56 protein-coding genes and 1 pseudogene (1 of these 57 only partly in view) are annotated in these 56,906 nt (G+C 57.6%); 15 read left to right on the top strand and 42 right to left on the bottom strand.

The window, feature by feature from the left end; translation table 11 throughout:
• The 8 genes from RT21_RS19485 to selD all read right to left on the bottom strand — a co-directional run.
• A protein-coding gene (locus RT21_RS19485; protein WP_046164028.1) for an acyl-CoA thioesterase crosses the window boundary here: on the bottom strand, positions 1-301 show its 5' portion. It extends 497 nt beyond the left edge of the window; 301 of the gene's 798 nt are visible here — the first part of the coding sequence; the start codon lies at positions 299-301; its stop codon lies off the left edge, out of view.
• Between the two features lie 98 nt (positions 302-399).
• On the bottom strand, positions 400-2,421 hold the full coding sequence (locus RT21_RS19480) for a transglutaminase TgpA family protein (RefSeq protein ID WP_046164027.1): 2,022 nt from the start codon (positions 2,419-2,421) through the stop codon (positions 400-402).
• Entirely contained in the window at positions 2,418-3,380 is a 963-nt protein-coding gene (locus RT21_RS19475) for a DUF58 domain-containing protein (protein WP_046164026.1), read from the bottom strand. Before RT21_RS19475 ends, RT21_RS19480 begins: the two co-directional genes overlap by 4 nt.
• Positions 3,381-3,412: 32 nt before the next feature.
• Entirely contained in the window at positions 3,413-4,330 is a 918-nt protein-coding gene (locus tag RT21_RS19470) for an AAA family ATPase (protein WP_045426386.1), read from the bottom strand.
• Between the two features lie 178 nt (positions 4,331-4,508).
• Complete coding sequence (locus RT21_RS19465) at positions 4,509-5,111, bottom strand: flavin reductase family protein (protein WP_046164025.1); 603 nt, start codon at positions 5,109-5,111, stop codon at positions 4,509-4,511.
• Positions 5,112-5,200: 89 nt separating this feature from the next.
• Positions 5,201-5,479: a hypothetical protein gene (locus RT21_RS19460; RefSeq protein ID WP_045426380.1), complete on the bottom strand. Its 279-nt coding sequence runs from the start codon at positions 5,477-5,479 to the stop codon at positions 5,201-5,203.
• 27 nt (positions 5,480-5,506) lie between these two features.
• The gene (gene mnmH, locus RT21_RS19455) at positions 5,507-6,613 is read right to left on the bottom strand and encodes a tRNA 2-selenouridine(34) synthase MnmH (protein ID WP_046164024.1); all 1,107 of its coding nucleotides are present in this window, start codon (positions 6,611-6,613) and stop codon (positions 5,507-5,509) included.
• Entirely contained in the window at positions 6,613-7,647 is a 1,035-nt protein-coding gene (gene selD / locus RT21_RS19450) for a selenide, water dikinase SelD (RefSeq protein WP_046164023.1), read from the bottom strand. Before selD ends, mnmH begins: the two co-directional genes overlap by 1 nt.
• Positions 7,648-7,821: 174 nt before the next feature.
• On the opposite strand from selD, the gene RT21_RS19445 reads away from it, so the two are divergent.
• Positions 7,822-8,808, top strand: coding sequence for a patatin-like phospholipase family protein (locus tag RT21_RS19445; protein ID WP_045426371.1), 987 nt, complete (start codon positions 7,822-7,824; stop codon positions 8,806-8,808).
• A gap of 29 nt (positions 8,809-8,837) precedes the next feature.
• On the opposite strand, the gene RT21_RS19440 is transcribed toward RT21_RS19445, so the two are convergent.
• From RT21_RS19440 to RT21_RS19405, 8 genes are all read right to left on the bottom strand, one after another.
• Positions 8,838-9,932, bottom strand: coding sequence for an AI-2E family transporter (locus tag RT21_RS19440; RefSeq protein WP_045426368.1), 1,095 nt, complete (start codon positions 9,930-9,932; stop codon positions 8,838-8,840).
• An 81-nt stretch (positions 9,933-10,013) separates the two neighbouring features.
• Positions 10,014-10,817, bottom strand: a complete 804-nt coding sequence (locus RT21_RS19435; RefSeq protein WP_046164022.1) for a DUF4892 domain-containing protein — start codon at positions 10,815-10,817, stop codon at positions 10,014-10,016.
• Positions 10,818-10,995: 178 nt separating this feature from the next.
• Positions 10,996-11,853: an alpha/beta hydrolase gene (locus RT21_RS19430; protein ID WP_045426362.1), complete on the bottom strand. Its 858-nt coding sequence runs from the start codon at positions 11,851-11,853 to the stop codon at positions 10,996-10,998.
• Entirely contained in the window at positions 11,850-12,656 is an 807-nt protein-coding gene (locus RT21_RS19425) for an alpha/beta fold hydrolase (RefSeq protein WP_046164021.1), read from the bottom strand. Before RT21_RS19425 ends, RT21_RS19430 begins: the two co-directional genes overlap by 4 nt.
• A gap of 107 nt (positions 12,657-12,763) precedes the next feature.
• A complete protein-coding gene (locus RT21_RS19420; RefSeq protein ID WP_045426356.1) occupies positions 12,764-13,219 on the bottom strand; it encodes a hotdog fold thioesterase in 456 nt (151 codons plus the stop codon).
• A 78-nt stretch (positions 13,220-13,297) separates the two neighbouring features.
• The gene (sixA, locus tag RT21_RS19415; protein ID WP_045426354.1) at positions 13,298-13,756 is read right to left on the bottom strand and encodes a phosphohistidine phosphatase SixA; all 459 of its coding nucleotides are present in this window, start codon (positions 13,754-13,756) and stop codon (positions 13,298-13,300) included.
• Positions 13,753-14,091, bottom strand: a complete 339-nt coding sequence (locus tag RT21_RS19410) for a DUF4389 domain-containing protein (protein WP_046164020.1) — start codon at positions 14,089-14,091, stop codon at positions 13,753-13,755. Before RT21_RS19410 ends, sixA begins: the two co-directional genes overlap by 4 nt.
• A 19-nt stretch (positions 14,092-14,110) precedes the next feature.
• On the bottom strand, positions 14,111-15,133 hold the full coding sequence (locus RT21_RS19405; protein ID WP_046164019.1) for an NAD(P)H-dependent glycerol-3-phosphate dehydrogenase: 1,023 nt from the start codon (positions 15,131-15,133) through the stop codon (positions 14,111-14,113).
• A gap of 417 nt (positions 15,134-15,550) precedes the next feature.
• Here RT21_RS19405 and fabA point away from each other — a divergent pair, with 417 nt between their 5' ends.
• Positions 15,551-16,066 (top strand): 3-hydroxyacyl-[acyl-carrier-protein] dehydratase FabA, encoded by a 516-nt coding sequence (gene fabA / locus RT21_RS19400; protein ID WP_045426348.1) that lies wholly within the window; start codon positions 15,551-15,553, stop codon positions 16,064-16,066.
• A gap of 11 nt (positions 16,067-16,077) precedes the next feature.
• Positions 16,078-17,295, top strand: a complete 1,218-nt coding sequence (gene fabB / locus RT21_RS19395; protein WP_045426346.1) for a beta-ketoacyl-ACP synthase I — start codon at positions 16,078-16,080, stop codon at positions 17,293-17,295.
• A gap of 123 nt (positions 17,296-17,418) precedes the next feature.
• Here fabB and sstT read toward each other — a convergent pair whose 3' ends face one another.
• The 17 genes from sstT to sdhC all read right to left on the bottom strand — a co-directional run bounded on the left by sstT (position 17,419) and on the right by sdhC (position 38,380).
• Positions 17,419-18,657: a serine/threonine transporter SstT gene (sstT, locus tag RT21_RS19390; protein ID WP_046164018.1), complete on the bottom strand. Its 1,239-nt coding sequence runs from the start codon at positions 18,655-18,657 to the stop codon at positions 17,419-17,421.
• Positions 18,658-19,076: 419 nt separating this feature from the next.
• Complete coding sequence (locus RT21_RS19385; RefSeq protein WP_046164017.1) at positions 19,077-20,099, bottom strand: amidohydrolase family protein; 1,023 nt, start codon at positions 20,097-20,099, stop codon at positions 19,077-19,079.
• 176 nt (positions 20,100-20,275) lie between these two features.
• The gene (gene htpG, locus RT21_RS19380) at positions 20,276-22,183 is read right to left on the bottom strand and encodes a molecular chaperone HtpG (protein WP_046164016.1); all 1,908 of its coding nucleotides are present in this window, start codon (positions 22,181-22,183) and stop codon (positions 20,276-20,278) included.
• A 143-nt stretch (positions 22,184-22,326) separates the two neighbouring features.
• On the bottom strand, positions 22,327-23,574 hold the full coding sequence (locus RT21_RS19375) for a hypothetical protein (RefSeq protein ID WP_046164015.1): 1,248 nt from the start codon (positions 23,572-23,574) through the stop codon (positions 22,327-22,329).
• A gap of 43 nt (positions 23,575-23,617) precedes the next feature.
• Entirely contained in the window at positions 23,618-24,064 is a 447-nt protein-coding gene (locus RT21_RS19370; RefSeq protein ID WP_045426331.1) for a PaaI family thioesterase, read from the bottom strand.
• A complete protein-coding gene (locus tag RT21_RS19365; protein ID WP_045426329.1) occupies positions 24,061-24,519 on the bottom strand; it encodes a PaaI family thioesterase in 459 nt (152 codons plus the stop codon). The genes RT21_RS19370 and RT21_RS19365 overlap by 4 nt, the downstream gene beginning before the upstream one ends.
• Positions 24,520-24,574: 55 nt before the next feature.
• Positions 24,575-25,300 carry a DUF599 domain-containing protein gene (locus tag RT21_RS19360; protein WP_045426327.1) on the bottom strand — a complete coding sequence of 242 codons (726 nt, stop codon included), beginning with the start codon at positions 25,298-25,300 and terminating at the stop codon, positions 24,575-24,577.
• 93 nt (positions 25,301-25,393) lie between these two features.
• Positions 25,394-26,704, bottom strand: coding sequence for a branched-chain amino acid transport system II carrier protein (gene brnQ, locus RT21_RS19355; protein ID WP_046164014.1), 1,311 nt, complete (start codon positions 26,702-26,704; stop codon positions 25,394-25,396).
• A 273-nt stretch (positions 26,705-26,977) separates the two neighbouring features.
• Complete coding sequence (sucD, locus tag RT21_RS19350; RefSeq protein ID WP_045426324.1) at positions 26,978-27,865, bottom strand: succinate--CoA ligase subunit alpha; 888 nt, start codon at positions 27,863-27,865, stop codon at positions 26,978-26,980.
• Positions 27,865-29,031, bottom strand: a complete 1,167-nt coding sequence (sucC, locus tag RT21_RS19345; RefSeq protein WP_045426322.1) for an ADP-forming succinate--CoA ligase subunit beta — start codon at positions 29,029-29,031, stop codon at positions 27,865-27,867. The genes sucD and sucC overlap by 1 nt, the downstream gene beginning before the upstream one ends.
• 176 nt (positions 29,032-29,207) lie before the next feature.
• Positions 29,208-30,644: a dihydrolipoyl dehydrogenase gene (gene lpdA, locus RT21_RS19340; protein WP_046164013.1), complete on the bottom strand. Its 1,437-nt coding sequence runs from the start codon at positions 30,642-30,644 to the stop codon at positions 29,208-29,210.
• A gap of 93 nt (positions 30,645-30,737) precedes the next feature.
• The gene (odhB, locus tag RT21_RS19335) at positions 30,738-31,961 is read right to left on the bottom strand and encodes a 2-oxoglutarate dehydrogenase complex dihydrolipoyllysine-residue succinyltransferase (RefSeq protein ID WP_046164012.1); all 1,224 of its coding nucleotides are present in this window, start codon (positions 31,959-31,961) and stop codon (positions 30,738-30,740) included.
• A 68-nt stretch (positions 31,962-32,029) separates the two neighbouring features.
• The gene (locus RT21_RS19330) at positions 32,030-34,861 is read right to left on the bottom strand and encodes a 2-oxoglutarate dehydrogenase E1 component (protein ID WP_046164011.1); all 2,832 of its coding nucleotides are present in this window, start codon (positions 34,859-34,861) and stop codon (positions 32,030-32,032) included.
• Between the two features lie 291 nt (positions 34,862-35,152).
• Positions 35,153-35,857 (bottom strand): succinate dehydrogenase iron-sulfur subunit, encoded by a 705-nt coding sequence (locus RT21_RS19325; RefSeq protein ID WP_045426311.1) that lies wholly within the window; start codon positions 35,855-35,857, stop codon positions 35,153-35,155.
• 10 nt (positions 35,858-35,867) lie between these two features.
• The gene (sdhA, locus tag RT21_RS19320) at positions 35,868-37,640 is read right to left on the bottom strand and encodes a succinate dehydrogenase flavoprotein subunit (RefSeq protein ID WP_045426308.1); all 1,773 of its coding nucleotides are present in this window, start codon (positions 37,638-37,640) and stop codon (positions 35,868-35,870) included.
• A 3-nt stretch (positions 37,641-37,643) separates the two neighbouring features.
• Entirely contained in the window at positions 37,644-38,012 is a 369-nt protein-coding gene (sdhD, locus tag RT21_RS19315; RefSeq protein WP_045426304.1) for a succinate dehydrogenase, hydrophobic membrane anchor protein, read from the bottom strand.
• Positions 38,006-38,380 carry a succinate dehydrogenase, cytochrome b556 subunit gene (gene sdhC, locus RT21_RS19310; RefSeq protein ID WP_045426302.1) on the bottom strand — a complete coding sequence of 125 codons (375 nt, stop codon included), beginning with the start codon at positions 38,378-38,380 and terminating at the stop codon, positions 38,006-38,008. The genes sdhD and sdhC overlap by 7 nt, the downstream gene beginning before the upstream one ends.
• 362 nt (positions 38,381-38,742) lie before the next feature.
• Here sdhC and gltA point away from each other — a divergent pair, with 362 nt between their 5' ends.
• The 4 genes from gltA (at position 38,743) to RT21_RS19290 (ending at position 43,453) form a co-directional block, all read left to right on the top strand.
• Positions 38,743-40,014, top strand: a complete 1,272-nt coding sequence (gene gltA, locus RT21_RS19305; protein WP_045426299.1) for a citrate synthase — start codon at positions 38,743-38,745, stop codon at positions 40,012-40,014.
• Positions 40,015-41,163: 1,149 nt separating this feature from the next.
• Entirely contained in the window at positions 41,164-42,558 is a 1,395-nt protein-coding gene (locus tag RT21_RS19300) for a tyrosine-type recombinase/integrase (protein ID WP_046164010.1), read from the top strand.
• A gap of 239 nt (positions 42,559-42,797) precedes the next feature.
• On the top strand, positions 42,798-43,028 hold the full coding sequence (locus RT21_RS19295) for a hypothetical protein (protein WP_156155736.1): 231 nt from the start codon (positions 42,798-42,800) through the stop codon (positions 43,026-43,028).
• 41 nt (positions 43,029-43,069) lie between these two features.
• Positions 43,070-43,453, top strand: a complete 384-nt coding sequence (locus tag RT21_RS19290) for a hypothetical protein (protein WP_046164008.1) — start codon at positions 43,070-43,072, stop codon at positions 43,451-43,453.
• 10 nt (positions 43,454-43,463) lie between these two features.
• Here the strand turns inward: RT21_RS19290 and RT21_RS19285 are convergent, their stop codons facing one another.
• Together RT21_RS19285 and RT21_RS23380 are read right to left on the bottom strand one after the other, a co-directional pair.
• Positions 43,464-44,870, bottom strand: a complete 1,407-nt coding sequence (locus RT21_RS19285; protein WP_046164007.1) for a YfjI family protein — start codon at positions 44,868-44,870, stop codon at positions 43,464-43,466.
• On the bottom strand, positions 44,867-45,148 hold the full coding sequence (locus RT21_RS23380; protein WP_082082194.1) for a helix-turn-helix transcriptional regulator: 282 nt from the start codon (positions 45,146-45,148) through the stop codon (positions 44,867-44,869). Before RT21_RS23380 ends, RT21_RS19285 begins: the two co-directional genes overlap by 4 nt.
• 424 nt (positions 45,149-45,572) lie before the next feature.
• Here RT21_RS23380 and RT21_RS19280 point away from each other — a divergent pair.
• A pseudogene (locus tag RT21_RS19280) lies at positions 45,573-46,456 on the top strand (IS5 family transposase); the annotation flags it as partial.
• 366 nt (positions 46,457-46,822) lie between these two features.
• Here the strand turns inward: RT21_RS19280 and RT21_RS19275 are convergent.
• Positions 46,823-47,074: a hypothetical protein gene (locus RT21_RS19275; RefSeq protein WP_046164006.1), complete on the bottom strand. Its 252-nt coding sequence runs from the start codon at positions 47,072-47,074 to the stop codon at positions 46,823-46,825.
• A gap of 129 nt (positions 47,075-47,203) precedes the next feature.
• The gene (locus RT21_RS19270; protein ID WP_046164005.1) at positions 47,204-47,392 is read right to left on the bottom strand and encodes a hypothetical protein; all 189 of its coding nucleotides are present in this window, start codon (positions 47,390-47,392) and stop codon (positions 47,204-47,206) included.
• Positions 47,393-47,673: 281 nt separating this feature from the next.
• Between RT21_RS19270 and RT21_RS19265 the strand changes: the two genes are divergently transcribed.
• The gene (locus tag RT21_RS19265) at positions 47,674-49,743 is read left to right on the top strand and encodes a hypothetical protein (RefSeq protein ID WP_046164004.1); all 2,070 of its coding nucleotides are present in this window, start codon (positions 47,674-47,676) and stop codon (positions 49,741-49,743) included.
• A 361-nt stretch (positions 49,744-50,104) separates the two neighbouring features.
• Here RT21_RS19265 and RT21_RS19260 read toward each other — a convergent pair whose 3' ends face one another.
• Positions 50,105-50,290: a hypothetical protein gene (locus RT21_RS19260; RefSeq protein ID WP_156155735.1), complete on the bottom strand. Its 186-nt coding sequence runs from the start codon at positions 50,288-50,290 to the stop codon at positions 50,105-50,107.
• A 362-nt stretch (positions 50,291-50,652) separates the two neighbouring features.
• On the opposite strand from RT21_RS19260, the gene RT21_RS19255 reads away from it, so the two are divergent.
• From RT21_RS19255 to RT21_RS24215, 6 genes are all read left to right on the top strand, one after another.
• On the top strand, positions 50,653-50,982 hold the full coding sequence (locus RT21_RS19255) for a hypothetical protein (protein WP_046164002.1): 330 nt from the start codon (positions 50,653-50,655) through the stop codon (positions 50,980-50,982).
• A 99-nt stretch (positions 50,983-51,081) separates the two neighbouring features.
• A complete protein-coding gene (locus RT21_RS19250; protein ID WP_046164001.1) occupies positions 51,082-52,050 on the top strand; it encodes a DUF932 domain-containing protein in 969 nt (322 codons plus the stop codon).
• Positions 52,051-52,144: 94 nt separating this feature from the next.
• The gene (locus RT21_RS19245; protein ID WP_046164000.1) at positions 52,145-53,149 is read left to right on the top strand and encodes a YqaJ viral recombinase family nuclease; all 1,005 of its coding nucleotides are present in this window, start codon (positions 52,145-52,147) and stop codon (positions 53,147-53,149) included.
• Positions 53,150-53,249: 100 nt separating this feature from the next.
• Positions 53,250-54,179: a recombination directionality factor gene (locus RT21_RS19240; RefSeq protein ID WP_046163999.1), complete on the top strand. Its 930-nt coding sequence runs from the start codon at positions 53,250-53,252 to the stop codon at positions 54,177-54,179.
• On the top strand, positions 54,154-54,651 hold the full coding sequence (radC, locus tag RT21_RS19235; protein WP_046163998.1) for a RadC family protein: 498 nt from the start codon (positions 54,154-54,156) through the stop codon (positions 54,649-54,651). The genes RT21_RS19240 and radC overlap by 26 nt, the downstream gene beginning before the upstream one ends.
• Before the next feature lie 12 nt (positions 54,652-54,663).
• The gene (locus RT21_RS24215; protein WP_046163997.1) at positions 54,664-54,843 is read left to right on the top strand and encodes a hypothetical protein; all 180 of its coding nucleotides are present in this window, start codon (positions 54,664-54,666) and stop codon (positions 54,841-54,843) included.
• Between the two features lie 67 nt (positions 54,844-54,910).
• Here the strand turns inward: RT21_RS24215 and RT21_RS19225 are convergent, their stop codons facing one another.
• The 4 genes from RT21_RS19225 to RT21_RS19210 all read right to left on the bottom strand — a co-directional run bounded on the left by RT21_RS19225 (position 54,911) and on the right by RT21_RS19210 (position 56,707).
• Positions 54,911-55,195 carry a type II toxin-antitoxin system RelE family toxin gene (locus RT21_RS19225; RefSeq protein WP_046163996.1) on the bottom strand — a complete coding sequence of 95 codons (285 nt, stop codon included), beginning with the start codon at positions 55,193-55,195 and terminating at the stop codon, positions 54,911-54,913.
• Positions 55,185-55,430 (bottom strand): type II toxin-antitoxin system prevent-host-death family antitoxin, encoded by a 246-nt coding sequence (locus tag RT21_RS19220; RefSeq protein WP_046164040.1) that lies wholly within the window; start codon positions 55,428-55,430, stop codon positions 55,185-55,187. Before RT21_RS19220 ends, RT21_RS19225 begins: the two co-directional genes overlap by 11 nt.
• Before the next feature lie 146 nt (positions 55,431-55,576).
• Positions 55,577-55,924: an IS66 family insertion sequence element accessory protein TnpB gene (tnpB, locus tag RT21_RS19215; RefSeq protein WP_046163995.1), complete on the bottom strand. Its 348-nt coding sequence runs from the start codon at positions 55,922-55,924 to the stop codon at positions 55,577-55,579.
• A gap of 105 nt (positions 55,925-56,029) precedes the next feature.
• Positions 56,030-56,707, bottom strand: coding sequence for an inovirus Gp2 family protein (locus RT21_RS19210; protein WP_046163994.1), 678 nt, complete (start codon positions 56,705-56,707; stop codon positions 56,030-56,032).
• Positions 56,708-56,906: the final 199 nt, after the last annotated feature.

The following is a 56,906-nucleotide window of genomic DNA, read 5'->3' as shown; positions in this document are numbered from 1 at the left end:
CTTGTACCAGAGTCACCACCTGGCCGTTCTGGATGGCACGGCCAAGTACCTGACTGACCGCCTTGCCTTCACGCAGCACTTCAGCCTCGAAGCTGACGGGCACATCAACCGCAAGCGGCCCAACAAAGGTGATCGACAGCGACCGCACCGGACGATCACTCGGCACTTTCGCCTGCATGGCCTCAAATACCAGCGCCGCGGCCAACCCTCCAAAACCGGCCCGGCCTTGCCCCCAACTGGCAGGCACGACGACATCTTGAGGGGTTTCACGCACGGCTTGTAGCAGTTCGGACAGGGTCATTCCTACCTCGACTCGTTGTTATTGCGGTTCATCTTATCGCTGCGCGGACCAGCGGGGGCATCGCCGAACAGTTGGTGATGTCATGCCATCTCGAGCAGCTATAGGTTGTCGCCGTCGATACCACCCCGCGGCTTGCTCACTCTGGCACGCCAAGGCAGCTGGCGTCGCAAGCTTCGGAGTGCAGTCTTCATCTCGGCCAGGTCGGTCGGCTGACCCGCATAACGGGCCTGTTCGTACAGTCCAGCGAACGCTTGAATCTGGGGGGCAGCATCTGGCAGCCGCGCTGCTGCACGTTGAGCGAAGTCGCGCGCACCCTCGCCTGCCTGCCGCGCCACGCCATGCCGCGCCAGCAATTGTTCGAAGCGCTGGAACTGGCGCAGTTGCGCATCTTGTTCGCGGCGCCAAGGCTTCAGGAGCAGAAGCGCGAGCAGGACAACCAGCAACGCCCCCGTGGCGACCATCAGTAGACCGAGCTTGCGCGAGTCGACTTTGCCGAACAACCCTTGCAGTACTTCCAGCTGCCTTTCGCCCTGGTAATTAAGGACCCAGCGTTGCCAGCCGTAATTGAGGCTGTCCCAGCCGAAACGCAGGTCGTTCAGCCAACCAATGTCGCGGTAGCGCCGGAGATCCATCATGGCGCCTTCGATCAGATCCTGCTCAGCGTCAAGCGCCTCCTCCAGCCCGCGCTCGATCCGTTCCGGCGCGACCTGGAATGTCGGATCCACACTGACCCAACCGCTGCCCGCCTCCCAATATTCAACCCAGGCATGGGCATCAAGTTGACGCACCGATAGGTAGTTGCCCGAAGGGTTGACCTCCCCACCCTGATAGCCAGCGACCACCCGCGCGGGGATACCGGCCGCGCGCAGCACGAAGGTCATCGCGCCTGCGTAATGAATGCAAAATCCGTTCAGCGTATCAAAGAGAAAACCGTCGACGATGTCCTCGCCCACCGGCGACGGACGCAAGGTATAGCTGTACGGTTGCTGGTTGAAATGGCTGAGCAGCGCTTGCACCGTTGCCTTGGGCGTCTGATGCGCGCGTCGCAGCTCCGCCGCCCAGGCCCTACTGCGTAAGTTGCCTGTGGACGGCAGTTCCAAAGCCCTTCCCAGAACAGCAGGTCCAGCATTTGGCTCGCGCAGTGCCTCCGGCCAGGAAGTCGCCTGGTACAACAGCGGTTTGTCGACTGGCCGAGGGCGCGCCAGGTGGAAATCACTCATCAGTCGCACATCGCCCGCGTCGACCTGCGCTACGTCTAATCCATACAACCACGGCCGCCCACTGGGCTGCATGACGATGCTGTATGCAACCGGTGCGCCCCGCGGTGACCATTCTGGGGTCTGCGGGAGCTGCGATTTGAAAGACTGCGACCATCGCCGTCCATCGAAACGCTCAAAGGTTACTGCTCGCCAGTACAGCTGATCCCTATCAGGGATCGGGCCCTCGAAGCTGGCGCGAAATGCCAGGGCACTCGAGCGACTCAGCTCGGCCATATCACCTGGCGACATGCTGTCAGCCAGACCGGTGGCGCCGCGATCCTTCGGCTGAGGCAATGACCAAAGCGGCCCTAGGCGCGGAAACAGGACGAACAGCACCAGCATCAGTGGGATCGCCTGCAAGAGCAACGAGCCGGCCAGTCGCAGCGTCGGCCAGGGATGAGTGCCCGCAGGGCTCTGCTGTAAGCCGATCATCGCCGCCAGCAGCGCGGTGATTGGCGCCAGGCTGTAGATCCCGGCGAGCAGGCCGTCATTGAACAGATAGCTGGTGACCACGGCAAAGAAGCCAAGAAAGACCAGTACCAACGCATCGCGACGACTGCGCATTTCCACCAGTTTGAGAATAAACGCCGCGATCAGCAGCACCACGCCTGCATCGAGCCCGATCAGCCCGCCGCGTGAGAAATAAACGCCAAATGCAGCGCCCAGCATCATCAGTGCCTTTACCCAGCTCCGCGGGTATGGAGCGCGCATGCGGAAGATCTGCACCCGCCAGATCGCGCAACCCAGCCAGAGGCCGATGATCCACAGTGGCAGATGAGCCAGATGCGGCAGGATGACCAGCACCTGCGCGACCAACAGCCAGACCAGGCCGTTGCGTGGGATAGGCTGCAAGCTGCTCATTGCGGCGCCGCCGATTGCTGGCCGAACAGCGCCAGTGCTCGCAGACAACGGTTCCGGTGCTCAACACCCACAGCGGCCTCGATGGTGGTTTCAGCTATTCGGAGGGCGAAGGGTTGCTGGCGCGACGACAGTTCCACGACCCAGTGACAGAGCAACGACAACCGGGACTCGATATCACCGGCGAGTTCATCGAAATCCAGTAGCGGGTCCTCACCGGACAGCGCAGTGAAATCCTTCACCAGCAAGCCTTGACCGCGGGAATAGGCTTTCCAGTGCAATCGTCTTTTCGAGTCGCCTGGTTGCCAGGGACGCAAGCCCTGGTAATCGTCGATGCCGCTGCCCAGCGCCCGCGAACCTTCACCGCTCTCTTCGTCCAGCCCGACGGCCTGAGGCAGATCGCCCGCGAGTGGGCGTGGGTACACCAGCGCGGCGAGCTGCAAATCCACCCAGCTCCACGCCACGAGAATGCCCAAGGGAAATCTACTCTCAACGCGCAACCGTCCTGGTCGTAGCCAGCCACGGCGCTCGGTGGGCAGGCTAAGCTGCAGTTCGCAGGTGCCTGCGGCCGGCACGTCGACCAACTGCAGACCGCTTTTGGGCCATCCGACCGAGACGGCTTGGTAAAGGCGTCCGCGACTCTCCAAGCGCACCCGCAAACACGCCTGCTCGCCAAGAAAAACCGCCTCAGCCCCCCCTGCCTGCAATTCGAGACCCGCCAGGTTGCGCCAGGTATGCAGAATCGCCACGACAAATACCGAGCCCAGCAAAAACGTCAGGGCATAAGCCAGACTGTTCTCGTAGTTGATCGCGGCAAGCAGCATCAACAGCAGCGCGACCAGGAAGCTCATCCCGACCGCTGTGGGCATGATGAAGATACGCCGCTGGTTGAGGCGTACGCTAGGACCCGGAGGGATGCGTTTGAGCAGCCAGCGGTCTCGTATCCGTGGTAGCACTCGCATAGCCGCTCCCCGTCAGCCCAGCAGCGGCGGCATCACAGCGCCGGCACTTCGCGCAACAGCCATTGCACCAGCGCGCCGCCGCCATGCCCGGTGGCATCGGCGCGTTCGCGCAACCGATGGCCAACCACCGAGGGCAGCACCGCCTGGACGTCTTCCGGAATCACGTAATCTCGGCCGTCGAGAAAGGCCCAGGCACGGGCTGCCGCCAGCAGCGCCAGGCTGGCGCGAGGTGACAAGCCCCAGGCGAATTGCGGCTGGGTGCGCGTGGCCTCGACCAAGCGCAGGACGTAATCGACCAGAGCATCACTGACGCGAACGGCGCTCACCGTCTGCTGGATAGCAGCGAGCTCGGCGCGATCCAGCTGGGGTTGTAACCGAGTGAGCAAATCACGACGCGAATCGCCGAGCAGCAACGCTTTCTCCGCCGCTTTGGCGGGGTAGCCCAGCGATAGGCGCATGAGGAAGCGATCCAGCTGGGATTCGGGCAACGCGAAAGTGCCGCCAGAGCTGACTGGGTTCTGCGTGGCGACCACGAAGAAGGGCTCCGGCAAAGGTCGCGTCGCGCCCTCGATCGTTACCTGCCCTTCTTCCATGGCTTCAAGCAGCGCGCTCTGGCTTTTCGGTGTGGCCCGGTTGATTTCGTCAGCCAGCACCAACTCGGCGAAGATCGGTCCGGGGTGGAATACGAACTGACCGCTATCCTTGTCGAAAACAGAGGTACCGAGGATATCGCCGGGCAGCAGGTCGGAAGTGAACTGGATGCGCTGGAAGTCCAGCCCCATGACCTTTGCAAGCGCATGGCTCAACGTCGTCTTGCCCATGCCGGGCAAGTCTTCCACCAGCAGATGCCCCCTCGCCAGCAGGCAAGCCATGGCCAATCGCACCTGCGATTGCTTGCCGAGCAGCACTTCATTGACCGCCCTCAGACAGACATCCAATCGGGTGCGCATGCAACTCTCCTTTGTTTTATCCGTCGATCCTACTGACCCGGCCTAGCTCAAGCAAAGCGGTGAAATCCTGGTTTACGAACTTGTGATATGACGCTTGACCCTGCGTGCGCTGACGTTGTGCCTCATCAGAGCCCGAAACGCGCGCCATCACCCAAGCGGTCGGAAACGTACGCGCCCACTAGGGTCGCTGCATCTCGAAACGCTCGCGCGTATAGCTATATGCTGCACCGCCGAGCCTGCCGACTAGATCGAGCCGCGCGGAATCAATACGACCGCGCTCATCTAGCACGCGGTCATCGATATGCGCCAACAACACCTCAGCGAAGATGAGCTGACAATTGGGCGACTCGGAAGGATACGGCAGGATTTGCGCGACACGGCATTCGAAGGCAACGGGTGCACCAGCGACCCGCTGCACCTTCACAAGGCTCGCGGATTCGCTGGCAATCCCGCAGTGTTCAAATTCGCTGATGCCATGAGGCAATGCAGCCGCAGAGGCGTTCATCGCTTCGGCTTGCTCTGCACTGACGAGCTGCACAACGAGCTCCCCCGTTTCGTGCGCGTTGCGGGCGGTATCTTTCGGCAAGCCGTCCTTGAGTCCGACGTTGATCAGCAGCGTTGGCGGGTTGCTGCTGATCACCTGGAAAAAACTGAAAGGCGCAAGATTGCTGACGCCTGCGGTCGAACACGTCGAGACCCAGGCAATCGGTCGGGGCGTGATGGTGGACGACAGCCAGCGGTAGGCCTCGACCGGCGCCAGGTTGGAAAAATCGAGCAGCATGCGGATTCCTACTGAGTCGGTCTGGCACTCGGCCAGAACCGATGGATAAGAAGTGGCAGCCGGACGGCTGCCACAGAATCGCAGCGGTATTAGCGGCCTGCGCGGGATTCACGCAGATAGAAGCGCGCCTTCTTGGCCTTCTCGACGCAGCCCTGGTAAGCCTCGAATTGTTGCTGGGTCTTGGCGCCAGTCAGCAGTGCCATCGCCTTGGAATAGCTCACCGTGCCGGCGAACCCTTCCGCCTCGGCCAGGCTCTGCTCTTCCCAAGCGGCGTTCAGCTGAGATGCGCAGCTGTCTCGATAGGCCGTCTTGGCGGCGCAACCGGTAAGGGCAAGTGCCAACAGCGATAGACAGATAATGTTCTTCATCGATACATCCTCTTTTCCGAGACCTGCTCAGTTTTGTTGAACCGCGGCGCGCTCGCGCAGGAATTCCACGACCGCGTCCTGTTCACCTGCGAATTCGATCCGGGCGGCCTTGCTTTCACGCTGGTAGGCGTACATCGGATCGTAGTACTGCCTTAACAACGTCTCGATCCACTCGCGGTGGAGATCAACCGAGCCGGTACTCGCTTGCTCGGCAAGCGCCTGATCCATGATTGCCGCCAACCGTGTATAGCATTCGCCGCCAAGCCGCCTGCTGATATTGACCAGACTTTGCTGCAAACGCTCAGCAAATGCGGTGAATCCTTCCGCGCCGTGCTCAACGGTGAACTCTGCACAGAGGTCGATCACATAATCCTTGAGGATGCGGTCCACCCGTCCATCGAAACTGTCTTCGAGCCAGACCAGCGGATAGTGCTGCATCCCCTGAAATAAGGGCAGCGGAATCGAACAACGACCGACCAGCCGCGCTTCATCCTCCAAAACGAACTGCCTCGCACCCGCTTTTTGCATCTTCAACAAACGAATCGCCAGGGCGTTCTCGAAGTCGATCTGCACCGGCTGCGGAGTGGCGCGCTTGCCGAAGCTTGAACCGCGATGATTGGCAATGCCTTCCAGATCGACTCCGTCGTCCAGGCGTGCCAGCACCTCGGTTTTACCCGTCCCAGTCATACCGCCGACCAGCACGAAATTGTCATGCGCGGCGGCATGCTCAATGGTTTCAAGCAAAAAGTGCCGCATCGCCTTATAGCCACCGGTCACGCGCGGATAGTCGATCCCCGCCTCGGTTTTGAGCCACTGCTGCACCAGCTGTGAACGCAACCCGCCGCGGAAACAGTAGATGTAGCCCTGAGGGTTGTTGCGCGCGAAGTCGGCCCAACCTTGAATGCGGTCGGCCTTGACTTGACCACTCACCAACCGGTGGCCCAGTTCAATCGCCGCTTGTTGCCCATGCTGCTTATAACAGGTGCCAACCTTCTGCCGCTCGAGATCGTTCATCAGCGGCAGGTTGACCACGCCGGGGAATGCGCCTTTGGCAAATTCCACAGGCGCTCGCGCGTCCATCATCGGTACATCGTTAAGGAAAAGCTCAGCAAAGTTATCGGTATCACCACGCATCAACGTACCTCAACGGCATAGGCGCCGGCTTCGATCACTTCACCGATGGGCTTGAGCGTCAGGCCGAGCTCGGCGGCGACCGCGAGGAACTCCGCCTCGCCTTCCGGCGCGACCGCAACCAGCAATCCGCCACTGGTTTGCGGGTCGCAAAGCAGCTGTTTCTGCACCTCGTCAATGGCCGCGATGCGGTCGCCATAACTGTCGAAGTTACGGCCGGTGCCACCGGGCACACAGCCTTGCTCGAGGTAGTACTCGACGCCGTCCAGACGCGGCACACAGGCGTAGTCAATGCGCGCGGTCACAGCGCTGCCATCGGCCATCTCAACCAAATGACCAAGTAGCCCGAAGCCAGTCACGTCGGTCATGGCCCGCACGCCGTCGAGCTTGCCGAAGCGGCTGCCGGGCGTGTTGAGCGTGCACATCCAGTCACGCGCCCTGCCGACATCCTCGGGCCGCAACTTGGCCTTTTTCTCCGCAGTGGTGAGGATGCCGATTCCCAATGGCTTGGTCAGATAGAGTTTGCATCCAACCGTGGCCGTGTCGTTGCGCTTCATCTGGCTCTTGTTGACCAGGCCGGTGACCGCTAGACCAAAGATCGGCTCAGGCGCGTCGATTGAATGCCCGCCTGCCAGTGGAATGCCTGCGGCTTCACACACGGCGCGACCGCCTGCGATGACTTCGCGGGCTATTTCCGGCGGCAGCACATTGACCGGCCAGCCAAGGATGGCGATCGCCATCAGCGGGTCCCCGCCCATGGCGTATATATCACTGATGGCATTGGTCGCGGCGATGCGGCCGAAGTCGAAGGGATCATCGACGATCGGCATGAAGAAATCCGTAGTCGATACAACCCCGCGCTCTTCATCGATGCCATACACCGCAGCATCATCACGCGAGGCATTTCCGACCCACAAACGCGGATCGAGATTCTGTGCCCCGCTGCCGGCGAGGATCACGTCCAGCACCTTGGGTGAAATCTTGCAGCCGCAGCCGGCACCGTGGCTGTATTGGGTGAGGCGGATGGGTTCGCTCATCTGGGAAAGGTCTCGTGATGCTGGCAAAACGGGTGACGATTGTAGCAAGGCTGGTCACCGCATCGCTGCGCCATGGCCAATAGGGTTGCAATGAAGCGGCCGGCTCTGCGGCTTTAGCTTGAAGCTTGCAGCCCGAAGCTTGAAGCTACCGCCCCATGCCAAAGGGAGAATCACATGGGCAACAAGGTCGCACTGGTACTGGGTTCGGGAGGCGCACGCGGTTATGCGCATATCGGCGTGATCGAAGAGCTTGAAACACGGGGGTACGAGATCACCTGCGTCGCAGGTTGTTCGATGGGTGCAGTCGTAGGCGGTATTTACGCAGCAGGCAAGTTGGAAGAGTACCGCGAATGGATCGAAAGCCTGGATTACTTCGACATGCTGCGATTGGTTGATCCGAGTTTCAGCCTCGGTGCGATACGCGGCGAGAAAATCTTCGGACGGATCCGCGAGATGCTCGGATCGGTCAACATTGAGGATTTGCCGATTCCGTTCACGGCCGTTGCGACCGATCTGACGAACCAGCAGGAGATCTGGTTCCAAGAGGGCAACTTGGAACTGGCCATGCGTGCCTCAGCAGCCATCCCAAGCCTGTTCACGCCGGTCATGCAAGGCAACCGAATGCTGGTCGACGGCGGGATACTCAACCCATTACCAATCGTGCCGGTGGTCTCAAGCCACAGCGACATCATCATCGCCGTCAACCTCAACGCCAATAACCATCGACAATACCCCCTGCCGGAAGTGATCCGACCAGGACGCTTCGATGCCATGGTCAGCTCGATCAGCTCGCACCTTCCGTTCTGGCGCAGCAAGGGGCTTGAAGAGCATATAGCCGAACTCACTGCTGTCGATGGGCCTGGCGCGAGCCAGCCGCCGGGCGCCCCGTCTGGGCAAAGCGCGCCGAAGTCGGCGGAAGGTTCGATGGTGATTGATGTGGGTGGCCCGGCATCTTTGCTGGAGCTCATCAACCAGAGCTTCGAGGTGATGCAATCCTCACTGACGCAATACAAGATTGCCGGTTACCCACCCAACGTGCTGGTCAACATTCCCAAGCGCGCCTGCCGTTTCTACGAGTTTTACAAAGCACCGGAGCTGATCAAGCTGGGGCAGATAATTGCCAGCGACGCGCTTGATAAGTACGAGCGCGAACAGCTCTAAACAGGGAGCCTGCAATCAGCAACAACCGGCTAGTCGCGAACTGCTGCATCGTTGGATTGATTGCCCGGTAGTTTTGCTGGCGTGACGACCCCAGGCACTTCCTTGACCAGCCAGTCTTCCAGCAGGCTGTAGGCAACTGCCAGCAGCGTCGGGCCGAGGAACAGCCCCATGAAACCGAACGCCAGCACGCCACCAAACACGCCAAGCAGCACCACAACCAATGGCAGGTTGCCTCCGCGACTGATCAGGTAGGGTTTCAGCACGTTGTCCACCCCACTGATGATGAACATTCCCCAGATACCCAGGAAGATCGCCATGCCGTACTGCCCCTGCCAGGCGAGCCAGAGTGTGGCGGGACCCCAAACCAAAGGTGGGACCATCAGGAAACTGAAAGCGAACGTCAGCAGACCGAGGATCAGTGCACCGGGTACGCCTGCAATGCTGAAGCCGACGTACGCCAGAATCGCCTGGGCGGCAGCAGTGCCGATCACACCGTTGACGACACGCTGAACTGTCCCAGCCACCAGCTCCAGGTAATGATCAGCGCGATCGCCAATCAAACGGTGCAGCAGGCTATGGACGAATGCAGCCAGTTTTGGCCCGTCGCGATAGAAAAAGAACACGAGTACCAGGCTGAGCGCGAGTTCCAGCATCCCCCCGCCTACGCGTGCACTGCGCACCAGCAACCAGTTGCCGACCTGACCGACATAGGGCCGGATCGTCGCGAAGAAGGCCGTCCCTTGCTCGTCCAGCGTGTTCCAGATATTCAACAGGTTGTCGCCGATCAGTGGCAGCTCAGCGAGCCACGCCGGCGGTGCTGGCAGCCCCTGCACTTGCAGGTTGTGCACTAGCACGTTGAACTCGCGGATCTGATCGGCAATGTTGAATCCAAGCCAGACCAGCGGCACGGCTACCAGCACCATCCAACCGCCGGTCAACAGAGTCGCGGCAAGCGTGGAATTGCCCTTCATCCAACGGGTCAGCACGCGCATGATCGGCCAGCTGGCGAATGCCAGCACCGCTGCCCAGAATAGCGCCGAGGCAAACGGGGCCAGCACCCACACACAGGCACCGAGCAGCACCAGGAGCAGAATCTGCACCAGCAGACGATCGTTGTTAAGCATGGTGTTACCTATGGAAGAAGGCGGTGCACTTTGGAGCAAAGTGCACCAGAAGCAGTGGCTATTGCAGTCTGGAATATACCCTCAACGCAACAGCGTCATACGCAGCCCATCCTCGTCGGAGGTTTCCGCCTCCATGCGCCGCGCCTTGATTCGCTCCTGGGTAAGCGCTTCGTACCAAGCCGCAGCGCCTTTGCCTTTCAGCGAGACCCGTATCGTGCTGTCGAGCCGCAGGACATTGGCCAGCAGCGCGCCCCACTCCGCCGTCGGCTCTTGCGGCAATCGAGGCAGCCAGAGTTCGCCAGTGCTTTTCAACTGACGCAACAGGGTGCCAGGATTCGGCAGGATGATACCGAGCGGCTGATCAGGCACAAACTGCTCCACGTGCAGATAAGGACGACCGTTGCCACGGGTTACACCGTATAGCGCCATCAGCCGATCCGAATCGCCTGGCAGGCGCGCCAGCAAATAGGCTTGCCTCGCCTCTGGGCCGTACAGCGTCGAACGATGAAACACCTCGTTAGCCCATAGACTGCTCGATCCGCACTCACGCCCCTCACACCAGAAGAGCAGTTCAGCGCCCTCGTTCAACAGACGATTTCGTCCACGCTCGAACGCTTCGATGCCGGTATGGACATCGGGCAGAAGATAGGTAACGGCCGTCAGGTGGCCGCTGGCGGCGATCTGGTCGCTCATTCGTAGCCGCCCGCTGATACGCCGTATCGAATCCAGCGGATAGGTTCGGTCCAGCACGTCCCGCTCTTTGAAGCCCACGATTTCAGATTGCGGATATCGCGGAAGCAAGTCGAAGTCTCTGCTGCCCGGAAGATCCGCCGCATCAGCGATGCCGATAGTCAAGATCAGCGCTGTTACCCATCTAACTCGCATACGACACCTCAATGGGTCACCACCGACGGCAGGGTCCGACCCTTGGAGGTGGCAGTGGTATGGAGGTTGATCATTGCGGTGTTCCCTGCTGAGGCGATAGCCCAGCGTCACCAGTTGGCAAATGCAAGTCAAGCGGGGCTTTGCGACAGATTCTTGCGTAATCCCGTGCTAGCTCGATTCACCCTGCGAAGAACGGGTTGAAAACTGCCGCCACCGCTTCGGCACCGACTTGATCATCCAAGTGCAGGTGATGGCCGCCGGGCAACCGATGCAGCACGAATGGCAAGGCCTGCGTCAGTTCGAGCATGGCCGGCTGGGTCAGCAAACCTTGTTCTGCCAGCACCAGGCTCGCCGGACAGGCCACGCCATGCACGAATGCCAACGCGTGGGCACGAGTCAGGCGCATCGACGACGGCAGCATTAAACGCGCATCAGTGCGCCAGGTATAACCGCCAGGAACCGGCATCAACCCTCGCTGCGCGAGCCGCTCGGCCGCCTCGTGGCTGACCGCCCCCACGCCTTTCATGCGCGCCGCGACAGCCTGCTCGAAGCTGGCGTAGACCGGCTTTCGCTTGTCGTCGACGACAAGCAACTTTTGCAGCGATTCCCCAAGCTTTTGCGGGGCCGTTTCGGCTTCGCCGGTATAGGGGATCACCCCGTCGATCAGGGCCAGTCGCTCGACCCGATCAGGCATGGCACCGGCCAGCAACACCGACACGATGGCGCCCATCGAGTGCCCCAATAAAGAAAACCGCTTCCAGCCAAACTGTTCGGCCGTCTGCAAGACGTCGTGCGCGTAGTCCCAGATGTTGTAAGCCGCCCCGAGCGGTCGATGATCGGAATGCCCGTGCCCTGGCAGGTCTAGCGCAACGATCCGGACGCCCTCAAGCAACGGCGCCAAACGCGAAAAGGTGGCCGCATTGTCTAGCCAGCCGTGCAAAGCAATGACCGGCTGACCGTCCTCCGGACCGTACAGGTGAGCCGCTACCTCGATATGTGGCAGGCTCAGGCGGATCTCTTCGAACGTGACACTCATGCGGCACCCCGCCTGTCCAGTTCGGTCCAGCGACCGAACAACTGCCTGAGCAGGGCCGCGGTTTCACGCGGTCGCTCGAGCGGAAACATATGCCCGCCGGGCAAGGTATGCGCCTCGCCGTGGGCAACCAGCCGTAGCAGATAAAGATGATGGGGCAGCACAACTCGGCTTTCACGTCCCCGCACGACAGCCAGTGGCATCTTCAGCGCATGGGGCCAGCCGGGCGTCACATGCGGCACGCTGCGATAGATACGAATTTCCGTCTCCGGATCGAAGCGCAAACGCACCCCTTGAGCAGTCGGCTCGAGCCCATGCTCGACATACGCATCCAGGCAGGCAGGATCGAAAGCGCGAAACAGTGCTTTGCTGGCGAAGTAACGCCGCGCTTCGTCGACGCAACTGAACTGTTCGCGACGACCAAGGGTACGCCCCGCGGGCGTCAGACGATCAATGAAACCAAAGCGTTTACCCGCCCAGATCAAGGTTTGATCCAGCCAGGTCGGCATAGGCGAATCGAGCATGACCACCCCGCGATAAAGCTCCGGGCGTTGCAAGGCGGCGTGATAGTGCAGCATTCCACCAAGCGAATGCCCGACTCCCCAGACTGGCTCCTGCAACGCCGCTAGCTGTTCAACCAGCTCCTGCACCAGATTCTGCCAGTTGTCATCGACCGGGAAGCGCGGGTCATGACCGTGCTGATCGAGATGGGTGACTGCGTACTCGGGCGTCAGGTCTTCAAACAGCTTGCGATAGGTGGCAGATGGAAAACCGTTGGCGTGAGCGAAAAAAATGCGTTGCGTCATGAGTTATAGGCGCTGGATGGAGACGACGGCCATTGTCTGGCGCCCCTTCCCTTAACGGCAATCGGCCGAAGCGGCAGAAGCAAAGGCAGTCCTGCCAAATAGAGCGCCTACGACGCCTCCATAGGCTGCGGACTGTTTTCGCCAATCGGCACGACCGCAACAGTCAAACGCGAGATACAGCTCAGCTTGCCGTCATCCCCGTGCAGCCGTATGTCCCAGACGTGGCTGGACCGTCCCAGATGAACCGGACGACAGACCGCGGTGACACGACCGCTGCGTACCGCGCGGATATGGTTGGCGTTCACTTCGAGGCCGACACAATAAAATCGGCTCGGGTCGATGCATTGGTAGCTGGCCATGGACCCAACGGTCTCAGCGAGCACTACCGAAGCACCGCCGTGCAGCAACCCATAGGGCTGGTGAGTACGGGAGTCCACGACCATGCTGGCCGTTAGGCAATCCTCTTCGACTGCTTCGAAACGAATATCGAGCAGCTCGACAATGGTGTTCTGACGGTTGGCGTTGAGTTGTTCGAGGCTCGGTGGTCGTTGCCAAATGCTCACGTATCGCTCCTGTTTTTTGTTTTGTCTGCAGCAAGTCACTTGCAGTTGCAAGCGCAGCATCGATAGTAGCTAGTGCAATTAGACTGGATGCCGCAGCGCAACCAGGCGCATCAACCCCGCCGCAACGTGCTCCCCTTCCAACTCAGCCAGGCTAGCGGTTGCCATCGGAATGGGCGCGTCGCGGTGACCACTGACCAGCCACCCGCCGAACACACCGACAAAGGGCTGATGGGTGACCAGCAACACGTGCTGTTCGCTACGACGATCGAGATAAAGCAGCGCATCGGCCGGATCAGATTCCGGCGTCAACCAGGGTACGGTTTCCACCGATCCGCTAAAACCGAGCGCCTGCCGGACGATCTCAGCGGTCTGTTGGGCTCGCTGATAGGGACTTGCCAGAATGGCCTGCAGCGGTTGCCCTTGTAGATGCGCGGCGGCGCGCTCCACTTCGACTCGGCCCGCAGCGGTGAGGTTACGCTCGGCATCGGTCCGGTTGCGGGGCTCGGCTTCGCCGTGGCGCAACAGCCACAACATCATGGCTGCGGCTCCTGTTTTGGCGGGGCCGGCTGCACAGGAGGCACCGCATCCCTATCGGCCGGACGCGGTTTAGGCCAATCGGACATCGGCCAAGGCTTGCGATCGGTATTGAACGTGCCGAAACGGCCTATCTGCGCCACGTACTGACTGAGGCTGTCACCGAGCTCCAGCAAGCTGTCATTGGCTTTGCCATTCACCGCCTGCAGCACCAACTGCGCCACGACTACAACCAGCAGGGCCAGTTCGGCCAGCTGCCAGACAAAAAAGAAAATCAGCATCCAGAGTGCGCGCAGAATCAGCGACTCGCGCTCTGCGCTGCGTTGTGATGTGTTCATTGATAGCTCCGTTGTCGTATCAGAAACCGTCGGTGGAAATAAAATCCACGTCGGTCTTCGGTTCACCGCGCATCAACAGCGCAATCACCTGATCCAGCGTACGCCCCTCAAACAGAATGGCATGCAGACCCGCGACCAGTGGCATGTAGACCTGTAGCTCCTCGGCCTTGGTCTTCAATACCTTGATAGTGTTGACGCCTTCGGCCACTTCACCCAGCCGCGACACCGCCTCATCGAGACTCAACCCCTCACCAAGAGCATGGCCCACCTGAAAGTTGCGACTCTTCGTCGAGGTGCAAGTGACGATCAGGTCTCCCACCCCTGCCAGCCCGAGAAACGTCATCGGATTTGCGCCGAGCCTAACAGCAAAGCGAGTCATTTCAGCCAGGGCGCGCGTGATCAGCATGCTGCGGGTGTTTTCGCCCATGCCGAGGGCTGCAGCCATACCAGCCATGATCGCGTAAACGTTTTTCAATGCTCCGCCAAGCTCGACGCCAAACCGGTCAGAACTGGCATAGACACGAAACGTGCGCCCATGCAGCGCCTGCTGCACGCAACGGCAAAGCGCCTCATCGTCGCTGGCGACAACCGTCGCGGTCAGTGCATGCTCGGCTACTTCTCGCGCCAGGTTAGGTCCTGAAATCACCCCGATTCGGGCCTGCGGCGCGATTTCTTCCAGGATCTGGCTCATCAGCATGAAGCCCTGGGCCTCGATGCCTTTCGTAGTGCTAACCAACATCTTCCCCGATAGATGATCAGCGAAAGGGGACAAGGCCTGCCGCAAGGCGCTGGAAGGCAATGCTACGAAGATCAGCTGACAGTCAGCCAGCGTCTGCCCAAGGTCGGTAACAGGGCAGACGCCTGGCAGCAGCGTCACACCTTTCAGATAGCGCGGATTCTGGCGGTGCGTGCGAATGCTCTCGGCCTGCTCGGCATCGCGCATCCACAATCGGACGCTGTGGCCGTTCTCGGCAAGCAGGTTTGCTATCGCGGTTCCGAAGCTGCCGCCGCCAAGCACCGCTATGGGTTGCTGTTCAGTCATGGGGGATCCGTTTAGGCACAGGGTGCAATGGTCAGCATTATACGTAGCGCTCCGCACGCAACCAGTGCAAACCCTGATGCCAGCAGAATCATCCGATTACAATTTCCGGTCGCGCCGAGCGACAGCGAAAGACCGTGTGGCCAGGCTTGCGTTGTCAGCATCCTGGGGCGGCATTCCCCAATGGTCTATAAGAGGCAGAACGTCACATGGTCGTTGTCACGGATCAGGAGTGTTAAAGTATCGGCCCGTTTCTACCGTGGTGGTCTCGTGGTTGGTCGAAACGAGCGGTACCCATGTCCCTGTGCTGTGACTTTCAGCGCAAGGCGGCAGTCTATGACTAGTCTTATGGCCGGACTCGCTTATTCGAGTCGGATGAACGCAGCAAGCCCTCCATAAAGGGACCATTGAGGAATACGCATGACCAAACAACAGGCCTTTACTCGGGAAGATCTGCTCCGTTGCAGCCGCGGCGAGCTGTTCGGCCCCGGTAATGCGCAACTGCCCGCGCCGAACATGCTAATGGTTGACCGCATCGTTCATATCAGCGAAGTCGGCGGCAAGTACGGCAAGGGCGAGCTGGTTGCAGAGCTGGATATCAACCCTGATCTCTGGTTCTTTGCCTGCCACTTCGAAGGTGACCCGGTTATGCCTGGCTGCCTGGGCCTCGATGCCATGTGGCAGCTGGTCGGCTTCTATCTGGGCTGGCAGGGCAACCCGGGCCGTGGTCGTGCGCTGGGTTCTGGCGAGGTCAAATTCTTCGGTCAGGTCCTGCCGACCGCCAAGAAGGTTACCTATAACATCCATATCAAACGCACCATCAGCCGCTCTCTGGTACTCGGTATCGCCGATGGCACCGTTAGCGTGGATGGTCGCGAGATTTACAGTGCCGAAGGTTTGCGTGTCGGCCTGTTTACATCTACTGATAGCTTCTGAAGGACTTCCGCATGCGTCGCGTCGTAATCACCGGCCTGGGTATCGTTTCCTGCCTCGGCAATGACAAAGACACCGTTTCCGCCAACCTAAGGGCCAGTCGCCCCGGTATTCGCTTCAATCAGGCCTATGCCGATATGGGCCTGCGTAGCCAGGTCTCCGGCTCGGTTGATCTGAACCTCGAAGAGCTGATCGACCGCAAGGTTCTGCGCTTCATGGGCGATGCGGCAGCTTACGCCTATCTGGCGATGCAACAGGCTCTGGAAGACTCAGGCCTCAGCGCTGAGGATATTTCCAACCCGCGCATCGGCCTCATTGCTGGATCCGGTGGCGCCTCTACCATCAATCAGATGGAAGCCATCGACATCCTTCGCGAGAAGGGCGTCAAGCGCATAGGGCCGTACCGTGTACCCCGCACCATGAGCAGCACGGTTTCCGCTTGCCTGGCGACGCCGTTCCGCATCAAGGGCATCAACTACTCCATCGCCTCGGCCTGCGCCACCAGCGCGCACTGCATCGGCCATGCGATGGAACAGATCCAAATGGGCAAGCAGGACGTCGTCTTTGCCGGCGGCGGAGAGGAAGAGCACTGGAGCCAGAGCTGCCTGTTCGACGCCATGGGCGCCCTCTCCAGCCAGTACAACGAGACGCCGGAAAAGGCCTCGCGCGCCTATGATGCCAAGCGTGACGGCTTCGTCATCGCGGGTGGCGGCGGCATGGTGGTGGTCGAAGAGCTGGAGCATGCGCTCAAGCGCGGCGCTAAGATCTACGCGGAAATTGTCGGCTACGGCGCGACCTCCGATGGCTACGACATGGTCGCACCGAGCGGCGAAGGCGCGCTGCGCTGCATGCAGCAGGCGATGGCCACGGTTGAAGGTGATGTCGATTACCTGAACACCCATGGCACCTCCACTCCGGTGGGCGACGTCGCTGAGAGCAAGGCCGTACGCAACATGTTCGGTGACAAGATCCCAGCCATCAGCTCGACCAAGAGCCTGTCAGGCCACTCACTGGGCGCCGCAGGTGTTCACGAGGCGATCTATTGCATGCTGATGATGCAGGGCAACTTCATTGCCGGCTCGGCCAACATCGAAGAGCTCGATGCAGAAGTCGCGGACCTGCCGATCGTTCGCGAAACCCGCGAAGATGCCAAGATCGACACCGTCATGAGTAACAGCTTTGGCTTCGGTGGCACCAACGCAACGTTGGTACTGAAGCGCTGGAAAGGCTGATCAGCACAGCTAGTAAACGACAACGGCGCCTCAGGGCGCCGTTGTTGTTTGTGGATGTTTTATATGCGGTCATCTCCAGATCGCTTAACCGGACCGGAACGCGACCTGGACGAAAGCAGTAGATCAGGAAGCCTGCACCTGTCCTTCCACATCTCCATGCGCTATGCATGATGCTGCTGTAAAGAGCGCATCCGTCGAGGAGTTCAGCGCAGTCTCGGCCGAATCCTGAATTACTCCGATGATGAAGCCGACAGCGACGACCTGCATCGCCAAATCGTTGGAAATCCCAAACAGGCTGCAGGCCAGCGGGATCAGCAACAGCGAACCGCCAGCGACACCAGAGGCACCGCAGGCACAAACCGCTGCAAGCAGGCTGAGCAAGATCGCCGTCGGGATATCCACAACGATGCCCAGCGTGTTCACGGCTGCCAATGTCAACACCGTAATGGTAATAGCCGCCCCACCCATATTGATGGTCGCGCCAAGCGGGATCGAAACCGAGTAGGTGTCCTTATGCAGCCCGAGCCGCTCGCACAACTGCATGTTCACCGGGATGTTGGCTGCCGAGCTGCGGGTAAAGAAAGCAGTGATACCGCTCTCCCGCAAGCAGGTGAACACCAACGGGTAAGGGTTGCGGCGAATCTGCCAGAACACGATCAAGGGGTTAACCACCAGCGCCATGAACAGCATGCTGCCCACCAGCACCATCAGGAGCTGCAGGTAACCGGCCAGCGCGGCAAAGCCGGACTCGGCTAAGGTCCCCGCTACCAGACCAAAGATACCCAGCGGAGCAAACCCGATGACGACCTTGACGATCAAGGTAACGCCTTCCGAGACATCGGCGATCAGATCGCGAGTGCTCTGACGCGCGTGCCTAAACGCAAACCCAAGTCCAATCGCCCACGCCAGGATGCCGATGAAATTACCTTCGATCAGCGCATGGATCGGGTTATCCACGACGTTGAACAGTAACGTTTTCAAAACAGCCCCGACACCTGCAGGCGGTACGACGTCATTGGCTTGGCTGACCAACGTCAGGCTGGTCGGGAACATGAAGCTGGCGATAACAGCAACGGCTGCCGCACTGACCGTGCCCAACGCATAGAGCATCAGAACCGGACGAATGTGCGTCGGCTGTCCGCGCTTGTGATTGGCTAGCGACGCAGTGACCAGAACGAACACCAATACCGGCGCAACCGCCTTCAATCCTGCGACGAACAGACTTCCCAGCAAGCTGACTGACGCTGCGGCCTCAGGCCACAGCCAGGCCAGAAGACAGCCCGCAACAAGGCCGACCACAATCTGTGTGACCAGACCGATACGGTTATAAGCTCGAATTAGAGGAGATGAGGGATTGGACATAGCGAAGTCTCGGCGTAGACGGCTGGATCAGGCGAGGCCCATCGCCCTGGAAGCGACAGCCGAAGCCCTGCGAAAAACGCCGGATGGTACGCATCTCCACCCGATCTGCCCAGCTTCGGGGCAAAACGGATGGACTGACACCTTGTAGCACAGTGCAGAACACGAAGCCCCTTGCAGGGCGTCGCCGAAACAAAGCGGGCCAGATGGTAAATCGTACTACCCGCTCGTTTAGATTAATCCCAGCGATGCCCGCTCCTGGCTCGGGGCGCTGGCCTGGTTAGCACCCGCAGATGGCTGAAGAGACAGGTCACGAATCTTCATCAATCAGCAGGAACGGGCATCTTGAAATCTTGGCGTTGAGAAGGCGTGAAGAGCGGCACATGGAGCCATCCGACGGCCAACTGGCGCCACTTCAGTGTTTACCGCACCTCCGCCTGCCGCTTACGCGGAAGTACAGCGAGAAAATTGTCACGCGCCACTTTGCGTGCCACGGCCTCGGGCAACGCATCGAGGAAAGGATCAAATGCGTGCATCGCCTCTCCCAAACCTTCGAAGCGCCCCACAACATCTGAACCAATCATGAAGCGCGTAGGATGCCGCTCGGCCAAGGCCACCCAGTCGGGATCGGGTGCGCCTGCGCTGTCCAGCAGATACGGACGAAGCATGGTCCATGACAAATCGACGTATAAATTCGGATAGTCATCGAGCAGGCGTTTGACGGTAGGTAGCAGGAAGTCCAGCTTCTTCTGGTGACGATGAAGCTCCTTGCTGGTACCAGCATGCGCCCAGATAAAGCGTGTATGCGGGTGGTTTCGCAGCGGCTCTTCCAGTTCAGCCAGATAGAGCGGATTGCGTTCGCGCTTGGAGGTGATGTTTGAGTGCAGCATGACCGGCAGATCGAACTCGGCTGCCAGGTGGTAGACCCGCGTCAACGCTTCGTTGTTGGCACGGGGCGTATCGCCCTGAGTCAGAGCCGTCACATCATCATGCCGCGTGAATATCTCACCAAGTCCCTGCCACAGACCTGGATCCATATCGAGCATCCGACGGATATGCGCGTCGGCGTTCTTGTCATTCGGATTGAAGCCCGATAGAAACGGATGGAAGCGCTTGCGCTGCTCTTCGTCTAACTCCTTGAGCGCCGCAGCAACCACCACATCGGTCGCACTGTACCAGTAGACGGCCGCGTCATCGCCTGCATAGTAGCGAGGGCGTTTGGGCTCATTCTCGTGCCATTTCTTAGCGACCGGTATACCGCTGATCATCACGTGATCAATGTCGCCCTTGTCCATGGCTTTAAGCAGCTGGTCCATGCCACCGCTTTCCTGGAAAAAGTCGACGAAATGCAGATGGGCGTCGCTGTAGTGGTAGTCCCGTGCCTGTACCGGTGCAGCCGAGACAACCAGGCAAAACGCGGCGAGACAGTTTCGTATGTTGAGCAACCGATGTCCTCCTGATGAGCACGCAGATAGACCGTCCAGTCGCTTGGCGGTTCATAACGCGATAACGCTGTTACAAGCGAGCCGCGCTTAATGCCTGATTTACCCTGGTTCTTTCAGCAAACGCAGCTGAACGAAAAAGGCCCGTCAGTGACGGGCCTTTTTTGCGGCAGATCAGGTTAAGCGGATAACTCAACCAACAGCTTGTTGAGGCGCTGCACATAAGCTGCAGGGTCCTTCAAGCTGTCCCCTGCCGCCAGCGCAGCCTGATCGAAGAGGATGTGCGAAAGATCGGCGAAGCGGTCTTCATCCGGCTCGGCGTCGAGCTTTTCAATCAGCGGGTGTGCCGGGTTGATCTCGAAGATCGGCTTCGACTCCGGCACCTTCTGTCCGCTGGCCTCGAGGATCTGGCGCATCTGCAAGCCCAGATCTTGCTCACCAATCGCAAGAATTGCCGGCGAATCAGTCAGACGGTGCGATACGCGCACTTCAGCAACCTCATCGCCAAGCGCTGTCTTGAGACGCTCTACCAGGCCTTCCTTTGCTTTGGCGATCTCTTCCTGAGCCTTCTTGTCCTCTTCGGAGTCCAGCTTGCCGAGGTCCAGATCACCGCGGGCGACATCCACGAACTGCTTGCCATCGAATTCGGTCAGGTAGCTCATCAGCCACTCGTCGATACGATCGGTCAGCAGCAACACCTCGATACCCTTCTTGCGGAAGACTTCCAGATGCGGGCTGTTCTTGACCTGCGCATACGACTCGCCGGTGAGGTAGTAGACCTTGTCCTGCCCATCCTTGACGCGAGCCAGATACTCAGCCAGCGACACGCTTTGCTCGCCGGAACCATCGTGGGTGGAAGCGAAACGCAGCAGACTTGCGATCTTCTCCTTGTTCGCGAAATCTTCCGCCGGGCCTTCCTTCAGTACCTGACCGAACTGCTTCCAGAAGTTCTTGTAGTCCTCCGGCTTGTCCTTGGACAGCTTGTCCAGCATGTCCAGCACGCGCTTGGTCAGCGCCGACTTCATCGAATCAATCACCGGATCCTTCTGCAGAATCTCGCGGGACACGTTCAACGATAGGTCGTTGGAATCGACTACGCCTTTGATGAAGCGCAGGTACAACGGCAGGAACTCATCGGCCTGATCCATGATGAAGACCCGCTGGACGTAGAGTTTCAGTCCTTTGGGTGCTTCTCGCTGATACAGGTCGAACGGCGCACGGCCAGGAACGAACAACAACGACGTGTATTCGAGCTTGCCCTCAACTTTGTTATGACTCCAGGCCAACGGATTCTCGAAGTCGTGCCCGACGTGCTTATAGAACTCCTGGTATTCCTCGTCCTTCACCTCGGTGCGTGGACGGGTCCAGAGGGCGCTGGCTCGGTTGACGGTTTCCCACTCGGTCTCGGCCGGCTTGTCTTTCTCCTCACCATGAAACTCTTTCGGCAATTCGATCGGCAGCGCAATGTGGTCGGAGTATTTCTTGATGATGTTGCGAAGGCGCCAACCGTCGGCAAACTCTTCTTCGCCAGACTTGAGGTGCAGAACGATGCGAGTGCCACGTTCCGGCTTTTCGATGTTCGCAACCTCGAAATCGCCCTCGCCTTTCGAGGACCAATACACGCCTTCTTCTGCAGACGTACCGGCGCGGCGGCTGAACACCTCAACCTGCTCCGCGACGATGAAGGCGGAATAGAAGCCAACGCCGAACTGACCGATCAGGTGTGAATCCTTCTTCTGGTCACCGGTCAGGTGCTTCATGAAATCAGCCGTACCCGATTTGGCGATAGTGCCCAGATGGGTGATGACGTCTTCACGGTTCATGCCGATGCCGTTGTCTTCGAGAGTGACGGTCTTGGCATCTTTATCGAAGCTGACACGAATCTTCAGATCGGCTCCGCCCTCAAGCAGTTCAGGCTTGGCCAGCGCTTCGAAGCGAAGCTTGTCGGCAGCATCCGAGGCGTTGGAAATCAGCTCGCGAAGGAAGATCTCCTTATTTGAATACAAGGAATGAATCATCAGGTGAAGCAGCTGCTTCACTTCGGTCTGGAAGCCCAGGGTTTCTTTGTTTTGAGTCTCCACACTCATCGTCTTGCAAACTCCACATCGTCAATGGCACGGACCGCGACTGCGGCGATGACAAGCAGATGGGGGCTTGGCGCTAAAATTCAAGTGCAATGCATGCCTGGGTGCCATTGCAGACCTTGTACAGCGACTTCCTGCTAGGCCCACTAAGGCTCGAGTAGCTCAAGCCGAACGATATCGTCGGGGCTGAGGTTGAATACTGCCTCCCCCGGCCCTTTCAGCCGTTGTCTGATAGACAGGTTGCCATCCCGATCGAGCCCTTTGAAGCGCCCTTCCGCAACGCCACCGCGCTTGGTATGGGCGCGTATTTGCAGATGTTCGTAGCGCTCCGGATTGCGCAGCAACCGCGCCAGAGAGAACCGCTGGCGGCGATCGATTCTGGCCGAAGCGGCGCTATCGGGCGTTGGTGCTGCTTGGGTCGTAGCAACCTTTGGCTGGGTTTCGACTGTAGCCTTCAGCGGCGGGTAGGTATCGTCGTCGACCGCCCAGCCTTGGTCACCCTTGTGCATATTGAGTTCGAAAAGACTCGGCGAACCTTCAACTTCGGCTTGCAGTGAGAGGATCATGCTCGACGCAGGGAAGGAAACAGCAGGCAGGGCCCCGATGGTCACTGCCCGCGTCTCGAAGCGTCGCTGCAGATGATCCTTAGCCACATAAGCGAGTGTGTCAGCCGAGTCATGCGTCAGATCCACCTGGCCCGAACGATAACGCAGGTTGTCGGTGAACAGTTCGATGTGTCCACTGAGGCTCGTGTGGTAATGGGCCGGCAAGACCAGATGGAAGTCACCGGCCAGCTTGTTCGGCGGCACCGGCTGCAGATCCAGATGTAAGGTGTAGCCGCTTCGAACTCGGCGCGCCTCAGGTAGCTGTTGTTCTGGACGCATCCAGTTGATTTCGATCTCCGGGACAGCACCGGTGTCCTCGGGAAGCACATCGACCTGCACAGCTCCAGGCGGCTTTTCGCCAAGGCGAATGCTCACTTCCTGCTGGGCAAACAGCTGATCCCCATCACGCAGTATGAGTACGCCATCTGTAAAACTGCCAACCCTAGGCTCGAAGGGTCGGCCATCGAGCTGCCCGTGCAAGCGAAAACTCAGCTGCTGGCCCTGCATCTCATCCTGCTCGAGCCACTCAAGGCTGGTGATGGCTGCGATTCGCTCCGGATCGTGGCTGGCGAGCAATGTAAACCCAACTACAAGAGGGATAAAGCCCAAAGCGGACAGCCCCACCGCCTTCCGGGCGTTATTCCAGTGGCGCGCGATATAGAGCAGAGTCACCGGGGGTAGCAGACAGCCGACGCCCCACAACAAGCCCGTACCGAACGCCAGAACGATCAACCAGATCAGACCGACTACGATCAGCAGTAGCCCACCCAGTATCAGCAACGCATCCATTCAACACCTTCGAGACAACTGCTAGTGGCACCGGCCAGGCCTATCAGGGCTCGTTGACCTTGAAGTGGCAACGTGCAGTAGCGATCGGTTCGGCCTGATTGGTTTGCCAGGCCGTCACGGCAACATTGGCCACACGGCGTCCCTGGCGCCAGACCTGGCAGGCGGCGAAGGTGTCACGATAGTGACCCGCTCGAAGATAATCTATCGAGAAGTCGATGATTTTGGGCAAATGTGGCGCGCCCATGAACATCAGCAGATGGAGCATTGCCGCATGCTCCATGAAGCCAGCAATCACGCCGCCATGGATGGCTGGAAGCGTAGGATTGCCGATATTGTCCTGGTTCTTTGGCAGCCGAAACACCATCTCATCGCCCAGCCGCAAGCACTCGATACCGATGAGCCTGGCGTACGGCACCATGTTCAGAAGCACATCGTAATCATTGCTGGCGTGAGCCTCACGGACCAGCGCGTCCAGGTCCGGAACACTCATTGCGGTGCCTCCGGTGCTTTCATTAGGCTGTTCTTGCCCATGCGCATAAAAGCACCCACAACGTGTGCAATCGGTTCGTTGATATCACGCTGATAAGCGACTCCACGGGTGAAAATGACTGTCGGTGTTACGCGGTAGCACTCAGCAAAGCCAAACACATCATGATTTGGTTCGGCGGGATGCATGTAATCAATGCGTAGATCAAGCGTGGGACAGATCTCGAGCTCAGGCAGTGCGCACGCCGTGGAGATACCGCAAGTGGTGTCCATCAATGTTGTAATCGCCCCGCCATGGACGCGTCCGGTCTCAGGATTGCTGACGATCTTTTCACTATAAGGAAGGCACAACGTGAGCCCCTTGGCGCTCGCATGCTCGACACGCATGCCCAGGACCTGACAGTGGCGTAACAGGGAAAGAAAGCGCTGGGTGCGCTCCAATATCAAACTATCGCTCATGCGAACTCTCAAAAAGTCCAAACCACAGAGTTTACCGGCTCTACTGACTAGCCCCTCACTCCTTGGGCGGCTCGATAGGCAAGGTTGGCGTGAACACCATGACTTCAAGCACATCGGAATGAAACTCTCGGCGATACAAGACCAGTACCACCCCGGTCGTTACCGTCATGAAGAACCAGGGATGAATGAACCAGGATAAGGTGGCCATTCCGAAGTAATAAGCCCTCAGGCCGAAGTTGAACTGGTTTGCCGCCATCGAAATGACCCTTGCAGCCCGCTCGGCGAATGACTTGCGCTCAAGGTCACTCACATTGCGCTCACCCGCCATCGGCGCCGAGGCAACCAGCACAGCAGCGAAGTTGTACTGCCGCATGCACCAGCTGAAAGTGAAAAACGCATAAACGAACACCACCGCCAACGCCAACAGCTTGATTTCCGAAAGCCCACGGCTGACCGGTTGTGCGAACGGCAGATCCGCCAACAGCGAAACTGCACGTTCGGACGCGCCCAGCGCGGTCAGTATCCCAGCCAGGATGATCAAGGTGCTGGATGCGAAAAATGCCGCATTGCGCTCCAGATTGCCGATCACATTGGCATCGGCGATGCGGTTATCGCGCAGCAGCATCCGCCGCATCCAGTCCTGCCGATACAAATGCAGGACACTGGCCAGGCACGCGGTGTCCCTGCCCCGCCAGCTTGCGTAGCGGGTGTAGCCGGCCCAGCACAGTACGAACCACACGACAGCAATCAGATGAGGCAGCAAATGATTGGGAATGAGCATGTAAACCCCTCTGGACGCATGCGCCTGATTATAGCCAGCGAAACCGCTTGCTAGGCGTCTCGCGAACCAATCGTACGGCCGAGTCAACCGGCATTAGGATGCGAGTCGGCGTTGACCAAGCAGCCGATCCACGGCGAACGCGATCGCCAGAGTCACCAGCACTGGAACCAGCCAACCCATGCTCTGCGCGGCCAAGGGGAGCCTGGTAAACAACACGGGAACCAGGTCGGTGAATCCCGCCGCCGACATCCCATCGGCAACACCGAACACCAGCGTGACGGCCATTACCGGGATGAACACCCGACTGGGCGAAACCCAGCAGCGATCCAGCAGACTCAATGCAACCAACATGATCGCCAGCGGGTAGAGCCCGACCAGCACGGGCACTGACACACTGATCAGCTGGGTCAGGCCCTGATTGGCCACCAACAGGCTGAAAAGCGTGAATACCACGGCGACAGTGCGATAGCCGACGGGCATCAAGCCGCTGAAGAATTCGCCACAGGCGGTCGTCAATCCGACTGCGGTTGTCAGGCAAGCCAGCGTAATCACGACTGCAAGCAGCAGACTGCCCGTAGTACCAAAGGTGTGTTGCACGTAAGTCGTAAGGATCTGCACGCCGTTTTGCGCCTCACCGGCAATGCCCTGACTAGTTGCGCCCAGGTAGAACAGCGCGAGGTACACCAGCGACAGACCAAGCGCGGCTATGGCGCCAGCAATCATCGAGTAACGGGTCACCAGCGCCGGCTCGGATACGCCTCGATCACGGATGGCGGTCGCGATCACAATGCCGAATACCAGCGCGCCCAAGGTATCCATGGTCAGATAGCCTTCTAGAAATCCTTTCAGCAGGGGACCGTTACGGTAGCTCTCAGCTGTGGTCCCGATGTCGCCAGCCGGCGCGAACACCGCAGCGCCGCCCAGCACCAGCAACGCAGCCAGTAATACAGGCGTGATGAACTTGCCGACCCGGTTCACCAACTGACCTGGATTTATCGCCAGGAACAATGTCGCCGCAAAAAACAGAACCGTATAAACGAAAAGGGGGATAGCTGCGTTGCCGGTAAAGGGCGCAACGCCCATTTCAAACGACACCACTGCCGTCCGAGGCGTAGCGAACAGTGGGCCAATGGCAAGGTACACCGCTACCGCCAGCAGCGTGCCGGCGCCACGCCCCAGCGGGGCGGTCAAGCGATCCATGCCGCCGCCGACCCGTGCCAGCGCGACCACAGTCAACAAAGGCAACCCGACGCCAGTCAACAGAAACCCCAGTGCTGCAAGCCAGAGCGAGTGCCCTGCAGCCAGCCCGGCACTGGGTGGAAAGATAATATTGCCTGCGCCGAGAAACAGCGCGAACGTCATGAAGCCTAGGGCCAGCAGATCAAGGCCTTTCAGTCGAATCATTGAACTATCCCACTACAGAAGGTTCTGGCACGACACGCACCAAGCGTGAACTCCCGGATACGGCTCATGCTGCGCCGCGCGAAAAAAGCACGCACCTTAATCGAAATGACTTGCGAGGGCGAGGAGTCGTACTCCCCAAAACGAGATGGTGCGAGAAGACGGACGCCGCTAGGCATATTCGCTCGGACCAAGCCAGAACGCCGTTTATCGTCCTGCAGAAACGAAGATGCCAGTCAGACGAGCTGACTGGCATCGGGTGCCACTAGGAGGGGATCAGGCCTGCTTGGCGTCCCAGCCGGTGACTTCCGCCAGCGCCTTGCCGATATCGGCGAGCGAACGAACAGTCTTCACGCCAGCGTCTTGCAGCGCAGCGAACTTCTCGTCCGCGGTGCCCTTGCCGCCGGAAATGATCGCACCGGCATGCCCCATGCGCTTGCCCGCCGGAGCCGTCACACCAGCAATGTAGGAGACCACCGGCTTGGTGACATTGGCCTTGATATAGGCGGCTGCCTCCTCTTCGGCGGAACCGCCGATCTCACCGATCATGACGATCGCTTCGGTCTGCGGGTCTTCCTGAAACAACTTGAGGATGTCGATGAAGGTCGATCCTGGAATAGGATCGCCGCCGATACCCACACAGGTGGACTGACCGAAACCAGCGTCGGTGGTCTGCTTGACCGCTTCGTAGGTCAGAGTGCCCGAACGAGACACGATGCCAACCTTGCCCGGCATGTGGATGTGACCCGGCTGGATACCGATCTTGCACTCGCCAGGCGTAATCACACCTGGGCAGTTCGGGCCAATCAGGCGAACACCCATTTCGTCACACTTGATCTTCACTTCGAGCATGTCGAGAGTTGGGATGCCTTCGGTGATGCAGACGATCAGCTTGATACCGCCGAACACTGCTTCAAGAATGGAGTCCTTGCAAAACGGTGCCGGAACATAGATCACTGATGCATCCGCGCCAGTCGCTTCGACTGCTTCTTTAACCGTGTTGAATACCGGCAGGCCCAGATGAGTTGTGCCGCCCTTGCCAGGAGTCACGCCACCGACCATTTTGGTGCCGTATTCGATGGCCTGCTCGGAGTGGAAGGTACCTTGCGAACCGGTGAAACCCTGGCAGATAACTTTGGTGTCTTTATTGATCAGGACGCTCATTACTTGCCCTCCGCGGCTTTGACGACTTGAATGGCCGCATCGGTCAGGCTCGTCGCACCGATGATATTCAGACCACTTTCACCCAGCATCTTGGCGCCGAGTTCAGCATTGTTGCCTTCGAGACGGACGACCACAGGAACCTTGACGCCGACTTCCTTGACCGCACCGATAATGCCTTCAGCAATCATGTCGCAACGGACGATGCCGCCGAAGATGTTAACCAGGACAGCCGCGACGTTTTCATCGGACAGGATGATTTTGAACGCTTCAGTCACGCGCTCTTCTGTAGCGCCGCCGCCGACGTCGAGGAAGTTCGCCGGCTTGCCGCCGTGCAGATTGACGATATCCATGGTGCCCATGGCCAGACCTGCACCATTGACCATGCAGCCGATGTTGCCTTCCAGTGCAACGTAGTTGAGCTCCCACTTCGCTGCGTGAGCTTCGCGCGGGTCATCCTGGGACGGGTCCTGCATACCGCGCAGCTTGGGCTGGCGATAGATCGCGTTGCTATCGATATTCAACTTGGCATCAAGGCAGTGCAGATTGCCGTCTTTCTTGACGACCAGCGGATTGACTTCGAGCAGAGCCAGATCGTAGTCGACGAACAGCTTGGCCAGCCCTACAAAGATGTGGACGAACTGCTTGACCTGATCACCCTTCAGGCCGAGCTGGAATGCCAACTCGCGGCCCTGGAACGGTTGAGCGCCGACGAGCGGATCGATGGTTGCCTTGAGGATTTTTTCCGGCGTGTCGTGAGCGACCTTTTCGATGTCGACGCCACCTTCGGTGGAAGCCATGAAGACCACCCGACGGGTAGCACGGTCAACCACGGCGCCCAAGTACAGTTCTCTATCGATGTCAGTGCAGGCTTCAACGAGAATCTTGCTGACCGGCTGTCCGTTGGCGTCGGTTTGATAGGTCACCAGGCGCTTGTCTAGCCACTGCTCGGCGAATGCGCGGGCTTCGTCCTTGCTACGGACCAGCTTGACGCCACCCGCCTTGCCACGACCGCCAGCATGTACCTGAGCCTTAACTACCCACTCGGTACCGCCAATCTGATCACAGGCTTCAGCCGCTTCTTTGGGGCTGTCGATCGCATAACCCTTGGAAACCGGCAATCCGTACTCGGCAAACAGTTGCTTACCCTGATATTCGTGAAGATTCATCTTAGCTACCGTTCGGTTTGATGTGCATCAGACGCCACATTGCAGCGGCGTCACCTCAAGTCGCTGAAAACTATCGAAGATACCTTTCAGGGACCTGTCATACCTTGCTTGAAGGTATTCGACGGCCGCGCCAGGCCTATAAAGCCCAGCGCGAGCCGCCGCTTGTTGCTGCGCTATTAGCGCTTCTTGCGGTTGGCGATGTGAATCGCGTGACCATTCACCGCCAGCGCAGCTTCGTGCAGCGCTTCGGACATGGTCGGGTGCGAGAAGACCATCATGCCCAGATCTTCGGCGCTGGTGCCGAACTCCATGCCGATGGCGCCCTGCTGAACCAGCTCGGCTGCAGCCGGCCCCATGACATGCACACCCAGTACACGGTCGGTCTTGGCGTCAGCGATGACCTTGACCAGGCCCGCCGTATCGTTGGCAGCCATGGCACGGCCACTGGCAGCGAACGGGAAGGTGCCCACGTTGATTTCAACGCCTTCGCTTTTCAGCGCCTGCTCAGTCTTACCGACCCATGCGATTTCCGGATGGGTATAGATGACCGACGGAACCAGGTCGTAGTTCATTTGCGATTTGTGGCCCGCGATCCGCTCGGCAACCATCACACCCTCTTCCGATGCCTTATGCGCGAGCATCGCTCCACGGACCACGTCACCAATGGCATAAACGCCTGGGACACTGGTCGCGCACTGATCGTCGACAAAGATGAAGCCACGCTCATCCATGTCGACGCCTGCATCAGCGGCCAGCAGATCGGTGGTCACAGGACGGCGACCAACTGCAACGATCAGTTTGTCGAAGGTCTGCTGCTGCTCTCCCTCAGCGTTGGTGAAGTTGACGGTGACCTCGTCACCCTTCACTTCCGAACCGGTCACACGGGCGCCCAGCAGAATATTCAGGCCCTGTTTGCTTAGGACCTTGAAGGCTTCCTTGGAAATTTGTTCGTCGGCGGCCGGCAGGAACTTGTCCATGGCTTCGAGGACGGTGACTTCTGCACCCAGGCGAGCCCAGACCGATCCCAGCTCGAGGCCAATGACACCGGCGCCGATGACGCCAAGCTTCTTCGGCACGCTCTGGAAGTCCAGAGCGCCTGTCGAGTCGACAATGATCTTCTGGTCGACCGGCGCCGGCGGGATATCGACGGGCTTGGAACCGGAGGCGAGGATTACACTCTCCGCACCGAGTACCTGCGTGTTGCCATCCAGGCCAGTGACCTCGACCTGCTTCCCACTGAGAAGCTTGCCGTGACCCTCGAACACGGTTACACCGTTCGCCTTCATAAGACCGGCAACACCGCCAGTCAGGTTTTTAACGATCTGGTCCTTACGGGCCACCATGGTCGGAACGTCCATGGCCACTTCGCCAGTGCTGATGCCGTGAACCTTGAAGCTCTCGTGGGCTTCATGGAACTTGTAGGAGCTGTCCAGAAGCGCCTTGGACGGAATGCAACCGACGTTCAGACAGGTTCCGCCAAGCGCGGTCTTGCCTTCCTTGCCCTGATATTTTTCGATACAGGCGGTCTTTAGACCCAGTTGCGCTGCGCGAATGGCTGCAACATAACCGCCGGGGCCGGCACCGATCACGACGACGTCGAATTTCTGGCTCATTACGAATCCTCTTGAGTGCAGCTAAAAAATCAAAGGCCGCAGACAGCAGGCCCGGCACTTGCCTAGCCTGCCAACTGCAGCCCGTGACGCTTGTTAGATGTCCAGCAGCAAACGGGCCGGATCTTCCAGCAGGTTTTTGATGGTCACCAGGAAGCTGACCGCTTCCTTGCCATCGATAAGGCGATGGTCGTAGGACAACGCCAGATACATCATCGGTCGGATGACCACCTGGCCGTTAACGGCCATCGGACGCTGCAGAATGTTGTGCATGCCCAGGATAGCGGCTTGCGGCGGGTTGACAATCGGGGTCGACATCATCGAGCCGAAGGTGCCGCCGTTGGTGATGGTGAAGGTGCCGCCAGTCATCTCATCAATCGACAGTTTGCCATCACGCGCTTTCTTGCCAAAAGTGGCGATGCCGCTTTCAACTTCGGCCAGGTTCATCAGCTCGGCATTGCGCAGCACCGGAACGACCAGACCACGATCGCTGGAGACAGCGACGCCGATGTCCTGATAGCCGTGGTAGACGATGTCGGTACCGTCGATCGACGCGTTGACCGCGGGGAAGCGCTTCAGCGCCTCGACGGAAGCCTTGACGAAAAAGGACATGAAGCCCAGACGCACGCCGTTGTGGGTCTTTTCGAACAGATCCTTGTACTTCGAGCGCAGCGCCATGACCTCGGTCATGTCGACTTCGTTGAAGGTGGTCAGCATCGCCATGTTCGACTGTGCTTCAACCAGGCGCTCGGCAACCTTGGCGCGAAGGCGCGTCATCGGCACGCGCTTCTCGGTGCGGTCACCAGCAGCAGAAACAGGGGCCGATGCTGCACTAGTGGCGGCCTTGGCGGCTGCCGGAGCCGATTTTTTGGCCTCGATGGCAGCAACCAGATCTTCTTTGGTTACCCGCCCATCCTTGCCAGTGCCCTTTACGCTGTTCGGATCGATGCCGTTTTCTTCGGCCAGCTTGCGCGCGGCAGGCGCGAGGATCGCGTCTTCTCCACCCGCTGCAGGTGCCGATGCTGGAGCGGCTGCCGGAGCGGCGGCTTCTGCAGGCGCAGCAGCTGGAGCTGAAGCCGTAGCGCCAGCGTCCAGCTTGCCAAGCAGCTCACCGCTGAGCACGGTGTCGCCTTCGTTTTTGGCGATTTCGGTCAGCACGCCATCCGCTTCGGCTAGCACTTCCATAACAACCTTGTCGGTCTCGATGTCGACAATCAGTTCGTCACGCTTTACCGCATCGCCCGGTTGCTTGTGCCAGGTCGCAACGGTGCCGTCAGCAACCGATTCCGGAAATTGAGGGGCTTTGATCTCGATAGCCATTAGCTGGGTCCTATTTGATTCGGTTTTTACATCGAGGCCGCGGTGTCCGCGGCCTCTTGCAAGAATGATTAAATGGTGAAGGCGTCCTGCAGCAGTTTTTCCTGCTGTTCGGCGTGCATGGAGGCATAACCGACTGCAGGTGCTGCAGAGGCTTCACGACCCGCGTATTGCAGGAACAGCTCCTTCTTATGCGCGACGGCAACGCGACGCATATGATGTTGGCTGCAATACCAGGCACCCTGGTTCATCGGCTCTTCCTGGCACCAGACGATGCTCTTGACGTTCTGGTAAGGCGCCAGCACCTCAGCCAGATCATCTTCCGGGAACGGATATAGCTGCTCCAGGCGAACAATGGCGATGTCTTCGCGGCCTTCGTTGCGACGCTTATCCAGCAGATCGTAATAGACCTTGCCGCTGCACATGACAACGCGTTCGACCTTGCTCGGATCGATCTGATCGATTTCCGGAATCACGGTCAGGAACGAACCTTGGGTCAAGTCTTCCAGGGTCGACGTTGCCAGCTTGTGACGCAGCAACGACTTCGGCGTCAGCGCTACCAGAGGCTTGCGCAGCGGGCGGATCGCCTGGCGGCGCAACATGTGATAGACCTGAGCGGGCGTTGTCGGCACGCATACCTGAATGTTGTGCTCGGCGCACAGCTGCAGGTAACGCTCCAGGCGCGCGGACGAATGCTCCGGCCCCTGGCCTTCGTAACCGTGCGGCAGCAGCATCGTCAATCCGCACAGACGGCCCCACTTGTGCTCGCCACTGGTGATGAATTGGTCGATGACGACCTGAGCACCGTTGGCAAAGTCACCGAACTGCGCCTCCCATACTACCAATGCGTTAGGCATGGTGGTGGCATAGCCGTACTCGAACGCAAGTACCGCCTCTTCCGACAGGAAGGAGTCGTACAGGTCGAAGCGAGGCTGGCCTTGGTAGAGATGCTGGAGCGGGATGTAAGTGCTGCCATCCTTCTGGTTGTGCAACGCCGCGTGGCGGTGCGAGAAGGTCCCGCGGCCAACGTCCTGGCCACTGATGCGAACTGGATGACCTTCGAACAGCAGGGTCGCGTAAGCCAGTGTCTCGGCATAGCCCCAGTTGATGGCAAGCGCACCGGCACCCATCTTCTGGCGGTCTTCGAGAATTTTCGACACTTGACGTTGAACGACGAAGCCTTCCGGCACCGCCAGCATCTTGCTGGACAATTCCTGCAGCGCTTTTAGCTCGAAACGCGTGTCGTATCGAGCAGTCCAGGTATGGCCCAAGTACGGCCGCCAATCGACGAACAGCTCCTTGTTCGGCTCCTTGACCAAGCTCTTGACCACGTGAAGACCGTTATCAAGCGCGGCGCGGTATTCGTCGACCTTGGCCTGGACCTGATCATTGTCGAGCACGCTCGATTGCGTTAGAGCATCGGCATACAGCTCACGCGTGGTGCGCTGTTTGGCGATTTTCTGATACATGAGCGGCTGAGTGCCGCTGGGCTCGTCCGCTTCGTTGTGACCGCGACGCCGATAGCAGATCAGGTCGATGACGATATCGCGCTTGAACTGCATCCGGTAGTCAACAGCAAGCTGGGTGACAAACAGAACTGCTTCAGGATCATCCGCGTTCACGTGGAAGATCGGCGCCTGAATCATCTTTGCGACGTCGGTCGCGTACTCGGTGGAGCGCGCGTCCTCCTGCTTGTTGGTGGTGAAGCCAACCTGGTTATTAATCACGATCCGGATGGTGCCGCCCGTGCGGTATGCACGAGTTTGGGACATCTGGAAGGTTTCCATAACGACGCCCTGCCCCGCAACGGCGGCGTCACCGTGGATGGTGACTGGCAGTACCTTGTCACCCACCGCATCGCAACGACGATCCTGACGAGCGCGAACTGAGCCTTCAACCACTGGCGACACAATTTCCAGGTGCGAAGGGTTAAACGCCATCGCCAGGTGTATTTCGCCACCCGGAGTCATGACGTTGGAGGAGAAACCCTGGTGATACTTAACATCACCGGAGCTGAGCCCTTCGACCTTCTTGCCTTCAAACTCGTCGAACAGGTCGCGTGGGTTTTTACCGAAGGTATTGACCAGTACGTTGAGACGGCCGCGGTGGGCCATGCCAATGACGATTTCCTTAGTGCCGTAGGAGCCTGACCGCTGGATAATTTCGTCCAGCAACGGAATAAGGCTCTCACCACCTTCCAGACCAAAACGCTTGGTACCCGGATACTTGGTACCCAAGTACTTTTCGAGACCTTCAGCAGCTGTAAGGCGCTCAAGCAGGTGGCTCTTGATTTCAGGCGAAAAGGACGGACGTCCACGAACGCTCTCGAGCCGCTGGATAAACCAGGTGCGCTGGTCTGAATCGACGATGTGGGTAAATTCAGCCCCGATAGTGCGGCAATAAGTCTCTTGCAGCGCCTGGTGAATCTCGCGCAAAGTGGCCTGATCTTTGCCCATGGCAAGGTCGCCGGTACGGAACACCGTATCCAGATCTGCGTCGGTCAAGCCATAGTTATTGATCGCCAGATCAGCTGGAGCCGGGCGCTGTTGCAAGCCAAGCGGGTCGAGCTGGGCAGTCTGATGGCCACGCATCCGATAAGCTTGGATCAGACGCAGGACTTCGACCTGTTTCTTCTCATGCTCGCTACTGACGCTGGCGGCTGAAGCAGGCTGAGCACGACGTTGGTTCTTTGCCAACAGTACGAAGTGATCGCGGATTGTCGAATGCGATACATCGGCCGCAGCGCCACCGCTGACCGGCAGCTTCTGGAAATAGGTGCGCCACTCTTCGGGCACAGCGTTGGGATCGTGCAGGTAGAGCTCGTAGAGCTCTTCCACATAGGCAGCGTTACCACCGGATAGGTGGGCACTGTCCCACATGCGCTGCATTACGCTTTCTTGCATGTCTGGTCACCTTCGATAAGGAGACACCACCAGCGTGGAGACCGCAGCATGACTTCCCAAGTTCTGAAGCAGCGACCCAGGTAAAGCCACTACGGACCGCGCAGATAGTTTCCGAGAACCACCCCGGATGCCCCTGCTGGTCATCAAATTTTCAGAGCGAAACCCCGGCTTTGTGAGCTGGGATTCCTACTAAGACTACGGCGCCGAGTTTGAACTCTGGCGCCGTAGGTGTCGCGGTGAAGCATTAAGGATCTGCAACTACTATCAATAACCGCAGACACCTCGAGGGCATCAGGTTGCGCTCTGCAGCAGCATGTTCCGAACATGGCCAATGGCCTTGGTCGGATTCAACCCTTTCGGACAGACGCTGACGCAGTTCATGATACCCCGGCAGCGAAACACGCTGAACGGATCGTCTAGCGCAGACAGACGGTTCTCGGTTTCGGTGTCGCGGCTGTCGGCCAGGAAGCGATAAGCCTGCAGCAGCGCAGCGGGCCCGAGAAACTTATCTGGATTCCACCAGAAGGACGGGCAGCTCGTCGAACAACAAGCGCAAAGGATGCACTCGTACAGACCGTCGAGCTTCTCTCGATCTTCCGGACTCTGCAGACGTTCGATAGCCGGAGCCGGTGTATCGTTCATCAAATAAGGGCGAACCTTCTCGTACTGCTTATAGAAGATGCCCATATCCACCGCCAAGTCACGAATAACTGGCAAACCAGGTAGCGGACGAACCACAAGCTTGTTGCCTTTGACTACAGACGAGAGTGGTGTGATGCAGGCCAGCCCATTCTTGCCGTTCAGGTTCATGCCGTCAGAGCCACAAACCCCCTCACGGCATGAGCGACGATAAGAGAAGCCTTCGTCCTGTTCCTTGATGAGGGCGAGCACGTCCAGCACCATCAGGTCCTTACCATCGGTATTGACCTGAAAGTCCTGCATGTAGGGCTTGGCGTCTTTATCCGGGTTATAGCGATAAACGCTCACTTGCAACATATCAGCGACCTCAGTAAGTCCGAACCTTAGGTTCGAAAGTCGGAACAGTCTTCGGAGAGAAGTTCACGGCACGCTTGGCTACGCGCTTCTCACCCGGGAAGTACAGGGTGTGGCACAGCCAGTTTTCGTCATCACGCTCTTCGAAATCCTCGCGGGCATGCGCGCCGCGCGATTCTTTGCGATTCTCTGCAGCGATGGCAGTTGCTTCAGCCACTTCCAGCAGATTCTGTAGCTCCAGCGCTTCGATACGGGCGGTATTGAAGGCTTGGCTCTTGTCAGAAATCTTCACATTGGCGATGCGCTGGCGGAGATCAGCAAGCTGGGCAATGCCCTTCTGCATGTACTCGCCGGTACGGAATACACCGAAGTAGTTCTGCATGCAGCTTTGCAGCTCTTTACGCAGCGAAGCGACGTCTTCGCCTTCGGTCCGCTCGTTCAAGCTGGCGAGACGACTCAGCGCAACGTCCAGATCGGCCTCAGTCGCACCGCGATGCTCGATACCGTCCTTCAGCGCTTTTTCTAGATGAAGACCGGCGGCGCGACCGAATACAACGAGGTCAAGCAGAGAGTTGCCACCCAGACGGTTAGCGCCATGAACCGATACGCACGCCACTTCGCCTACCGCGAATAGCCCTTCAATGATCTTGTCATTTCCATTGGCATCCTGGGTCATTGCTTGACCGTGGATGTTAGTGGCGACGCCACCCATCATGTAATGACAGGTCGGAACTACAGGCACCGGAGCAGTGACAGGATCGACATGCGCAAAGGTTTTCGACAGCTCGCAGATGCCCGGTAGACGGCTATGCAGTACTTCCTCACCCAGGTGGTCGAGCTTCAGCATCACGTGGTCGCCATCTGGACCACAGCCGTTGCCAGCCAGAATTTCTTTAACCATGGAGCGAGCAACTACGTCACGACCCGCCAGATCTTTCGCGTTCGGCGCGTAACGCTCCATAAAGCGCTCGCCGTGCTTATTGATCAGGTATCCACCTTCACCACGGCAACCTTCGGTTACCAACACACCGGCACCAGCGATGCCGGTCGGATGGAATTGCCACATCTCAATATCCTGAACCGGCACACCTGCGCGCAACGCCATGCCAATACCGTCACCGGTGTTAATCAGCGCGTTAGTGGTCGATGCGTAGATACGCCCTGCACCTCCGGTAGCCAAGACCACAGCCTTGGACCGGATATAGACCGTTTCGCCATTTTCGATGCAGATCGCGATGATGCCCACGATGGCGCCATCCTGATTCTTCACCAGATCCACGCCATACCATTCGTTGAGGAAGGACGTGCCCGCCTTCAGGTTGGCCTGATACAGAGTGTGCAGCAGCGCATGACCAGTACGGTCAGCTGCCGCGCAAGTGCGAGCAGCCTGCCCACCTTTGCCATAGTCCTTCGACTGACCACCGAACGGACGCTGGTAGATGCGACCCTGCTCGGTTCGGGAGAACGGCAAGCCCATGTGTTCCAGCTCGAAAACAGCCTCCGGACCAACGGAACACATATATTCGATAGCATCTTGGTCGCCGATGTAATCGGAGCCCTTAACGGTATCGTACATGTGCCAGCGCCAATCATCGTTCGGGTCAGCCGAAGCGATCGCACAGGTGATGCCACCTTGTGCGGATACGGTATGCGAGCGGGTCGGGAAAACCTTGGTTACCACAGCAGTTTTGTGACCACCTTGGGCCAACTGCAGTGCGGCGCGCATGCCCGCACCACCGCCACCAATAATGATGGCGTCATAAGAAAGAGTACGAATGCTAGCCATGGATCAGATACCCCAAAGAATCTGCACGCCCCAGACGAAGAAGGTGAACATAGCTATGCCACACACCGCCTGGAAGAGAAAACGCACGCCGGTAGCCCACTTACCGATTGCCATGCTGGTCAGGTAGTCGGTGGAAATCGTCCACATACCAACCCATGCATGAACACTGAGGGCAACGAGTGCAAGGAGACTGAAGATGCGCATCCACTGAGCGGAGAACAGCGCATGCCACTGAGCGTAATCCAACCCCGGATTCGCAATGAGGTATCCGATCAGAAAGAGAAAATAAGCCGCCAGGACCACCGCTGAAACGCGCTGGGCCATCCAGTCATACAGACCCGAACGGGAAAAGTTGGTGACATTGGTTACCATATCCATACTCCCGCCAGAACGATCAGCACTGCCGATACGGCCAAAACGATTTTCGAGCCCAGCTTCCCGCCTTCCAGCGTTTCGCCATGGCCGGTATCCATGACCAGATGGCGCACACCGGCCACCAGGTGATACAGCAACGCAGAGAGCAAAGCCCAGACCACCAGCTTCGCCAGCGGACTACCGAGATACGCCTTCACCTCTTCAAAGCCTTCGACAGAAGACAAAGAGACATCAAGCGCAAGCAGCAGGACGGCCACACCAACAAACAAGATCACGCCAGAAATGCGGTGAAGGATTGAGGTGTAAGCAGTGATTGGGAGTTTTATTGTCCTAAGATCTAGGTTTACAGGTCGTTGGCTTTTCACGGCTTTTTTTCACACTTGAGAGCCCCGAAACCGCAGGGCAAAGTTGTTGGGAAGAGCACGCAGCGGTACCCGCCACCCACGAGTGACAACCCACAGGAAACTGCCTGTAAGGCCCCTGCCGGTCGGTCGCCGATTATAAACAGTTAGGTCGCTAATGACAATGTGGTGAAGTGCCACTAAAGGCGGATGGCGCCTCGGTTTGTAATTCGCGTAAATAGCTTTTTCTGTGTTGCGAATTCACCCCTAACCCCCTCTACAACTGGCCGCTCGCCCAAATTGACTTTGTGATTTATCTCACTATAGTGATGCGGGCCCTGCGTGGGGGGCCATGATGATTCCAAGCATAAAACAGGAGGCCATACATGGCTGACAAAAAAGCGCAGTTGATCATCGAAGGCGCAGACGCCATCGAACTGCCCGTTCTATCCGGCACCGTAGGGCCCGACGTAATCGACGTACGAGGCTTGACCTCCACGGGTCGCTTTACCTTCGACCCCGGCTTCATGTCCACCGCCTCTTGCGAATCCAAGATCACCTATATCGACGGTGACAAAGGAGTTTTGCTTCATCGCGGCTACCCGATCGAGCAGCTGGCCGAAAAAGCCGATTACCTCGAAACCTGCTACCTCTTGCTAAACGGCGAGCTGCCTACTGCTGAGGAAAAAGCAAAGTTCATCAGCACCGTCAAGAACCACACAATGGTTCACGAACAGCTCAAGTCTTTCCTCAACGGTTTCCGTCGTGATGCACATCCGATGGCCATCATGTGCGGTGTTGTAGGCGCGCTCTCGGCCTTCTATCACGACTCTCTGGATATTAACGACCCGCACCACCGCGAAATTTCGGCGGTTCGCCTGGTCGCGAAGATGCCAACACTGGCCGCCATGGTTTACAAGTACTCCATGGGCCAGCCGATGATGTACCCGCGTAACGATCTGAATTACGCTGAAAACTTCCTTCACATGATGTTTAACACACCTTGCGAAGTGAAGCCGATCAGCCCGGTTCTTGCAAAAGCCATGGACCGCATCTTCATTCTGCATGCGGACCACGAGCAAAACGCCTCGACGTCCACCGTACGCCTAGCCGGCTCAACCGGCGCCAACCCGTTCGCCTGCATTGCTGCTGGTATTGCAGCGCTGTGGGGCCCGGCACATGGCGGCGCCAACGAAGCCGTACTCACCATGCTGGACGAGATCGGCGACGTTTCGAACATCGAAAAATTCCTTGCCAAGGCCAAGGACAAGAACGACCCATTCAAACTGATGGGCTTCGGCCACCGCGTCTACAAAAACTTCGACCCACGCGCCAAGGTAATGAAGCAGACCTGCGACGAAGTACTCAGCGAGCTCGGCATCAACGACCCGCAGCTCGAACTTGCAATGAAGCTTGAAGAGATCGCGCTGAACGATCCCTACTTCGCCGAACGCAACCTCTATCCGAACGTTGACTTCTACTCCGGCATCATTCTGAAGGCGATCGGCATTCCAACCAGTATGTTCACCGTGATCTTCGCGCTTGCACGTACTGTCGGCTGGATCTCGCACTGGAAAGAAATGATTGCGATGGGTCAGAAGATCGGTCGTCCGCGCCAGCTGTACACCGGCCACCCGCAACGGGACCTGAATCGCTAAGGCAGCGCGAACCGCCTTACCCTGAATAGACCTACAGCTTTTTAGGGTTAGCTACCTCAACGCCCAGTGCAGCGCACTGGGCGTTTTTTTATTTCTGGACCGAATCGGTCCACACCCACCGTTGTGATTGCCGATCACTCCACACCGAGCTTACGAGCCGATCAAGACCGTGGTACTGCCGAGGCAGCACCTCATTTTCGCTGACTCATTCCCTCAGAACGCCGGTAGCCGCAACCCTCATCATCCATGCCGCGCTGGATGCGCTGATTTAGCTCGGCTGCAGCACTGGCGTCCCGAGCGATGAATTAATAGATAGCACGCCTTAGCCGAGGCAGGCGCCCGATAGCGGGCACGAGTGAGTGACACAAAAAATCGACGAGCAGCTTTCCCCTCCGCGCCGCTTCCTGACGCATCGCTACGCTCAGCTTGCCGCCCCAGACCTTAGCACCCCAGAACCGGCTGCACCTTATGTCCTACAGCTACCTAAGTCGGCTCCACTGCCAAAAGTTGCGCCAGCACAAGCATGAATCCGAGCCTTTGACGCTCGGCATGCACCCACGCACAGCCGGACAGTAGCGCGGCTCGCCGGCACTAAAGGACTGAAGGATGCCTAACTCAGCATTGCGACAACGAGGAGCGATATGACGAGGCCGCCAGCCGCAAGCGACACAGCATCACTGAAGACTCGTGCACCTCGAGCTACCGCAATTTTGCCGCCAGAGAGCCATACCGAAGCGACAAATCCATTACCACGCAATCGCCACCCAGCAGGAGCTTCTAGATTTGTAGCCCGAGCGCTCAAAACCCGGCAGACCTCGCAAGCAGAAAGCGGGAAAACTCTGACGCATCAGAAAACCTCAGACATAAAAAATCCAGTCACTGTTAAGTGACTGGATTTTCTGGGGACTTTTGGTCGGGACGGAGTGATTCGAACACTCTACCCCTTGCACCCCATACAGGTAAATAACTGTACTAACGAGTCCAACCCGATCCAAGACCGGCCATCAAACCATTGATTTTACTGGCTTCCCGCCCTTTTCTTGTCCAAAATACTCCGAAGCCATACGACCAAAGCCGATCTCAATTGGCAACCAATTGGCAACCAGACAATCTCAAGTGGCAACGAATTGGCAACGGAGAAGCCCCCAAATGGCCAAGATTACAGATCGTCAGATGACCGCTAAACCCGGCGCAAGCGACAAGTGGCTGAGCGAGGTCGCTATTTGGGGGCACGGCAGCCTGGTCGCACGTATCACCCCGAGCGGCGAACGCCTCTTCTATTTTCGCTACACCAACGGTAGCAGCGAGCGCGTGACCTTCCCCATCGGCACCTACAGCCGTGACGGAAGCGAAGGAACGATGACGCTCGCAAAGGCGGGGCTAAAAGCCAAGGAGCTTGCTGGGCTTCATAAATCTGGTATCAAGGATGTTAAGCAACATCTCGAGGCGGAGGAAGCCGCCCGTGTCGCTTCGCGTGACGCTGAGCTAGCGCGGATAGCTGCTGCCGAAGCAGTCGCGAAAGCGGCCGCAGCCCGACTAGCTGCTAGGAAAACTGTATGGGACCTATTTGATCATTGGGCGAAGGTTGATCTGATCAACCGCAAGGATGGCGGCGATGAGGTTCGCCGTATGTTCAACAAGGACGTCCTACCGCGTCTCGGCGCCCTGCCTCTTGATGAGGTAAGAAAAGGCCATATCACAGAGGTGACTGACGCTTTGTTAGCCCGCGGTGTGAACCGCATGGCCAAGCTAATTTTTAGTCTGATGCGACAGATGTTTCGATTTGCAGTTGACCGAGACCTTCTCAATTATGATCCGACCGCAAGCATCCGCAAATCCAAAATCGGCGGTAAAGATGTTGAACGGGATCGGGTGCTTAGTGAAGGAGAGATTTCGCTCCTCGCTACGCAGGCCCCTAATGCGGGCCTCCTTCCTTCGACGGAAGCGGCAATCTGGATCGCCCTTTCCACTTGCTGCCGTATCGGCGAGCTGATGAACGCGCGCTGGGAAAACATCGACCTGAAAGCAAGCAGCTGGGTCATCCCAGCTGAAGATAGCAAGAATGGCAAAGCTCACTCTGTGACCCTATCCAATTTTGCCATCTACCAGTTCAAGATAGTCAAGGCCTTCAGCGGAAAAAGCCAGTGGTGCTATCCAAACACCAAAGATACCGGCCCAGTCTGCTCCAAAACTGTGACCAAACAATTAGGTGATAGACAACGCCAGCCTGACCAAGGAATCTTGAACAACCGCAGCGCCAAAGCCCAAGCTCTTATATTAAAAGGTGGGAAATGGACCCCCCATGACCTCAGGCGAACCGGTGCGACTCTAATGACTGCACTAGGCGTTCTTCCAGAAGTCGCTGAACGCTGCCTCAATCACACCGAGGAAAACAAGGTAAAGCGCACGTACCAGCGACATAGCTACACGAAGGAAATGGCTGCAGCCTGGCTGGTCCTCGGCCAGCACCTGAGGCAGCTGACCCGGCGTGCCTCGTCGTGGACAGGCGAAGCAACGCAAACATCCAAGACGGGCTTCTCGTGAGCCGCGCGCAGATTTAAGTGAACCAACCACCGAGCGGCGTCACTGCATAGCGACACACATCAACCCGGAGTACTCACGCAAATCGAATAGGTACTTCAACACAATAGACCACTTAACAAAGACTAAACGCCGCACACTTTTAATCGAGCAGTTGACCTCCCAACTCAAGCCGCATGGAAATACATGCAAAACCACACACAGCGGCGCCACTAACAACTCACCAGATATTAAGATAAGAAATGACAATGTCCTCCGCACCATTACTTCCAAGCGAAATAAGCAACCAAGACATCCAGACCGTCTTAGCGAAAGCATCGATGCAGCTAAGAACAATCTTGGAAGAGCTTTGGCCGGACGAGGATGGCTATGGATTCAGCAAACGCATTGATAAACTCCTAAACAGCAGTATCATCAGCCATGAAACAATTGTTTCATGCTGGACCGGTAGCAAAGAGCAAGCCAACCCCTAACACTTAACTTCTTCTACGCCAAGCTATATCAGCGTGCAGCAATGAAAGAGCTTGAGCAAAAAAACATTCCACAAGCAGAAGCCTTATCACCGCATCTGGCCTACTATTTAGGCTTTGTTTCGGGATACGCACAAATTATTGAAAACGCCGCGAACAGCCTGAAGGGCCCGTCGCACGGCGGCCAGGCCACAAAGGCAATCAGAACCGAGGTAGAAGGCCATTTAGTCGAGCTACTAAAATCACCCCCCAGCGGGGCATGGAGAAGCGTTCAACAAGCAGCAGCTCACCTGGAAAAGCCGTTAGATGACTTCATTAAGTCGCGTCATTATTATCGCGTCATCTCAGACACTGCGGATTTCATTCTAAAAGCTCTCTCGAAGCGGGGAATCCCTAAAACCACCTATCAATCCCACAAAAAAAATTAACCAGGAAAAACTAGAGCGTCACGCACCTAGTCTTTCTGCGTTTAAAAAACTCTAGACGCCTATCAAGCCATAACTCATTCAGCGCCGCATCCAAGCGCAACTTATTCCTCAGCCCACAAGGCCCGTATTGGCGAATATAGTTTATTGGCATCCATTTACCTCCTTCTTCGCGGAACTTTTGCAGCCAATTATCTAATTCTATTGCATCGCTAATTTCCTGTCGTTGCGGCATAAACAACCGATAAAATTCATCAGAACACCAAGCACAAAAATCGATTGCATAACCAAGTGTGGCCTTCGAGATTTCGGTCTCTCCTTCTTCAAACACATGCAAAAGCGCGGCAACACGTGCAATATTGTCAGCCAACTTCGAGGCGTGATCGCCTAGCCCATAGAACCTCTCATGATCCGCTATTTTAGACTCGATTTCGTTAAATGCATCTAGCCACAACCGTGCGGCCTCGGGAGAGAAATCCAATACCGTTCGGCTAGCGGAAGCGTCATCTAGGAGACGGAGATTTTGACGTGCAATTGTGGCAAGTCGTTTTTGAAAATCTTCTTTGTGCTTCCACGAAAGAACCCCGTTCTTTATAAGCCTACTTCCCTGTGTTGACTCAGGATGACAGACCAAGAAACGAGCCCAAAGACCAGAGCCTCTGGCCTTTTCCCCACAACGTCTCACATATTCTTCGAAAGCGCTTTTCTGAGCCATTATCGATACTGTCAACCTAGCGTTGATAAGCTCGTAACTGTCTGCTGCCTTTCGGTCAACCGTAATAGAGTCTCCACTCCAAATAGCGTTAAACTTAGGAAGATCATTAAGAGCTCGCCCGTTGAGCACGCTCCCACCCTCACTTGATATCAAGCCGGCAGTCGACAAATCACTATTCAACCCCCAGAAAAGCGCTTCGGGCGTTGAGTCATCATAAATAATTTTGAACCGCTTGGGCTTGGCAGGCTTCTGCTCCTCATGCGCCAACAGACGCGCTTCCTCCTCGCCGGTAGACTCTCCCTTCTCTGTATTTTTCCCTATAGCCTTAAGAATTCTTTTGTTTATTTCATTCCATATTTTTAACTTAGACTCCCACGTCTTTAAATTAGCTTGATGGGACAGATACTCGCTTCGTTGCAAGGCATTTATTGATCCCATAAAATGATTTTCTGTGGTCGACTTACGCTCTCCAGATTGAGCAATACTAAGCAACATAACGGACGTCGGAACACATTGACCATTCGGCTTGCGCACATCATAAAGTCCTTGCAAGGCTACTGATAAGGCGGTTAACGCAGAGAAACAGATCAGAGGCTGCGGGGCTTGGATATTGTTCTCTGCCTCCCTTATCGCCGAAGAAAAAAGCCATTTGCGCGGCAAATACGGGAACGGTGCATTGACCCTCGGCAGCACTGCTGAGCTCATTGCCGCCCCCCTGCTCTATCGGCCACAGAAACAGAATCGAGCCAACGAACAACGTCCGACGAAAGCCAACCAACGGCGCCTCTGCTGCCCCCTGAAAGCCTGATCGGCCTAGGAAATGATGGGTTGTACCTAGGGGACCCACAATTCATCCAATCGTAAATGGTCGATCGCCCCACTCCGAGAAGTGCGCTCAACGTCTTTAACCGTAACACTGGGTCAACCGCTTGATCGTCGAAGCCCCACTGGTTGCTATCTCTCACGCCAACTGACCGTTGCATGCGCGTTTCCTCCGCTCAGAACCAATGCGAAGGGATGCTACGCAGCGAGAAGTTAGGTGTAACCGGCAGCGCTTTCCGATCAGAATTTTATTTAAGCACATCTATTGCTTTGTTCATTACATTCTGATCTCAGGGTAATCGGTGCATTGTTCAAAGCGCTAACCCCGCCGAATTACCGCCGCTATTTCTGCTATTGCTGCTATTCGTAGCAGCAATAGCGGGGTAGCGAAGCTCTCTCTCAGCCTCGTTGCCGTCTTGCACCTTTCACCGCAACGGCTGCAACGCCCTGCGCTCGCAGTTCCCTCGCCTCCCATAACGGGTCTAGCCCCAACGCGGCTGCGTCACCTGTAGCGGTTGATTGGTTCGGGATCGATGGCACCCTCGGTTCGTCATACAGCAGCGCTTCCAGGTATTCGATTGCGATTACCCCAAGGGTGAAGGTGGCCGTCCGGCCTACCCGCTGATGGCGATGCTGCGCGTACATCTGCTGCAGAACTACTGGTTTGGCTATAACGACCCGGCCATGGAGGAGGCGCTGTACGAGACCTCGATCCTTCGCCAGTTTGCGGGGCTGAGTCTGGAGCGCATCCCAGACGAAACGACCATCCTTAACTTCCGGCGGCTGCTGGAGCTGGCGGCTGGCATTCTGGCTGTGATCAACGGCTACCCGGGTGACCGTGGCCTGTCGCTGCGCCAAGGCACGATTGTTGACGCCACGCTGATTAGCGCGCCGAGTTTCACCAAGAACAAGGACGGCAATGCGACCCGGAGATGCACCAGACCAAGAAGGGCAACCAGTATTACTTCGGTGCCAAGGCACACGTTGGTGTCGACGATGAGTCGGGCTTGGTGCACAGCGTGGTGGTCACGGCGGCCAACGTGGCAACTGTCACGCAGGTACACAAATTGCTGCACGGCGACGAGAACGTGGTCTGTGCCGATGCAGGTTACACCGGCGTGGAAAAGCGTCCCGAGCATGAGGGCCGCCCGGTGATCTGGCAGGTCGCTGCACGGCGTAGCACCTACAAGAAACTCGATAAGCGCAGCCTGCTATACAAAGCCAAGCGCAAGATCGAGAAGGCCAAGACCCAGGTGCGCGCGAAGGTCGAGCACCCGTTCCGGGTGATCAAGCGGCAGTTTGGCTACGCCAAGGTGCGCTTCCGGGGGCTCGCGAAGAATACGTCGCAGATGGTTACGCTGTTTGTTCTGTCGAATCTGTGGATGGCTCGTAGGCATTTACTGACGAACGCAGGAGAGGCGCGTCTGTCATGTGGGAAATATCTGCTGCGAGGCGCTCGCAGCGGTTGAAACACGACATGCCGTAGGCGACCTGATCGATTCAGGTCATGTCAGACCTTGAAAAATCAGCGGAGTCTGAAGCCAGCCAGAAATTGACAGACAGCTACTTCAGAGCGTCCCTAACGGGTCCGCAGCTTCCCCCTTGGGTAAGGTTTTTGACGGGGACTTACCCTTCCAAAAACAGACGACTACTGTCCAGTGGTGTCAGTGTAGTGGATGTGTTTCTAAACCAATGGGGGGGGCGGAGCGCCGGAGACGGTTTTTAGCAAAAAAATTACAAACCTTCGCTAACGCGTCTAGAACTATATGTACATGCGGGACTGCCGCCGCACGTACCCGTCATCCGGGCGGTAGTGTATCGCAGTACGTGAGTGCTCACCAAGCATAGGGCAGATCTAGCGCAATGCAGTGTTGCGCTTCTAACAAGAATGATCTGAGCTGGAATGACCGTTTGATCGCTACGAGGAAGAAATCATGGGTTTCGCCATTCCAGACGATGAACGGTTGTTTATCGACCGCAGTATGGAAGATCGGATTGTCCTGACTGGCATCCGAGTCGAATTGGGACCCGATAAGGCTATTGCAGGCCGCAAACTCATCGTTCGCGCTACTGAGATAGAGATTCATGGACACATCAATTTACCTGGTGGTGTGATTGATCTCTTCGCGCAACGTATCACGGCCGCTGCTGGCTCAATTATCGACGTCAGCGGAGCCATAGGTGCACCCGATTTTACTGGCCGAGCGCCGGCCCTCTCAGGTGCTGGCCCAGGAGATGCTGGCCAAGCAGGTGAGAACGGGGGGGATGGTGGGCACGCTGGTCAGATCGATATCGTGTGCGAATCCATTGACGGTGAGCTGCGTTTGGTCGCAATGGGTGGAAATGGTGGCGCAGCGCAGAGTGGCGGCAATGGTATCGCAGGCGGTAAAGGTGGTGATATGCACGGCTGTAGCCCTCCCACGGCGGGGGGGCCTGGAGGAGACGCCGGCACTGCCGGGCGACCCGGCAAGGGGGGGAATGGGGGGACGGTAAGTGTCAGCGTGTATATGCCACTTGCGGATCCGAGCCAGGTTCAGATTTCAGTCTCAGCCGGAACACCGGGAGCCCCTGGCCGACACGGAGCGCCGGGAGCGAAAGGATTCGGTGGCAACGGCGGGACTTACGGAGAGTGGTACGCAGAGCCCTGCGTTGTCTGAACTAATGCTGATATAGCTTGGAGAGGATCATGTTGAGACGAGGGCAATGGGTTGAGGAATGCAGCTTCGCTGATGCGCCGAAAGGCCCCGAAGGTGCGAGGGTAACGACACCTCCTGCGGAGAACGATCCGGGCAACACTGGTTCGGTCGTTGTCCTTGTCGGTGACAGTGACGAGGCGAACCGAGTTATTCACGCGCAGTTGGGAAGGTCAACCAGCCTCCTTTATCTCGAAACCGCACTACGCGAAGCGGAAAGCCACTATGAAAATTCGGAATACGATGTCGCGCTGCAGCAGCTTACTTGGTTGGCAAAGTTAGTAATAATTCATCGCGTTTTTCGCAGCGCGCGCGAGTGCAATCTTGATTACGGTTTGCCATGTCAGGCGCTGGAACCAGCGCAAGAATTCCATGCTGTTCGCACAAAGATATTTGTCTTATTACGCCGCTTGGCCGCCAGCTTGGATTACTACGGCAACGTAGCAAACTTCGTTCCTCTTCTCGGCATATCGTTCTACTCAAGCGTGGCGGGCAAAATGATCGAACATGCAAGGATTGTTGAGTCAGCGTACATCAAATACCGTGATGCCCGCGATGATTGGTCCGTCGCACGTGCTGAGATTGTTCGCGGCCTCGAAAACCAATCTATAATGCTCGCCGTGCTCCAAGATCGCAAAGATAGAGTCGCGTCCATCGAAACGTTGCTGTTAAGAGACATCGAGTCCTTGGGGACCGCTTACCATCCGGCTTGGCGGCGCGTCGTCGGCGCAGGAGAGGATTTCAAAGATGCTGTAAGGCGCAAGTCTGGCTGCGAGTTTAAGGACGTGGTTACGGCGGTAGGAACGATAGCTGTTGCCGTGAGCACTGCAGGCACCGGCCTAGGCGTTGCGATGGCTGCGTGGAAGGCGTACGACCAGTTTGATAAGGAGAAGGAAGATCCTGAGGACAAGCTGGGCGACTTTGCAGAGGACAAGTACAAGATCAAGAAGGTGGTTGAAATTGGCGAGGGCATCGGCGGAATCGCAAAGGGCATCGGGCAGATTTCGGACCTACTAAAAGGTCCAGACCGCCCTGACATGCCAAACTTTCCATCGGACGCAGCAAAGCTATTGATGTCTCGAAAAGATTTACAGGCGACTGTCGATCCGTTTCTCCATCTGCCGGAGGCAAAGAAATATTTGCGGATCGTCGATGCATTTATAGAATTGGTAACGACCCGAAACAACAAGGTGGTCGAGTATAACGCCTTAGCAAATGTGCGGGCCGAGATGCTGTCAGACCATGCGAAGACCCATAGTGAGATCGCAAGGCTGCGTACCGGATTGGCGCAACCGAATGCGCGGCACCTCCCGGAGTTTGCCAGCTTTATGGGGCGAGCGAACGCCCAAAATAAACGAGTGCTGAAACAGATGCTCTACCATGAACATCGTGCTCTTGAATATTGGTCAGGCGCTGACTATCTATTCAACGTCGTCTCGGACAGCATCGACCATTTGGCACAAACCCATACCGATTTGTTTAACGCCATGGTGAAGGGGATGGAGCATAGCGGACGCTCTCCAGAAAAGATGACTTATGCGGATGGAGTCGCGAAATTCTCGGTTAAGGATGACGTCGGTCAGTTCGCTCTCGAAGATTTTAAAGCTTCTGGGAAAACTGTTTTCAGCCTGCCAATGGCTCGTTTCGATGGGTTGGCTCTAGTGAGATTCGCCAGTGTTCGAGTCTCGATACCGGGAATAAAATTGATGTCGACAGAGCGTGGTGACGATTCCGTGGTGCTACAGCTCATCCATTACGGAAAGGCCATGCTTACCACTCTCGAGAATAAGATTCTCGAGTTCAGCCACCAACCTCGCTCGACCCAAATATTTTATCACGTGAGCGAAAATGTAACCCGCAGCTTTAGCTTGGGCGGAGACGGCGACACATTTATCAAACTCGCGGCTAATGGGCCCTGGAGCATCGCAGTCGTATCGTCGAGCTACCACAGGGTTGATCTATCAGACGTTACAGATATCGTTATCGACTTTGAAGGCGAGTTTTTTTCTCTGCGCACCGTGGCTCCTCTCACCTTAATATTGAAGACAATTAGAGAAAAATAGTGGAATCCTGAAAGGCTGCTATTGGCCGATTCTGTTGAAAAATTCCCGTCGCGATTTTTACCCAAAAAGAGCGTTCGCGACGTTGAAATCTGGCTCGCCGCAGAAGGCTGGGCTGCTCTGTTTTTCACGTAGCAATGCCGTAACCGAGCGAATTTTAGAGCTGTAGAAAACCAGACTTCTTAGAAACCGAGTGTTTTCAACAGAATCAGCCGAAACAGCCTCGTACTACTGTCCGCTATAGGTCGTTCGTTATTCATCTCGAATGGCCGGAACCGACGCTTCGGTCGTTCATATCGCTTAATTTACGCCCAGCCGCGACGCGGCTTCGGTTTAGTTAATGGTTATGCCGCAATAAGCCAGACTAATCTTGACCAGGGTTTCTGTCCGCTTCTTTCTCGCGAACCTCCTTGTCGGAATGTCCGTGGCCGTAACTGCGGTCCTGGCTACCATCTGCTGGTTTGCCAAGATCACGCACGCGATGATCGCCGTTTGACTCACGGATGTGCTCGGCACGAGTACCATCTGAACGTTCGATGTCACGAGGCATATTGATTGTCTCCTACGTTGATGACGTTTGACAGGATGTCATGTCGTAAACGTTTCCGCTGCCCTGTAAGTAATTATTTTCTGAAAGAGATACTGCAAACGCAAAACTATTTCAGGAGTAATACAACACGGGCGGCAAGCCCAAGCAGCCAACTTTAGTGTAGACGGAAAATCAAACATCGTTGCCTACATGCACGCAGCTTGTCCATCGGCTGCTTCTGGGCCGTTTCCTGCCAGCGAGTGGCCAAAAATAGCTGACGACTCGCTACCGGCTGGTTTCCGTCTTCAATACTTCCATTCGAATCGAAAAAATTTCAACCACACATCACCGCAATGACATAACCACCAAGAAGGATCGCTCCCATGTCATTGCAGTGTCCTCGCTGTCACTCCCCAAAAGTCGCCTCCTTCCATCACGCCATGAAGATCACCGCTGCGGTAGGCACCGTCGGCGGTGCCGCTCGCGGCGTCAGCGCTGCGCTGGCAGGCAGTCAGACCGGCGCAGCGCTTGGCGCTATCGCCGGCCCTGTTGGCATCACTATCGGTTCGGTCTCCGGCGCCATCATCGGCGGGCTGGTTGGCGGCGTTAGCGGTTGTGCGCTCGGCGCTCAGCTTGGCCACAAACTCGACCGCCATGTTTTGGCTAACAACCTCTGTCTGCTCTGCGGACATCGCTTCAACCTGCCGGCCTGATCCAGCCGCTACCTCTTCTCACCTTTTTCTATCCCTACCGGCCGGTGCTGCGCTCTGCGCGGCGCTTTATGCCGGCTTGCACCCGAAGGAATCGTTCTCATGGCTCATCTCATTGAACAAATGGCCTATGTCGGCGCTACCCCATGGCACGGTCTGGGCAACCACCTGCCGCGTAAACAACCTATCGAGATCTGGCAACGGGAAGCTGGTATGGACTGGCAGATCCTGGAAAGCCCGGTCCATTTCAAATCCGATGCGGTAGGTCACCTCGGCGCTATTCATTCCTACCCGGAGCAGAAAGTGCTGTACCGCTCCGACACCAAAGCTCCCCTGTCGGTCGTCTCCAACCGCTACCACACCGTGCAGCCGCGCGAAGTGCTGGCGTTTTACCGGGACCTGACCGAGGTCTCCGGCTATGAGCTGGAAACAGCAGGCGTGCTGAAGGGTGGCCGCAAGTTCTGGGCGCTGGCGCGCACCGGGCAAGGCACGGCGATCAAAGGGAACGACCAGGTCAACGGTTATCTACTGCTGGCCACCTCGTGCGACGGCACCCTGGCGACAACCGCAACGCCGACCACGGTTCGCGTCGTCTGCAACAACACCCTGACCATCGCCCTGGACGGCACCAGCCGTGCGATCAAGGTGCCGCACAACACCCGTTTCGATCCGAAGGTGGTAAAGAAGCAGCTCGGGATCGCTGTCTCGCAATGGGACGACTTCATGTACCGCATGCGTCATCTGGCTGAGCGTAAGGTGCAGTGGCATGAAGCGATGGGCTTCTTCATGAACGTCATGTGCGAAGTGAGCCCAACCGGCCAACTACCCGAACAGCTGCCCAACGAACGTGCCCTGCGCAGGGTTCAGGAGCTGTATGAAGGCCGTGGCCGAGGCAGTCAGTTGGAATCGGCACGCGGCACCGCCTGGGGCCTGCTCAATGCCGTGACCGAGTATGTCGACCATGAACGACGAGCGCGCAGCACTGAGTACCGGCTGGACTCCGCCTGGTTCGGCCAAGGCGCGCAGATCAAGCAACGTGCTCTGGACGCCGCCCTGCAGCTCGCCGCCTAAGCACTTCTCTCTCAATCGTATCGCCCGTCTCTCAATCGTATCGCCCGGTCAGGTTCGTGCTGATCGGGCTTTTTTACGCCTGCAAGGTGACCACATGACCACAACCTCGTTGAACCGCAACGCCAGCAAACCCCGTTCAGCCCTGCGCCTGATCAGCACCAAGGAACTGCCACGCGAAGAGTGGCTGGAGATACGTAAACGCGGCATCGGTAGCTCGGATGCCGCGGCCGCCGTTGGCCTCAACCCCTACAAGTCGCAGCTTGAACTGTGGCTGGAGAAGACCGGACGTGACACTGGATTGCCGAAGACCGACCCCGACGACGACGAAAGCCCGATGTACTGGGGCAACGTGCTGGAACCCATCGTGGCCTGGCATTACAACAAGCGCACCGGCAACAAGGTCCGCCGCGTGAACGCCGTGCTGCAGCACCCCGACCCGAAGATGTCCTGGATGCTGGCCAACATCGACCGCGAAGTGATCGGCGCCGACGATGTACAGATCCTCGAATGCAAGACAGCCGGCCTAAACGGGGCGCGCCTCTGGAAGGAAGGCGTGCCCGAGTATGTGCAATTGCAGGTGATGCACCAGCTCGCTGTCACCGGCAAGCAAGCCGCGGATGTCGCGGTTGTGCTCGGTGGCCAGCACCTGGAAATCCATCGTATCGAGCGCGACGAGGAGATGATCGCCCGGCTGATCGAGCTGGAACGCACGTTTTGGACATACGTCGAGACCGACACGCCGCCACCCGCTGACGGGACGGCCTCTGCTGAAACTGCCCTGCGCTGCCTGTATCCCGAAGACGACGGCCAGACGGTGGACTTCAGGGGCAATCCGGGGCTGACCGCTGCTTACATCGAGCTCAAGGCCCTGCGTCAGTTCATTGATAAAAAGCATGCGCGCGAGGCTCAGCTCAAGCAGATGCTGCAACAAGCGATGGGCGAGGCGACGCGGGCAGAGTTCACCAACGGCTACGTCAGTTGGCGCAAAGCCAAGGACAGCATCGGCTTCGATGTGGCCCGGCTGCTCCAGGACCGGCCGCACCTGCGCGAAAAATACTCGCTTCTCAAGCCCGGTGCCCGGCGCTTCCTGATCGGCTGATTCTCGCCTCCCCTTCTACCCCCTCCCCTTGGCCAGTCCATGCAGTCCCCGCTGCGTGGCTGGCCTTTTTTGTTTTCAGGAGAACCACCATGCTTAAAGGCTGGCTATCACCCCGCCGGTGCTCGGGCGGATTTCCATCGGCAAGGTCATCGAGAAGAACGGCAAGCGCCTGCCGGAAAAGGATGACCAATTCACCATCACCTCTCAGGTACAGAGCCGCGACGGCTGGCTTGTGCATCCGCTCAACGATGAGCTACGCCAAAGCAAGGACGACAAGCTGCGCAGCATTCCGGTACGGCTGCTGTTCAACGAACCGGAGCTGAACTTCCGTGCTGACTACACGCTGTTCGACCGGCAATCAGGACGACCGCTGTGCGTCGGTAATGGCGAGACCTGCAAGCGCGTCACCCAAGACGGTATGCAGTCCCTGCCCTGCCCTTCGCCAGACGCCTGCCCGCTGGCCAAGGGCGGCGCCTGCAAGCCCTACGGTCGGTTGAACGTGGTCATCGGCGATGAAGATCCGCTGGGCAGCTTTGTGTTCCGCACTACGGGCTTCAACAGCATCCGCACCCTGGCCGCCCGCCTTCAATACTTCCAGGCCATCTCGGGCAACCGTCTGGCGTGCCTGCCGCTGGAACTGCGTCTGCGTGGCAAGTCGACCCGGCAGAGCCACGGAACACCGATTTTCTACGTCGACCTCACCGTACGCAGCGGCATGGACATGACCCAGGCGCTCGAAGCTGCCAGTCAGCTTGATGATCAGCGGCAAGCGGCGGGCTTCGATCAGAGCGCACTGGATGAAGCGGCTCGATGCGGCTTCAGAAACGGTGCGTTCGAGGATTGCGAGGAAGGCGCCATCGTCGAGGAGCTCTACCTCGTCGAGGAAAGCCCACCGGCAACTAGCCAGACTGCTCGCACCCCGACAAAAGCCAGCCTGACCGAGAAACTGGAGGCGCAAGCCCAGCGCCAGACCCCTTCATCTGCTCAGACCCAAGGAGCCCACCATGCGCCTGCACAAGCTGAAGGCTAGCGAGCCGAGCGGTACCTACCTGGTCGAATCGCCTGTCACCGAAGCCGACATCCTGCTGATGGCTCGCCAGTTGGCGAATCTGCGTTTGCGTCGCGGACGAGCACTGACCTCACCGAAGGACGTATTCAGCCACCTGCAAGCGCTGCTGGCCGACTATGAGCATGAGGTGTTTGCCCTGCTCCTGCTCGACAGTCGTCATCGGGTGATCGCCTTTCAACAACTGTTTCGGGGCACCTTGGACGGCGCCAACGTCTACCCGCGAGAAATCGTGAAGGCTGCCCTGGAGCACAACGCCGCAGCAATGGTGCTGGTACACAACCACCCGTCCGGTGATCCCGAGCCCAGCCAGTCGGATCGAAAGCTGACCCACAAGGTGAAGGAGGCCTTGGATCTGGTTGGAGTAAGGACGCTAGACCACATAGTCGTGGGCCGTGAAGGCTGTGTGTCGCTGGCGGAACAGGGCTTTCTGTAAAGGGGATCGCAGATGAAGCTACTACAGATCTTCGCTGCCGCTTTAGCATTTGCCGGAGTTCTCGCTGGCTGCTTGGCAGTTCTGGTGCTGGTGGTTCTAATGGTGCGGTTTCCGCCGCTGCTGGCCGCCGTGCTGCTGGCTTGCTGGATCTTTAGTCAGCTGCGGGCGTATGAACGGAAACCGCCAGGGTAGTGCATGAGCTAACGTGGGCAGCCGAACGGGCTGCTCGCGGTGGCAGCGACGCTCGTTTCTTTTTTTGTCATCCGCGCTTACCGGCCAATTGGTAAGCCGCGCCACGTTCGCGCTTGCCCACGGCTACCACCACGACGACCACTCGCTCATCCTCGACTCGATAAACCAGGCGATAACCGGATGCACGTAGCTTGATCTTGAAGTGACCTGGCATATCCCGAAGGGCATCGGCCTGCACCTTGGGCGCCTCCAAGCGCTCCCGTAGCTTTTTCTTGATTTGCTCGCGCACCGTATGGCCAAGCTTCTTCCACTCCTTGAGCGCGGAAGGCAGGAATTCAAGCTTATAAGTCATCCAGACTCACCGGGATGCTGTTCTCTCCAGAGCGGGCTTTAACCACCTCGATCAGTTCCAGATCATCCAGGCGCTCCATCATCTCCTCGTACAGCTCAGCAGGCACCATGTAGCCCATCACGCGATTGTGGTTGAGGACTGCCACCGGCATTCCACCAGCGCCGGCCAGGACCCCAGATGGATTTTTCTTCAGTTCAGAAACGCTGACGGCAACATCAGCTAGCACACTCTGCATAATATCACCCTTATTTAAGGTCTTAATTTTGGTCTTTTTTTGAAGACTTAGCAAGATACCAACTGTGATTCTTCACGGCACTGAATATTCCGTACCGACATATTTGTTCCTCGTGATTGATCATCCGGTCGCGGTAGGGACGGCAGTTACTTGCCGCCCACCTGGTGCGGTCGGTTACGCCACAGGTCGATACCGTCGAGCAGCCAGTTCAGCTCGTCGACCGTCAGTTCGATGGCCTCGTCGCCGACATCGGGCTTGGTCTTGAAGCGCTCGGCGTCCAAGCGCTTGAGCCACAGGCAGAAGCCATTGCGCTCCCAGTAGAGGATCTTGACCTGGCTACGGGTGCGGTTGATGAACACGAACAGCACTGGGTTGAACACTTCCACCTTGATGTCCAGTGCGACCAGAGTGGCCAGACCGTTGATGGATTTACGGAAGTCGACGGGCTTTGGATAGAGGTAGACCTTCTGCACCTTGGCGTCGGGACGCATCATGGGATGAACTCCGGCGAAAACGGGAGCACAGCATCCGATGACCAGCAGGCTATGGGCAGGTGGGGTTATGGAGCGCTTACTGCGAAACTAGGGGCGATCCTGTCCTCAGCACCGACTCCCTCCACAGCCATGCTGGCCATCGCCGTAATGTTTGGTTGCGGCTTTGCATAGGTAGCTTGACCGACGGAAGAACTCATCTTGCCCAACGTAATCCGTACGAGTTAAATGATGGGTAGCACCCTTGGTAAAATGAACCAATCCGCGTACCTCATCCACTTGCAAGCCAAGAGTCCTAGCCCAAGCCGACTTAATACGGTTGAGCATGTTGTTACGCTCAGAGTTGATACCTCCCACCGAGCGATAAGCATCACGATTGAGAAACACTATGCAGTGGTAATGAGGTCTGCCGTTAACCTTACCCAACTCTCTGACCCAGAACATCCTAACTCTGGAGTCATGGGCTGATCCATTAAGGTTTCGAGCACGTTGACGATCCCAGATAACTTGCTCGTCCAGCGACGCCTTAAAATTCCGAATCATCAAATTGGTCATTGCATCGCCAGGCAACGGTATTCTCTGCGGAAGCCTCAAATCAAATCTGAAAGCAAATACACGAGCATAGTCAGCCAATGCGTATTGCATCGTTTGGTATAGTTTTTCCAGGTACTGCTCAACGAATGGGCCCTTATCTACCATAAGCGGATAACCATCGTAGGTGGCGTCGTACCAGTAACGAAGGTTTGTATTTCCAGGGATACGTTTAGGTTTAAATGAATCGCTCATTACGGCATGTCCAGTTGGGGTAGGCTCATACCAAATGAAAGCTTAGTTATTTTTAACCATGAGTTATTACTGGACACTTACCTTCAGACTTATTGGGTTTACTGTCAGTCAAAGAGAGGGAAGCGTAGTACCTATTACCCGAGCATCACTTTGTCAGCGTTAACAGGACACCCAGAACAAAACCACCGACAAATACGGG

Source organism: Pseudomonas sp. 10B238, from assembly GCF_000970615.1.
Taxonomy (GTDB): domain Bacteria; phylum Pseudomonadota; class Gammaproteobacteria; order Pseudomonadales; family Pseudomonadaceae; genus Stutzerimonas.
The sequence above is the reverse complement of the archived record's forward strand: the minus strand, read 5'-3'. Positions and strand labels throughout refer to the sequence as shown.

Bases quoted from the DNA above. Each gene is read 5' to 3' on its own strand.
- gltA (WP_045426299.1), top strand. From the start codon at position 38,743: ATGGCTGACAAAAAAGCGCAGTTGATCATCGAAGGCGCAGACGCCATC.
- RT21_RS19440 (WP_045426368.1), bottom strand. From the start codon at position 9,932: ATGCTTAACAACGATCGTCTGCTGGTGCAGATTCTGCTCCTGGTGCTG.
- RT21_RS19325 (WP_045426311.1), bottom strand. From the start codon at position 35,857: ATGTTGCAAGTGAGCGTTTATCGCTATAACCCGGATAAAGACGCCAAG.
- sucC (WP_045426322.1), bottom strand. From the start codon at position 29,031: ATGAATCTTCACGAATATCAGGGTAAGCAACTGTTTGCCGAGTACGGA.
- RT21_RS19295 (WP_156155736.1), top strand. From the start codon at position 42,798: ATGACAATGTCCTCCGCACCATTACTTCCAAGCGAAATAAGCAACCAA.
- selD (WP_046164023.1), bottom strand. From the start codon at position 7,647: ATGAGCGAACCCATCCGCCTCACCCAATACAGCCACGGTGCCGGCTGC.
- tnpB (WP_046163995.1), bottom strand. From the start codon at position 55,924: ATGATGCGTCCCGACGCCAAGGTGCAGAAGGTCTACCTCTATCCAAAG.
- RT21_RS19460 (WP_045426380.1), bottom strand. From the start codon at position 5,479: ATGAAGAACATTATCTGTCTATCGCTGTTGGCACTTGCCCTTACCGGT.
- RT21_RS19255 (WP_046164002.1), top strand. From the start codon at position 50,653: ATGTCATTGCAGTGTCCTCGCTGTCACTCCCCAAAAGTCGCCTCCTTC.
- RT21_RS19285 (WP_046164007.1), bottom strand. From the start codon at position 44,870: ATGAGCTCAGCAGTGCTGCCGAGGGTCAATGCACCGTTCCCGTATTTG.
- RT21_RS19470 (WP_045426386.1), bottom strand. From the start codon at position 4,330: ATGCGCACCCGATTGGATGTCTGTCTGAGGGCGGTCAATGAAGTGCTG.
- RT21_RS19375 (WP_046164015.1), bottom strand. From the start codon at position 23,574: ATGGATGCGTTGCTGATACTGGGTGGGCTACTGCTGATCGTAGTCGGT.
- RT21_RS19210 (WP_046163994.1), bottom strand. From the start codon at position 56,707: ATGAGCGATTCATTTAAACCTAAACGTATCCCTGGAAATACAAACCTT.
- RT21_RS19425 (WP_046164021.1), bottom strand. From the start codon at position 12,656: ATGACGCAACGCATTTTTTTCGCTCACGCCAACGGTTTTCCATCTGCC.
- RT21_RS19465 (WP_046164025.1), bottom strand. From the start codon at position 5,111: ATGCTGCTCGATTTTTCCAACCTGGCGCCGGTCGAGGCCTACCGCTGG.
- RT21_RS19275 (WP_046164006.1), bottom strand. From the start codon at position 47,074: ATGAATCTCTATCTCAGTAGCGCGAACGATGAGTTTGCGGCCTGCAAT.
- sstT (WP_046164018.1), bottom strand. From the start codon at position 18,657: ATGTCCAATCCCTCATCTCCTCTAATTCGAGCTTATAACCGTATCGGT.
- RT21_RS19370 (WP_045426331.1), bottom strand. From the start codon at position 24,064: ATGAGTGTTCCGGACCTGGACGCGCTGGTCCGTGAGGCTCACGCCAGC.
- sdhA (WP_045426308.1), bottom strand. From the start codon at position 37,640: ATGGCTAGCATTCGTACTCTTTCTTATGACGCCATCATTATTGGTGGC.
- RT21_RS19405 (WP_046164019.1), bottom strand. From the start codon at position 15,133: ATGACTGAACAGCAACCCATAGCGGTGCTTGGCGGCGGCAGCTTCGGA.
- RT21_RS19430 (WP_045426362.1), bottom strand. From the start codon at position 11,853: ATGAGTGTCACGTTCGAAGAGATCCGCCTGAGCCTGCCACATATCGAG.
- RT21_RS19475 (WP_046164026.1), bottom strand. From the start codon at position 3,380: ATGCGAGTGCTACCACGGATACGAGACCGCTGGCTGCTCAAACGCATC.
- lpdA (WP_046164013.1), bottom strand. From the start codon at position 30,644: ATGAGCCAGAAATTCGACGTCGTCGTGATCGGTGCCGGCCCCGGCGGT.
- RT21_RS19365 (WP_045426329.1), bottom strand. From the start codon at position 24,519: ATGAGCGATAGTTTGATATTGGAGCGCACCCAGCGCTTTCTTTCCCTG.
- RT21_RS19250 (WP_046164001.1), top strand. From the start codon at position 51,082: ATGGCTCATCTCATTGAACAAATGGCCTATGTCGGCGCTACCCCATGG.
- RT21_RS19220 (WP_046164040.1), bottom strand. From the start codon at position 55,430: ATGCAGAGTGTGCTAGCTGATGTTGCCGTCAGCGTTTCTGAACTGAAG.
- mnmH (WP_046164024.1), bottom strand. From the start codon at position 6,613: ATGCGTGGTGATACCGATAACTTTGCTGAGCTTTTCCTTAACGATGTA.
- odhB (WP_046164012.1), bottom strand. From the start codon at position 31,961: ATGGCTATCGAGATCAAAGCCCCTCAATTTCCGGAATCGGTTGCTGAC.
- fabA (WP_045426348.1), top strand. From the start codon at position 15,551: ATGACCAAACAACAGGCCTTTACTCGGGAAGATCTGCTCCGTTGCAGC.
- brnQ (WP_046164014.1), bottom strand. From the start codon at position 26,704: ATGATTCGACTGAAAGGCCTTGATCTGCTGGCCCTAGGCTTCATGACG.
- RT21_RS23380 (WP_082082194.1), bottom strand. From the start codon at position 45,148: ATGCAACGGTCAGTTGGCGTGAGAGATAGCAACCAGTGGGGCTTCGAC.
- RT21_RS19245 (WP_046164000.1), top strand. From the start codon at position 52,145: ATGACCACAACCTCGTTGAACCGCAACGCCAGCAAACCCCGTTCAGCC.
- RT21_RS19435 (WP_046164022.1), bottom strand. From the start codon at position 10,817: ATGCGAGTTAGATGGGTAACAGCGCTGATCTTGACTATCGGCATCGCT.
- RT21_RS19445 (WP_045426371.1), top strand. From the start codon at position 7,822: ATGGGCAACAAGGTCGCACTGGTACTGGGTTCGGGAGGCGCACGCGGT.
- RT21_RS19410 (WP_046164020.1), bottom strand. From the start codon at position 14,091: ATGAACACATCACAACGCAGCGCAGAGCGCGAGTCGCTGATTCTGCGC.
- RT21_RS24215 (WP_046163997.1), top strand. From the start codon at position 54,664: ATGAAGCTACTACAGATCTTCGCTGCCGCTTTAGCATTTGCCGGAGTT.
- RT21_RS19260 (WP_156155735.1), bottom strand. From the start codon at position 50,290: ATGCCTCGTGACATCGAACGTTCAGATGGTACTCGTGCCGAGCACATC.
- RT21_RS19225 (WP_046163996.1), bottom strand. From the start codon at position 55,195: ATGACTTATAAGCTTGAATTCCTGCCTTCCGCGCTCAAGGAGTGGAAG.
- sucD (WP_045426324.1), bottom strand. From the start codon at position 27,865: ATGAGCGTCCTGATCAATAAAGACACCAAAGTTATCTGCCAGGGTTTC.
- RT21_RS19290 (WP_046164008.1), top strand. From the start codon at position 43,070: ATGAAAGAGCTTGAGCAAAAAAACATTCCACAAGCAGAAGCCTTATCA.
- RT21_RS19330 (WP_046164011.1), bottom strand. From the start codon at position 34,861: ATGCAAGAAAGCGTAATGCAGCGCATGTGGGACAGTGCCCACCTATCC.
- radC (WP_046163998.1), top strand. From the start codon at position 54,154: ATGCGCCTGCACAAGCTGAAGGCTAGCGAGCCGAGCGGTACCTACCTG.
- sixA (WP_045426354.1), bottom strand. From the start codon at position 13,756: ATGATGTTGTGGCTGTTGCGCCACGGCGAAGCCGAGCCCCGCAACCGG.
- sdhD (WP_045426304.1), bottom strand. From the start codon at position 38,012: ATGGTAACCAATGTCACCAACTTTTCCCGTTCGGGTCTGTATGACTGG.
- RT21_RS19360 (WP_045426327.1), bottom strand. From the start codon at position 25,300: ATGCTCATTCCCAATCATTTGCTGCCTCATCTGATTGCTGTCGTGTGG.
- htpG (WP_046164016.1), bottom strand. From the start codon at position 22,183: ATGAGTGTGGAGACTCAAAACAAAGAAACCCTGGGCTTCCAGACCGAA.
- RT21_RS19265 (WP_046164004.1), top strand. From the start codon at position 47,674: ATGTTGAGACGAGGGCAATGGGTTGAGGAATGCAGCTTCGCTGATGCG.
- fabB (WP_045426346.1), top strand. From the start codon at position 16,078: ATGCGTCGCGTCGTAATCACCGGCCTGGGTATCGTTTCCTGCCTCGGC.
- RT21_RS19300 (WP_046164010.1), top strand. From the start codon at position 41,164: ATGGCCAAGATTACAGATCGTCAGATGACCGCTAAACCCGGCGCAAGC.
- RT21_RS19480 (WP_046164027.1), bottom strand. From the start codon at position 2,421: ATGAGCAGCTTGCAGCCTATCCCACGCAACGGCCTGGTCTGGCTGTTG.